Source organism: Psychrobacter immobilis, assembly GCF_003148585.1.
Lineage (GTDB): Bacteria > Pseudomonadota > Gammaproteobacteria > Pseudomonadales > Moraxellaceae > Psychrobacter > Psychrobacter immobilis.
This window is the reverse complement of the sequence record NZ_QGGM01000001.1, coordinates 288,358-346,028: the sequence shown is the minus strand read 5'-3', so window position 1 is coordinate 346,028 and position 57,671 is coordinate 288,358. Positions and strand designations below refer to the sequence as shown.

Annotated in this window: 50 protein-coding genes and 1 pseudogene (2 of these 51 only partly in view); 25 read left to right on the top strand and 26 right to left on the bottom strand. The window is 43.2% G+C overall.

Features of this window, described 5'->3' with window-relative positions:
• The 8 genes from C8D84_RS01510 to uraD all read right to left on the bottom strand — a co-directional run.
• On the bottom strand, positions 1 to 1,211 hold the 5' portion of the coding sequence (locus C8D84_RS01510) for an anthranilate synthase component I family protein (RefSeq protein ID WP_109589477.1). The gene continues 208 nt to the left of window position 1, outside the view; 1,211 of the gene's 1,419 nt are visible here — the first part of the coding sequence; its start codon is at positions 1,209 to 1,211; its stop codon lies beyond the left edge, outside the window.
• A 112-nt stretch (positions 1,212 to 1,323) separates the two neighbouring features.
• Complete coding sequence (locus C8D84_RS01505) at positions 1,324 to 1,599, bottom strand: Trp family transcriptional regulator (protein ID WP_109589475.1); 276 nt, start codon at positions 1,597 to 1,599, stop codon at positions 1,324 to 1,326.
• A 241-nt stretch (positions 1,600 to 1,840) separates the two neighbouring features.
• Entirely contained in the window at positions 1,841 to 2,389 is a 549-nt protein-coding gene (locus C8D84_RS01500; protein ID WP_228244397.1) for an ureidoglycolate lyase, read from the bottom strand.
• Positions 2,390 to 2,521: 132 nt separating this feature from the next.
• Positions 2,522 to 3,358 (bottom strand): bifunctional allantoicase/(S)-ureidoglycine aminohydrolase, encoded by an 837-nt coding sequence (locus C8D84_RS01495; protein WP_109589473.1) that lies wholly within the window; start codon positions 3,356 to 3,358, stop codon positions 2,522 to 2,524.
• Positions 3,359 to 3,413: 55 nt separating this feature from the next.
• The gene (gene puuE, locus C8D84_RS01490) at positions 3,414 to 4,394 is read right to left on the bottom strand and encodes an allantoinase PuuE (protein ID WP_045444431.1); all 981 of its coding nucleotides are present in this window, start codon (positions 4,392 to 4,394) and stop codon (positions 3,414 to 3,416) included.
• A gap of 97 nt (positions 4,395 to 4,491) precedes the next feature.
• On the bottom strand, positions 4,492 to 5,814 hold the full coding sequence (locus C8D84_RS01485; RefSeq protein ID WP_109589472.1) for a urate hydroxylase PuuD: 1,323 nt from the start codon (positions 5,812 to 5,814) through the stop codon (positions 4,492 to 4,494).
• A 113-nt stretch (positions 5,815 to 5,927) separates the two neighbouring features.
• Positions 5,928 to 6,296, bottom strand: coding sequence for a hydroxyisourate hydrolase (uraH, locus tag C8D84_RS01480; protein ID WP_109589470.1), 369 nt, complete (start codon positions 6,294 to 6,296; stop codon positions 5,928 to 5,930).
• 42 nt (positions 6,297 to 6,338) lie between these two features.
• Positions 6,339 to 6,860: a 2-oxo-4-hydroxy-4-carboxy-5-ureidoimidazoline decarboxylase gene (uraD, locus tag C8D84_RS01475; RefSeq protein ID WP_109589468.1), complete on the bottom strand. Its 522-nt coding sequence runs from the start codon at positions 6,858 to 6,860 to the stop codon at positions 6,339 to 6,341.
• A 254-nt stretch (positions 6,861 to 7,114) separates the two neighbouring features.
• Between uraD and C8D84_RS01470 the strand changes: the two genes are divergently transcribed.
• Positions 7,115 to 7,780 (top strand): TetR/AcrR family transcriptional regulator, encoded by a 666-nt coding sequence (locus tag C8D84_RS01470; RefSeq protein WP_109589466.1) that lies wholly within the window; start codon positions 7,115 to 7,117, stop codon positions 7,778 to 7,780.
• 217 nt (positions 7,781 to 7,997) lie between these two features.
• Here C8D84_RS01470 and C8D84_RS01465 read toward each other — a convergent pair whose 3' ends face one another.
• The gene (locus C8D84_RS01465) at positions 7,998 to 9,407 is read right to left on the bottom strand and encodes a uracil-xanthine permease family protein (RefSeq protein WP_055124608.1); all 1,410 of its coding nucleotides are present in this window, start codon (positions 9,405 to 9,407) and stop codon (positions 7,998 to 8,000) included.
• 656 nt (positions 9,408 to 10,063) lie between these two features.
• Between C8D84_RS01465 and C8D84_RS01460 the strand changes: the two genes are divergently transcribed.
• The gene (locus C8D84_RS01460; RefSeq protein WP_109589464.1) at positions 10,064 to 12,133 is read left to right on the top strand and encodes a TonB-dependent receptor domain-containing protein; all 2,070 of its coding nucleotides are present in this window, start codon (positions 10,064 to 10,066) and stop codon (positions 12,131 to 12,133) included.
• Between the two features lie 167 nt (positions 12,134 to 12,300).
• Positions 12,301 to 13,674: a PepSY-associated TM helix domain-containing protein gene (locus C8D84_RS01455; RefSeq protein WP_109589640.1), complete on the top strand. Its 1,374-nt coding sequence runs from the start codon at positions 12,301 to 12,303 to the stop codon at positions 13,672 to 13,674.
• 131 nt (positions 13,675 to 13,805) lie between these two features.
• On the opposite strand, the gene C8D84_RS01450 is transcribed toward C8D84_RS01455, so the two are convergent.
• The 5 genes from C8D84_RS01450 to C8D84_RS01430 form a co-directional block, all read right to left on the bottom strand.
• Positions 13,806 to 14,132, bottom strand: a complete 327-nt coding sequence (locus C8D84_RS01450; RefSeq protein WP_109589463.1) for a hypothetical protein — start codon at positions 14,130 to 14,132, stop codon at positions 13,806 to 13,808.
• 35 nt (positions 14,133 to 14,167) lie between these two features.
• Positions 14,168 to 14,938 carry an iron ABC transporter ATP-binding protein gene (locus C8D84_RS01445; RefSeq protein WP_109589461.1) on the bottom strand — a complete coding sequence of 257 codons (771 nt, stop codon included), beginning with the start codon at positions 14,936 to 14,938 and terminating at the stop codon, positions 14,168 to 14,170.
• 100 nt (positions 14,939 to 15,038) lie between these two features.
• The gene (locus C8D84_RS01440; protein WP_228244396.1) at positions 15,039 to 16,100 is read right to left on the bottom strand and encodes an iron chelate uptake ABC transporter family permease subunit; all 1,062 of its coding nucleotides are present in this window, start codon (positions 16,098 to 16,100) and stop codon (positions 15,039 to 15,041) included.
• A gap of 116 nt (positions 16,101 to 16,216) precedes the next feature.
• Positions 16,217 to 17,317 carry an ABC transporter permease gene (locus C8D84_RS01435; RefSeq protein ID WP_095849340.1) on the bottom strand — a complete coding sequence of 367 codons (1,101 nt, stop codon included), beginning with the start codon at positions 17,315 to 17,317 and terminating at the stop codon, positions 16,217 to 16,219.
• A gap of 85 nt (positions 17,318 to 17,402) precedes the next feature.
• On the bottom strand, positions 17,403 to 18,452 hold the full coding sequence (locus C8D84_RS01430; RefSeq protein WP_109589459.1) for a siderophore ABC transporter substrate-binding protein: 1,050 nt from the start codon (positions 18,450 to 18,452) through the stop codon (positions 17,403 to 17,405).
• Between the two features lie 513 nt (positions 18,453 to 18,965).
• On the opposite strand from C8D84_RS01430, the gene C8D84_RS01425 reads away from it, so the two are divergent.
• The 3 genes from C8D84_RS01425 to C8D84_RS01415 all read left to right on the top strand — a co-directional run bounded on the left by C8D84_RS01425 (position 18,966) and on the right by C8D84_RS01415 (position 21,192).
• Entirely contained in the window at positions 18,966 to 19,940 is a 975-nt protein-coding gene (locus tag C8D84_RS01425) for an energy transducer TonB (RefSeq protein WP_109589457.1), read from the top strand.
• A gap of 78 nt (positions 19,941 to 20,018) precedes the next feature.
• A complete protein-coding gene (locus C8D84_RS01420; protein WP_087814411.1) occupies positions 20,019 to 20,708 on the top strand; it encodes a MotA/TolQ/ExbB proton channel family protein in 690 nt (229 codons plus the stop codon).
• A gap of 82 nt (positions 20,709 to 20,790) precedes the next feature.
• Positions 20,791 to 21,192, top strand: coding sequence for an ExbD/TolR family protein (locus C8D84_RS01415; protein ID WP_045444454.1), 402 nt, complete (start codon positions 20,791 to 20,793; stop codon positions 21,190 to 21,192).
• Positions 21,193 to 21,349: 157 nt separating this feature from the next.
• Here the strand turns inward: C8D84_RS01415 and C8D84_RS01410 are convergent, their stop codons facing one another.
• A complete protein-coding gene (locus C8D84_RS01410; protein ID WP_109589456.1) occupies positions 21,350 to 21,823 on the bottom strand; it encodes a DUF2799 domain-containing protein in 474 nt (157 codons plus the stop codon).
• Positions 21,824 to 22,324: 501 nt separating this feature from the next.
• On the opposite strand from C8D84_RS01410, the gene C8D84_RS01400 reads away from it, so the two are divergent.
• Both C8D84_RS01400 and topA read left to right on the top strand, forming a co-directional pair.
• Complete coding sequence (locus C8D84_RS01400) at positions 22,325 to 22,921, top strand: hypothetical protein (RefSeq protein ID WP_109589452.1); 597 nt, start codon at positions 22,325 to 22,327, stop codon at positions 22,919 to 22,921.
• 287 nt (positions 22,922 to 23,208) lie between these two features.
• On the top strand, positions 23,209 to 25,875 hold the full coding sequence (gene topA / locus C8D84_RS01395; protein ID WP_109589450.1) for a type I DNA topoisomerase: 2,667 nt from the start codon (positions 23,209 to 23,211) through the stop codon (positions 25,873 to 25,875).
• A 169-nt stretch (positions 25,876 to 26,044) separates the two neighbouring features.
• Here topA and C8D84_RS01390 read toward each other — a convergent pair whose 3' ends face one another.
• The 3 genes from C8D84_RS01390 to lon all read right to left on the bottom strand — a co-directional run bounded on the left by C8D84_RS01390 (position 26,045) and on the right by lon (position 30,511).
• A complete protein-coding gene (locus C8D84_RS01390) occupies positions 26,045 to 26,602 on the bottom strand; it encodes a superoxide dismutase family protein (protein ID WP_109589449.1) in 558 nt (185 codons plus the stop codon).
• A 195-nt stretch (positions 26,603 to 26,797) separates the two neighbouring features.
• Positions 26,798 to 27,937 carry an META domain-containing protein gene (locus tag C8D84_RS01385; RefSeq protein WP_109589447.1) on the bottom strand — a complete coding sequence of 380 codons (1,140 nt, stop codon included), beginning with the start codon at positions 27,935 to 27,937 and terminating at the stop codon, positions 26,798 to 26,800.
• A gap of 141 nt (positions 27,938 to 28,078) precedes the next feature.
• Entirely contained in the window at positions 28,079 to 30,511 is a 2,433-nt protein-coding gene (lon, locus tag C8D84_RS01380; RefSeq protein WP_109589636.1) for an endopeptidase La, read from the bottom strand.
• A 601-nt stretch (positions 30,512 to 31,112) separates the two neighbouring features.
• Between lon and C8D84_RS01375 the strand changes: the two genes are divergently transcribed.
• A complete protein-coding gene (locus C8D84_RS01375) occupies positions 31,113 to 32,474 on the top strand; it encodes a Na+/H+ antiporter family protein (protein WP_109589445.1) in 1,362 nt (453 codons plus the stop codon).
• Between the two features lie 91 nt (positions 32,475 to 32,565).
• Here the strand turns inward: C8D84_RS01375 and C8D84_RS01370 are convergent, their stop codons facing one another.
• Positions 32,566 to 33,003, bottom strand: coding sequence for a hypothetical protein (locus tag C8D84_RS01370; RefSeq protein ID WP_109589443.1), 438 nt, complete (start codon positions 33,001 to 33,003; stop codon positions 32,566 to 32,568).
• A gap of 184 nt (positions 33,004 to 33,187) precedes the next feature.
• Here C8D84_RS01370 and C8D84_RS01365 point away from each other — a divergent pair.
• Positions 33,188 to 34,402, top strand: a pseudogene (locus C8D84_RS01365) (IS256 family transposase).
• 47 nt (positions 34,403 to 34,449) lie between these two features.
• Here C8D84_RS01365 and C8D84_RS01360 read toward each other — a convergent pair.
• Both C8D84_RS01360 and C8D84_RS01355 read right to left on the bottom strand, forming a co-directional pair.
• Positions 34,450 to 34,695, bottom strand: a complete 246-nt coding sequence (locus C8D84_RS01360; RefSeq protein ID WP_109589441.1) for a hypothetical protein — start codon at positions 34,693 to 34,695, stop codon at positions 34,450 to 34,452.
• Positions 34,695 to 35,363, bottom strand: a complete 669-nt coding sequence (locus C8D84_RS01355) for a 5-formyltetrahydrofolate cyclo-ligase (RefSeq protein WP_109589439.1) — start codon at positions 35,361 to 35,363, stop codon at positions 34,695 to 34,697. Before C8D84_RS01355 ends, C8D84_RS01360 begins: the two co-directional genes overlap by 1 nt.
• Positions 35,364 to 35,558: 195 nt before the next feature.
• Between C8D84_RS01355 and fumC the strand changes: the two genes are divergently transcribed.
• On the top strand, positions 35,559 to 36,962 hold the full coding sequence (fumC, locus tag C8D84_RS01350) for a class II fumarate hydratase (RefSeq protein WP_109589437.1): 1,404 nt from the start codon (positions 35,559 to 35,561) through the stop codon (positions 36,960 to 36,962).
• A 273-nt stretch (positions 36,963 to 37,235) separates the two neighbouring features.
• Entirely contained in the window at positions 37,236 to 37,895 is a 660-nt protein-coding gene (locus tag C8D84_RS01345; RefSeq protein WP_109589434.1) for a hypothetical protein, read from the top strand.
• Between the two features lie 111 nt (positions 37,896 to 38,006).
• Here C8D84_RS01345 and C8D84_RS01340 read toward each other — a convergent pair whose 3' ends face one another.
• The 4 genes from C8D84_RS01340 to C8D84_RS01325 all read right to left on the bottom strand — a co-directional run bounded on the left by C8D84_RS01340 (position 38,007) and on the right by C8D84_RS01325 (position 41,728).
• Positions 38,007 to 38,819 carry a MipA/OmpV family protein gene (locus C8D84_RS01340; protein ID WP_109589433.1) on the bottom strand — a complete coding sequence of 271 codons (813 nt, stop codon included), beginning with the start codon at positions 38,817 to 38,819 and terminating at the stop codon, positions 38,007 to 38,009.
• Positions 38,820 to 39,049: 230 nt separating this feature from the next.
• Positions 39,050 to 40,024 (bottom strand): rhomboid family intramembrane serine protease, encoded by a 975-nt coding sequence (locus C8D84_RS01335; protein ID WP_109589431.1) that lies wholly within the window; start codon positions 40,022 to 40,024, stop codon positions 39,050 to 39,052.
• Between the two features lie 157 nt (positions 40,025 to 40,181).
• Positions 40,182 to 41,369 (bottom strand): alpha-hydroxy acid oxidase, encoded by a 1,188-nt coding sequence (locus C8D84_RS01330; RefSeq protein ID WP_109589429.1) that lies wholly within the window; start codon positions 41,367 to 41,369, stop codon positions 40,182 to 40,184.
• A 23-nt stretch (positions 41,370 to 41,392) separates the two neighbouring features.
• Complete coding sequence (locus C8D84_RS01325) at positions 41,393 to 41,728, bottom strand: glutaredoxin family protein (protein ID WP_109589427.1); 336 nt, start codon at positions 41,726 to 41,728, stop codon at positions 41,393 to 41,395.
• 227 nt (positions 41,729 to 41,955) lie between these two features.
• Here C8D84_RS01325 and mtgA point away from each other — a divergent pair, with 227 nt between their 5' ends.
• From mtgA to C8D84_RS01300, 6 genes are all read left to right on the top strand, one after another.
• Entirely contained in the window at positions 41,956 to 42,642 is a 687-nt protein-coding gene (gene mtgA / locus C8D84_RS01320; RefSeq protein WP_109589425.1) for a monofunctional biosynthetic peptidoglycan transglycosylase, read from the top strand.
• 224 nt (positions 42,643 to 42,866) lie between these two features.
• Positions 42,867 to 45,074: a polyphosphate kinase 1 gene (gene ppk1 / locus C8D84_RS01315; RefSeq protein ID WP_109589423.1), complete on the top strand. Its 2,208-nt coding sequence runs from the start codon at positions 42,867 to 42,869 to the stop codon at positions 45,072 to 45,074.
• Between the two features lie 372 nt (positions 45,075 to 45,446).
• Positions 45,447 to 45,617: a hypothetical protein gene (locus C8D84_RS13710; protein ID WP_170108249.1), complete on the top strand. Its 171-nt coding sequence runs from the start codon at positions 45,447 to 45,449 to the stop codon at positions 45,615 to 45,617.
• A 75-nt stretch (positions 45,618 to 45,692) separates the two neighbouring features.
• Complete coding sequence (locus tag C8D84_RS01310) at positions 45,693 to 45,944, top strand: hypothetical protein (RefSeq protein ID WP_109589422.1); 252 nt, start codon at positions 45,693 to 45,695, stop codon at positions 45,942 to 45,944.
• 124 nt (positions 45,945 to 46,068) lie between these two features.
• Positions 46,069 to 46,461 carry a hypothetical protein gene (locus tag C8D84_RS01305; RefSeq protein ID WP_109589420.1) on the top strand — a complete coding sequence of 131 codons (393 nt, stop codon included), beginning with the start codon at positions 46,069 to 46,071 and terminating at the stop codon, positions 46,459 to 46,461.
• An 80-nt stretch (positions 46,462 to 46,541) separates the two neighbouring features.
• Positions 46,542 to 46,745 carry a hypothetical protein gene (locus C8D84_RS01300; RefSeq protein ID WP_109589418.1) on the top strand — a complete coding sequence of 68 codons (204 nt, stop codon included), beginning with the start codon at positions 46,542 to 46,544 and terminating at the stop codon, positions 46,743 to 46,745.
• A 155-nt stretch (positions 46,746 to 46,900) separates the two neighbouring features.
• Here C8D84_RS01300 and miaE read toward each other — a convergent pair whose 3' ends face one another.
• Complete coding sequence (gene miaE, locus C8D84_RS01295) at positions 46,901 to 47,596, bottom strand: tRNA-(ms[2]io[6]A)-hydroxylase (RefSeq protein WP_407691866.1); 696 nt, start codon at positions 47,594 to 47,596, stop codon at positions 46,901 to 46,903.
• 682 nt (positions 47,597 to 48,278) lie between these two features.
• On the opposite strand from miaE, the gene C8D84_RS01290 reads away from it, so the two are divergent.
• The 7 genes from C8D84_RS01290 to C8D84_RS01260 all read left to right on the top strand — a co-directional run.
• Entirely contained in the window at positions 48,279 to 50,477 is a 2,199-nt protein-coding gene (locus tag C8D84_RS01290; RefSeq protein WP_109589416.1) for a malate synthase G, read from the top strand.
• 732 nt (positions 50,478 to 51,209) lie between these two features.
• A complete protein-coding gene (locus tag C8D84_RS01285; protein WP_109589414.1) occupies positions 51,210 to 52,253 on the top strand; it encodes a porin in 1,044 nt (347 codons plus the stop codon).
• A 195-nt stretch (positions 52,254 to 52,448) separates the two neighbouring features.
• Positions 52,449 to 54,083, top strand: a complete 1,635-nt coding sequence (locus tag C8D84_RS01280) for a CTP synthase (RefSeq protein ID WP_060491652.1) — start codon at positions 52,449 to 52,451, stop codon at positions 54,081 to 54,083.
• 229 nt (positions 54,084 to 54,312) lie between these two features.
• Entirely contained in the window at positions 54,313 to 55,188 is an 876-nt protein-coding gene (kdsA, locus tag C8D84_RS01275) for a 3-deoxy-8-phosphooctulonate synthase (RefSeq protein ID WP_109589412.1), read from the top strand.
• A 30-nt stretch (positions 55,189 to 55,218) separates the two neighbouring features.
• Positions 55,219 to 55,473 carry a heavy-metal-associated domain-containing protein gene (locus C8D84_RS01270; protein ID WP_060491650.1) on the top strand — a complete coding sequence of 85 codons (255 nt, stop codon included), beginning with the start codon at positions 55,219 to 55,221 and terminating at the stop codon, positions 55,471 to 55,473.
• A gap of 263 nt (positions 55,474 to 55,736) precedes the next feature.
• Positions 55,737 to 55,961, top strand: coding sequence for a heavy-metal-associated domain-containing protein (locus C8D84_RS01265; protein WP_109589410.1), 225 nt, complete (start codon positions 55,737 to 55,739; stop codon positions 55,959 to 55,961).
• 211 nt (positions 55,962 to 56,172) lie between these two features.
• Positions 56,173 to 57,671, top strand: partial view of a heavy metal translocating P-type ATPase gene (locus C8D84_RS01260; protein WP_109589408.1) — the 5' portion only. It continues 862 nt past the right edge of the window; the window shows 1,499 of its 2,361 coding nt (coding positions 1–1,499); the start codon lies at positions 56,173 to 56,175; its stop codon lies off the right edge, out of view.

The following is a 57,671-nucleotide window of genomic DNA, read 5'->3' as shown; positions in this document are numbered from 1 at the left end:
GCACCGCGCCCATCTGGTTCTAGCTCGTTGATGACTTTAATCGCTTCAACTTTTGGTGCGCCTGACAACGTCCCAGCGGGGAAGTTACTGGCAAGGGCGCTAAACATATCTTCATTAGGATGCAAGATTCCGACGATCTCAGAAGAGATATGTTGCACATGAGAGAAGCGTTTGATATCCATGAGGCTACGTACTTTTACCGTACCAAATTGTGCCACACGGCCGATATCGTTGCGATGCAAATCGACTAGCATATTGTGCTCAGCAATTTCTTTGGCATCGTTGAGCAATGCACGGGCAAGCTGTCGATCTTCGATGACATCGACGCCGCGCTTGGCAGTACCCGCCAATGGATAGGTTTCCATCTCACCTTGACGCAAGCGAAATAGCAGCTCTGGTGAGGCACCAATGATGCACTGCTGGGCAAATTTCATAAAATACATGTGCGGCGACGGATTGACCGAACGCAATTTCTCATAAATGGGCATTTTATCGCCGGCAATACGGTATTTGGATTTAAAGCCAACCTCACACTGAAAGATACGCCCTGAGATGATGTCTTCTTTGACTTGCATCACGGCTTTAGCATGCTCTTCTTGACTCATGCCGTCACCCAAAAACTCAACTGTAGGCGGCTCATAGATTGGAATTGGTTCATCAAGTAGGGCTTTGATTTGCTCGATGCGGTTTTCTTGCTGCGCGGTAGGATAGTAAAAGTAGAAAATCTCACCGGTCATCTTATCGAGCGTTAGACCATCCAAATATACGCCAAATTTAAACGGTTCAAAGTCATCGCTCGCTTTAGCATTGAGACTGGGTTCAAAGAAATTGACACTGTCGTAACCCAAATAACCGACAAGACCACCGCTTTGGTCGCGAGCAATGACATGCTGCGGCGTAATTTTGCGCAGTAGCTCGTAAGGATTATCCGTTTGATAATGAGTGGTTTCAGCGGTTTTATTATCAGTAATCGCGAGGGTTGTACGATCGATGGCAGCAATGGTCATCACTGGATCAAAACCAATGGCATGATGACGCGCCATATGTCCATCTTCGCCCAATGATTCAAGCAGATAACAGGTCTCAAAAGCGCGCTCAATACGTTTGAACAACGCAAAGAAATCAATATCCTGCGTGAGTTTAATGCGCTGTGGTTTACTAGGGATATCAATAGCAGCAGGTTGCTCAGGTTTTGAGTTAGGAGAGGTCATAACAATATCCAAATTGGTTCAATGGTTGATCAAATAAAAAGTAAGAGAAATTAAAACTCTAGTTTCTGATTAATTAGGCGGCCTTTTCAGCTGTGTCTTTTATGAATGTTTTCTATGAGTCATGTCTATGAGTCATTAGTAAGGCACTCACATCGTGAACTTGCATGGCTTTGGCGCCGCGCGAGACGGTAGCGATACCGACACCTAGCTGCTCAGATATCTCGCGCTGGGTGACACCGCGCTCAAGCAAGTCAAAAATGCGGATACGATTGGCGATTTCCTGCTGCTCTTTTTCCGTCAATAGCGCACTGAATAGCAGGTCGATAGCGGTGCTGTCATGACAACTGGCTAAATGGCTTAATAAGCTTTGATAAGGGTCTGTGCTCATAACATTCATCTTAATGGAAAAGAAAAGGGAAGCTTACTTCGTTTCAGCATTCTAGTACGATAGTACATAAAAGGCAAGTAGCCTATGTAGATGTTTTGCTACTGCTGTTAAATGGGCACTGTGTTTTGGAAGATGATTATTTATATAGGATGGATCCCAAATTTATAAACATAAAGCCAGCTAATCTTTATTAACTGGCTTTATGTTTATAAATGGTTAACAGCTCGTTTACAGACCCTAATTAAACGGAAGAGTGCTCACTGGCAAGTTCAATTTGCACCTGCCAATCCTCTATATCCAGCTCATAACAGTTTTTGCCTTCGCCATTGATGCGATCTATCACCAAAAAATCAGAGTCACAACCCAGGGCAAGTAGCGGATGGTGCCAGACATTGGCATCGTATTGCACACCTTGATGAGATTGCACATAAAACACGGTCAAATCATCTGCAGACTGTGGCGGCGCACCAGCAGGCGCAACGATGACGATATAATCCTGACCATTCATCGAAAAGAACGCTTGCGTGCCAAACGGATGATATTCCATGACCGATAAGGCAATAGGAAATTCACGCTTTTTGGCGCGAAAGATACTCATGCCGACATCGCCGCCGTCAAGTTTGGCTTCAGCGATGGCGTGATGGCGGCAGGCATAGCCTTTATTGATATGGTAGCTATTTTCAGGCGTCTGTGCTGCCTTGTCATAGGGTTCTATTACGGTACCGTAGGGCGCAAACTCAGCTTTGGTTAAAGGTCTTGCAACGATCGTAGTCTTCATAAGAGTACTCATGACTTTGCCTTACTTTTGGTGATCACTGTTTATAATTGCTATGAGCCACTTTGCCATAAGCCCGTACGCGAATTAAATCAACATCTGGGAATAAATGACATATTCGAATGAACGATCATGTCTCTAGATGGCTTATTTTACTGGACGAATAAACGGCATATGACGATTCACGTCTTTGTATAATAAATATCTAAATGGACCAGGTCCACCAGCGTAACAAGATTGTGGGCAAAATGCGCGTAGCCACATAAAGTCGCCCGCTTCCACTTCTACCCATTCACCGTTTAAGTGATAGACCGCTTTACCTTCTAGGACATACAAACCATGTTCCATCACATGAGTTTCATCAAATGGAATCACGCCACCTGGTTGGAAAGTCACGATATTCACATGCATGTCGTGACGCATATCAGACTGCTCGGTAAATCTGGTGGTTGCCCATACGCCATCAGTACCCGGCATCTCAATCGCTTCAACATCGTGATCACTGGTTACAAAGGCTTCAGGCACTTCAATACCTTCACAGTGTTGATAAGCTTTACGAATCCAATGGAATTTAACGTGCTTGTCGCTATTGTTTTTTATCGTCCATTTGCAGCCGGGTGGTAAGAATGCATAACCGCCCGCTTCAAGATGATGCGACACGCCTTCGATAGTCATGTCCATTTCACCTTCAACAATGAATATAACACCTTCAGCGTTTGCATCTAGCTCAGGCTTTTCTGAGCCGCCATTAGGTTCAACTTCAACGATATACTGTGAAAAAGTCTCAGAGAAGCCTGAAAGTGGGCGTGCAAGTACCCACATGCGCATACCTGTCCAAAACGGCAGATAGCTGATAACAATGTCGGTCAGTACACGTTTGGGAATAATGGCATAAGCTTCGGTGAAGATAGCGCGATCAGATAGCAGTTGTGTTTGTGGAGGCAATCCGCCAGTTGGTGCGTAATAAGTACTCTTTGTTGACATTGTTGATGTTCCTTAGTGGTGTTGTGCCGCAATAAATTTGTGTCTAAACGTATGGTTACATCCAGTTCGCAGTGTTATCGGCAGTGGCTGGATGGTTTTTATACCAGTGTTTGGCAATGTCATCACGGCGGCATACCCACACATCGGGCTTGCTGGTGATATATTGCAAAAACTTTTTGAGGGCAATGATGCGACCGGCGCGACCAATGATGCGGCAATGCAAACCGATGGTCAGCATCTTGGGTGTGTGCGCGCCTTCCTCGTATAAGGTATCGAAGCTGTCTTTTAAATATTGATAAAAAGGCTCGGCGTTGGTAAAGCCTGGGCTTGAGGCAAAGCGCATGTCATTGGTCTCTAAGGTATAGGGAATGACCAAATGCGGCTTACGAGCGATTTTATTACCGTCTTCTACTTTGACATTGAGCCAGTAAGGGAGCTCATCCGCGTAAGAGTCTGAGTCATAAATATAGCCACCTTGTTCGGCGACCAACTCACGAGTATTCGGGCTATCTCGTCCCGTGTACCAACCGAGCGGCTGACCGCCGATCATGCGCTCGAATATTTCAGTGGCACGGCGCACATGCTCGCGCTCGGTTTCGCGGTACATATTTTGATAAGTAATCCAGCGTAGACCGTGACTGGCGATTTCGTGCCCATCTTCTAATACTCGCTCGATAATATGTGGCGTTTTTTCGGCAGCAGCGGCGCAAGTGAAGGTCGTAATAGGCAAACCGTATTCTTTAAAAGTGTCTAATACTCGCCAAACACCCACACGGCTACCATACTCAAATGCCGACTCAATCGACTGATGACGATTGTTAAATTCTGGCGTACCCAAGACATCCGATAAAAACCGCTCTGATTGACCGTCACCATGAATCACGCTATTTTCTGCGCCTTCTTCGATATTGAGGACGAACTGTACAGCGATTTTAGCGCCGCCTGGCCAGTTGGCTTTTGGTGGCTTGTCAGCATAGCCTTTTAAGTCGCGAGGGTAGGCGTCTTGATTGAAATCGCTGATTATTTTTTTACTCATTGTCAATATATCCTAAATATTTTAAAGCAACTTAAGTCAACTAAAGCAAAATAAGGCGTAACTTTGGATCTATATAATATTTATCTACGGCTTTTATCTATAATCCCGATGCGTAAGCCACCATTTGCTGACGTTCTTCATCCGTCAATTTTGTGAGATTACCCAGTGGCATATAGCCCGTTTGTACGGCAGTGACGATTTTTGCTTTATGAGTTTTCATGTCGGTCGGTGTTTGCAAGATGATACCAGCTGGCGGCGCGGCAAATCCTTGCTGAGTAGGCTGAGCGGCATGGCACGTGCTACAGCGCGTGTGCACGACATCCATAATGGCATCATCAGCAGAGGCAGTTGGCACGACGTCGGCAGTGATATTTTCATTTGAGGCGGCATCAGTGCTTATAGTAGAACCGTCGACTGCGCTATCAGTAGTTGTTGGTGGCACATTATCTGGTGTCGCCGTTTCAGCAGCGACTGCAGCATTGACAACAGGTAATGGCTCAATTGGTTCTGGGCGCATCCAAATAATTAATAATACAGTTAAGACAGCAGGGATGACCAAATAACGCGGCTTATGATTGTCTAAATGCTTTTGGTTAAAATAGTGACGTACAATAGCCGTGATGATACCCACAAATACCAATACCAACCAGCCGTGAGCATGAGAGTACATCATCGGATAATGGTTACTAATCATGGTAAAGATCAGCGGTAAGGTAAAATAGTTGTTCATCAGCGAGCGGTTTTTTGCTTGTAGTGCCAAGTCCGCTACTTCTTTGCCTGGTTTTTCGCCACGCCTCACGCATTCTACCAGCGCTCGTTGAGCGGGCATGATACCAAAGAACACATTACCTGCCATTACCGTACCTAAGATAGCACCGATATGAATGAACGAAGCACGGTCACTAAATAGCTGATAAGAACCCCAGCAGGCGATGATTAATAGGATAAAAATAATGGTGCTAAAAATAAACGAGTTTTTGCCCAAATGGCTGCGGACAATTACTTCATAAATGAAATAGCTGCCGAATAAAAATAACAAACTGGTCGAGATGGCACCGATACTACTACCAAAATCGACTTTGCTGGGATCAATCAAGTAGGCAGTCGCATTGGCATAATAGACGATAGAGAGCATCGCCATACCCGTCAGCCAAGTGGTATAAGCTTCCCATTTAAACCAGTGCAGGGTTTTTGGCATCTCTTCGGGCTCAAGCTTGTATTTGGCAATTTCATAAAAGCCGCCACCATGTACCGCCCATAAGTCGCCTGAAATGCCTTTGTCAGCTTTCCACTGTGGTGGTTTACGTAAACTAAGATCTAGCCAAACAAAGTAAAAAGACGCACCAATCCATGCCACGCCAGCGATGACGTGGAACCAGCGAAAAAATAAGTTAAACCAATCGAGATAATAAGCGCCCATGTTGCAAATGTCCTTTTTACAATTTTCTTTTGTTCAGCTTTTTTCAATCTTTCGACGCGTTTTGCTATGGCGACGTGCTTTTATGATGTGTTTTTATATAGTGATGTCAAAAACTAAGAGCCGCGATACGTGCTGTAGCCATGTGCGCTAAGCAGTAGCGGTACATGATAGTGACCGTTATCACTTATCATAAAATCGATGACTACTTGTGGATAAAAAGCCGTGAGATTTTGTGCATCGAAATAAGACTGCGTATCAAAGGTTAAGGTATAACGACCAACATCTAAGTGATATTCAGCAATATCAATCGTTGGGTCAAACGACCAGCTATCTGGTGCCACGCGTCCATCCGCGTTGGTGACGCCATTGGCTAATAGAGATGCCTCGCCACTTGCGCTTACGCGATCTAGCGTCACGGCAATACCAGCGGCTGGTTTGCCCAAATGGATATCTAAAATATGCGATGAGAGAGTACCTGACATAATAATTCCTTTTATATAAATGAGTCAGATGGGCTGAATGCGTTAAGCGTCACTCAGCAGTTTCTGTAAACGTAAGCGGGTGATTTTATTTTGCTCAGCCGCCGCATTGACCAGCTCAGTAGCGCGATCATTGGGCAGGCGTGCTAACAATAAATCGAGCATTTGCTGCGCGCTCTTACCGGTAGCAAATACGATAAAGATAAAGCCAAATTTATCAAGGTAGTCTTGATTGCCTTGTGCCAAAGCTTCAATCACATCGTCATTGGCATCATTGGCACCTGACTGCTCATGGGCAGCACTGTCTTGAGTATTGCGGTATTTTTCTTTTAACGAGTCGACATTGCCGATTTGTGGATGACCATCAAAAGCCTCTAGTAACTGGGCTTCTGCTGTCTGTGCTTGTGCCCAAGCATCATCACTATGAGCAAGTAATGTAGATATGTCAGCGAAAGGACGTTTTTTTTCTAAAGTCTGCGCCCAATGGGTGCTGGTACAGCAGGTCAATAGATGTGAAATTGCCTCAGCTGTTGAGAGCTCATTAAACTGCTGTAAAGATAATTTCACAGTGACATCCTTTTCTTTTCTGACAAAAGCAGTGGAGTAGCATCTCTCGATAACATCTCATGCTAAAGTAGTATTTATCGATTAATAATTGGTTTACTATGAGCTATTCTGCTTAAACCTGACCATTTGGTCAACTGCTTTATGCAAATATTTTATTTAGACTGGTGATATTTCATAAAAATTAGCATATGAATCCAGTTATTGGCTGGGATATGGCTCTCTATTCATCACAATAATGACAGGTAACATTAATCATGGCTCAACATAACGATATAGAACCACAAGCTGCGTCTGACGCGCCTGTACAGCGCAACCAGCAAGATATCCGCGCCCACAATCAAACCGTCATTTTGGCGGCGGCAGAAGAGGAGTTCGTGCTGCAAGGTTTCCGCGGTGCAACGATGCAAGGTATTGCCGATAGAGCCGAGCTGCCAAAAGCCAACGTGCATTACTACTTTAAGAATAAAAAAAATCTGTACCAAGCAGTGCTGCATTCTATTATTCAAGAGTGGAACGATGGCTTAGTCACCATGACAGTCGATAGTGACCCTAAAACGGTCATCGAAAAGTTTGTCCGTACCAAATTGCATCAAGCGTTTGCTCATCCCAATCGCCATAAATTATTTGCGCTGGAAGTCATCGGCGGTGCCCCGCATCTGCATGAATTTATGTCGGCGACCATGAAGGAGTGGGCGCTAGACAAGGCACAAGTGATGAAAACTTGGCATGAGCAAGGCAAAATTGGCATCGCTGACCCTTTACAGCTATTGATTTTGATTTGGGCAACGACGCAGCGATATGCAGAATTTGAGACAGAAATTGTCGGTTTGATGGAAAAGAGTGAGTACGATCAGCAGGATGAAGCGCGGGCGGCAGACTTTTTAGTGCCGTTTATTTTGCGTGGCTGTGGTCTTGAGTAGTGCTTATGTATTATTATTTTACGTCTATAACATGCCATTAATACGAAAGCACTTTAAATGTTTTCGTATTAAGGCGCGCTAAAAGAGTCAATTTTCAGAACCAGAACCAGAACCAGAACCAGAACCAAGAACCAGAACCAAGAACCAAGAACCAAGAACCAAGAACCAAGAACAGCAATGCTGATTGGTAAAGGATTAGGCATGCCCTAATGTACGTTTAAGAAGCCTTTTGTCTAAGAGGCTTTAGACCGTCATCCAGATGCTGTTCTACCGTATCAAATTCGACACCGTAGTTTTTGGGCAAAATCATATCGAGAGTAATGGCCACAATACCTGACATAGTAACCGCCGAACCAAAGATATTACGGAAAAGCTGAGGCGCTTGTGCGAATACATCAGGAACAAAAGCCACGCCCATGGACAGACCTAGCGAAGTGGCAATGATTAAGATATTACGATGGGTAAAGTTGACGGTTGATAGGATGCGAATACCAGCAGTCGCTACCGTTGCAAACATCAATAACGTCACACCGCCAACGACTGGTTTTGGCAATTGGGTAAAGATAGCACCCAAAATAGGGAATAGCCCCATAGTGAACAAGATAGCCCCAACATAAAAGCCCACATAGCGACTGGCAATACCAGTCATCTGAATCACGCCGTTGTTTTGGCTAAAAGTCGTCACTGGGAACGTGTTAAACACCGCCGCAATTAATGAGTTGACACCGTCTCCCAATACGCCACCTTTAATACGTTTCTCGTATAGAGGTCCTTTAATGGGTTCGCCCGATATCATCGAAGTCGCCGTCAAATCACCAGAGGTTTCAATACTGGTAATGACATACATAAAGGCGATAGGAATAAAAGCCTGCCAATCAAACCCAAAGCCAAACTTGAATGGTACAGGTAGCGTAAAAATAGGGGCATCAGAGACCAAAGAGAAATCAATGCGTCCCATAAGAATGGCTGCGATCAGACCAAGCATCAGCCCTATAAAAATAGCACTGGAGCGAATGACTTTATTATTAACAATACTAATCAATACCACACTGACCAAGACTCCGCCACCGAGCAGCAGATTCTGTATACTCCCGAAATCTTCAGCGCCCACGCCGCCTGCCAAATCCGTCAGACCAACCTTGGTTAATGACAGACCGATGGTCACAATCACACAACCCGTCACGATAGGGCTCATCAGAGATTTGAGTCTGGTGATGAATTGACTTAAGAAAATCTCAACAAAGGCACCAAGAAAGGAGACGCCAAAGATAACAGAGAGAATCTCCTCCGGACTCCCGCCTTTGTTTTTTACCACAAAACCTGCCGCCAATACCGCGGCCAAGAAGCCAAAACTGGTTCCTTGTAACGCCATAAGACCGGAGCCTACTGGTCCAACTTTATGCGTCTGAATAAAGGTAGCGACCCCTGATACCATCAATGACATGCTGATGAGATAAGGTATGTGTTCCCCCAAACCCAAGACGCCGCCTATGATTAATGAGGGGGTGATGATACCGACAAAGCTGGCAAGTACGTGTTGTACTGCGCCCAAAAAGGCTTTTGTAGGGGTAGGGCGGTCATGCAATCCGTATAGTAAATCGGGGTTCCCTTGAATGTGTTCGCTCATCTTGGCTTCCTCCTAAAGTGACTTTTAGTCCAAGCTCTGTGGAGAGAGCTAAGCAGTGTGATGAATTTAGAGATGGATATCGACACACCGGTTATCTTCATATTGCTTAGTTGTCTCACAAAGAGTCGCACTTATCCTTGTGCTAATAAATATCAGCAGCTAGCTATTATTTATCAATATGACTAATAGTCGTAGGTTTAAACCTGACTAATTGGTCAACTATCTAAGGGTATAGTGAAAGGGTTGGCTATTGCAACGTTTTTTTTCATGTTGATGGCTTTATTTCTTAAATAATAACAGTCTATTAGACGAACATAGCGCAGTGGATTTGGTTTGCTGGCTATTTCTACTCGTCTAAAAACAGTAAGCAACAAAATGGAATAAGCCAGCCAGATTTAGCGCTATTTTTTAATATTAAATTTCTCGCATTAATTATTGCCAAATTGTTAATACTTCGTTATTATGCCTCTCATTATTTAAATGCTAACAATTATCATTAACATTGTTATTCGTATGAAAGACTTTGGCTTTGTCAAGACTCCAATCGTCTAAAAAATGGTTTTCAACAATAAGCGGTGCAACTGCCACAAGCTGTGCTCAACAGTAAATAGCTCTTAAAAATTCTAATTTGTGATAGTCAATAAGGTGAGTGTGTTATGCGTGAAGTAAAGTTATCAAAACTATCTAGTCAAATGACGGTATTGTCCATGGGCGTGGCAGCGGTATTATGGTCACAAGCAGTCAGTGCAGCACCTGCAGAAGACATGCCAAGCACCACGTTGCAGACCATTACGGTGACAGCCAATAGCTCAGTACGTGATAAAGTGCAAACCGATTCTGTTTACATAGAAGACTATACGCCAGCGCAGCAAGCAAGCCATTTAAGCGATTTTTTGAATGTCGTTCCTGGGGTTACGGTAGGTGGTACCTCTGCGGTCAATCAGCGTATTCGTATTCGTGGTCTTGAAGACAGCAACCTAAAAGTCACTATCGATGGGGCGCGTCAAGAAGGCAAACTTTTTTATCATATGGGTGACATTACTATTGACCCTGACTTGCTTAAGCAAGCAGATGTGGCAGTTGGCAACAATTCTGTCACGCTCGGTAACGATGCCATTGGCGGGGCGGTGGCTTTTAAAACCGTTGATGCAGCAGACTTGTTAAAACCGGGTCAAAGAATAGGAGCTAAAGTTCACGCAGGCTATGCCAGTAATAATGACGAGCTACTAACGTCAACGACTGTATATGCCGCACCAACGGACAATGTTGACTTACTGGCTTACTATGGCAAGCGTGATAGCGATTCTGGCGAAGATGGTAATGGTCGTGAGCTGTTTGAAGACAGTAAAACTGAAAGCATCTTATTAAAGGCGGGTGCTTATATTGCCGATGACCATCATATTGGCGCAAATTTCAGCCAAACTGAAAAGAAGGGGATTTTCCCATTCCGTCCAGACTTCCCTAGCCGCTCTGAGCCTCCAATTCCGCAACAGGTGAAGCGCGATACTTATGGTATTGATTATAGCTTTAATCCTAGCAACCCACTGATTGATGTAGATACCAACGTCTATCAAACCAAAACCCGCATTTTGCGCGATTCTGATTATATCAATGATCCAGGTTTTGATTTTAACGCACAAGTTCAAACCACAGGCGCAAAAATCCAAAACACAAGTGACATTGCTACGAATGTTGGCACACACAAACTCATCTCTGGTATTGAGCATTACAAAAAAGAATCGGAGATGGAGCGCGACTTCGTCAAAGCAGGGTCAGATGAGGCAACCAATACATCAGTATATCTAGAAGACCAATGGAGAAATGGTAAGCTCACTTTAACACCTGGTGTGCGTTATGACCGCTACAAATCTCCTGAGTTTATCTCTGGTGGCAAAACCTATGATAATGTCGTTGGTGCACTTGCTGCCAGCTATGAGATTGCACCATTGACGCAAGTATTTGCAAGCTACACGCAGTTATTTAATGGTCCTGACTTAAGCCAAACCATTTTTAATTCAAATGGTGACAAAACTTACGTTAATAATGACTTAAAAGCAGAAGAAGGGTCTAACGCTGAAGTGGGTATAGTCACAACGTTACGCGATCTAACGGTAGCCGGTGATGCACTACAACTAAGCGGTAAGTACTTTGAAACTGATATCGAAAACTATATCGAATTTGTTCGTTCTGGCGGAACTCGCGTTGGCTTAGACTGTGTCACTGGACAATTAGGTGGTGAATGTCAAGGCGTCATCAATAAAGATGAAGATTTTAAAATTAAAGGGGTTGAGCTCGCTGCCGACTATAAAATGAATAACTTTAGTATGGGTTTGAGCTATTCACGCGCACGCAGCGAAGGTGAAAAAACGGGCTACAGCATTCCATCAGTGACCGGAAGCAGCTCAGAATCAGGCGACAAATATATGGTCAATCTGGCTTATGCTCCAACAGAGACCACAGATATCGGCTGGCGCAGTACGTATGTCGCTTCAGTGATGCCGAATACGTCTGAAAATGAGATTGAAAAACCAAGCTATAATGTTCATGATATCTTTATGAACTATTCGCCAAAACAAGTTGATGGATTAAAAGCCACGCTTGGCGTTTATAATCTTTTTGATGAAGCCTATGCGAGTCACTCATCTCGTCTAAATCCGATTGATGATGTTGCTACTGACTTTGAGAAAGGTCGTAATATTAAAGCGTCATTGACGTATCAGTTCTAATCTTATTGTCACTTGATAATAGATGAAAGGGCCAGCTGTCTGTATAAGATAGCTGGCTTTTTTATGGTCAGTAAATGATGAAGCATGTGATAGCAATTACAACTTTTTTTGAATACCAATCAAAATAACCAATGAATAAAGAAACGATGAATAAAAAACCAATACTAATGACTTCATTTCCCCCTACGTTGCGTCAGAGCTGTTTATGGATTCATCGTTATACTGGGCTTGCGATGGCAGCTTTTTTGATCATTGCTGGTATCACGGGCACGCTATTGGCGTTTCATGATGAGCTAGATGATGTGTTTAATCACAAGCTGGCAAATATTGAAGCGCAACACAAGCCGCCACTATCGATCGCCACACTGCATGATGCTGTTATCAGCGCTTATCCACAGTATCAATTTTCTAGTATGCCAACGTCAGTAGAGCCTAACAAATCAGCGGTTTTTTCGGTAGATAGAACGCGAGGTCAGGCAGCAGATAATGCTCCTAAAGCCCCATTTCAAGAGGTATATGTCGATCCCTTTACTAGTGAAATCATCGGTACGCGTGATAAAGAGGCGTGGGCATGGCGCAATACGATGTACAAGGTATTCTGGTTGCACCGTGATTTATTGCTAGGTGATATCGGCAAATTAATACTGGGTATCGTGTCTTTAATCTGGACGATCAATTGCTTTATTGGCTTTTATTTAACCTTTCCAAGAGCAGTTAATGCCAATAAATCTCAACAAACCGCATTGAGAAAATCATCTGGCAAACCCCGCGCTTCATTTTTTAAACGCTGGCTACCTGCTTGGAAAATCCGCCGTAAGACCAATACTTTTAAGCTCAATTATGATTTGCATCATGCGTTTGGCTTATGGCTCTGGCTCATATTGTTTGTCATTGCGTGGTCGAGTGTTGGTTTTAATTTAAAATCGGTATATCAGCCTGTAATGCAAGCGCTAGTAGGACTTGAAGGTAGAGATGAAGGCAAAGAAAAGAAACAAAATAAGCCTGCGATAAATACTGAATCTAGTAGTGATGAGGCGACTACTATTGGCACTAATATGAACAGTACTAATAAGGTAGACAAGGCTAATAGTATTGCTTATTTAAGCAGGCAGGCAGAGATCGCCGCGCAAAAAAATGGCGTCAGCGTCCAGCAGCTATTGGGAGTGCGTTGGGTAGAAGAGGACAATCAATGGCAAATGCGCTTTAAAACCAATAAAGATATCGGTAAAAAAGGCGGTGCGTCATCTATCACGGTTGACGCCGCAACAGGCAATGTCGAGCGTGTTAATTTTGGGTATCAAAGCTCATTTGGTAATCAAGCTGATCAATGGATGGCAACGCTACACATGGGTCATATCAGCCATGGCGTAGGTCATTTATTGTATCAAATATTTTTAGCATTGACGGGGTTAGCCGTGGCGGTATTGTCTGGCACAGGTGTGTATTTATGGGTCAAAGGGCGTCAAAGTCGGTTAAAGCAAAGGCAAAAATTGACGGTTAAAGACAACTCTTTGAAGCGATTACGCGAAACCAGCCATTAAAGAGCAACTATAAGATATGCTGTACTTAAACCATATCCATAATAATGATGATGCAACCTTCAGAGGTCAAGGTGGTAACGTCAATATTACAGAGTACGGCTATCTTTGATAGTATTTATTAAGATCGCTAACTAAAGCTTTAATTGCAAAAATATACTGTAGGCTATCCCAACGGTAAATATCAAAAAAGCAAATTTTTCACCCAACATTACCCATCTATGCCATCTGTTGTTTTCGTCAAAGTTTTTTGTATAATCTACTGAAGCAATATTTTGAGTAAAATCCATCGGAATAACCACCAATCTTAGCACATACAAAGTCATGCCTAACCAAAACAGCGTATCTGCTATCTCTTTATTCACAGCGTAATAAAGGCATAGGCAAAAGCTAATGGTTAAAATTAATAGGGATAAGTTTTTGTAATTTATCCATCGATGATTCAATAAGATTTTATGCATCAACAATTCCTTTTATTGTTTGCAAAGCTCTGTACTTAAACCGCATCGACAATCACTGGGCGACCTTGATGATTGAGCACGGTAACATCGACGTTATACAGATCCTTCATGGTTGCTTGGGTGATGACCTCTGCAGGTTGACCAACAGCCATCACCTGACCCTCTTTCATAGTGACCACGGTATCGGCAAACTGCGCGGCTTGATTGATATCGTGCAGCACGATGACCACAGTTTTTTGCTGGCTATGACTCAATTCGCGCAGCTCACGCATCAGGCGACCAGCATGATACATATCCAAATTATTGAGCGGCTCATCGAGTAATAAGTAAGGCGTATCTTGGCAAACGATCATGGCAATCAATACCCGCTGACGCTGACCACCTGATAGTGTCGATAAAAAACGCTCGGCTAATGGCGCAAGCTCAAAACGTTCGATAATTTCTTGCACTTTTTGCTGATCATCAGCCGTCGGCTGTCCTTGATGATAAGGATAGCGCCCAAACATCAGCAGCTCATGCACGCGAAGTCGTCCTTGTACTTGGTTGTCTTGTCCAAGCATCGCCACAGTTTTGGACAAGGTTCGCGCATGACAGCTAACAATATCACGTTCCTCATTATCTACAGCGAAACTGACCTGTCCCGACTGTAGCGGTTGCAAGCGCGCCATAACTGAAAACAAGGTAGATTTACCTGCGCCATTGGGACCAATCAGGGCAATCACCTGTGCGCTTGGTAACGACAACGTAATGTTATGAAGAATTTGCTGTTTGCCAATATGGTGCGAGATGTTATTGAGTTTAATCATAGTGGTTCTTATTTTTACAAAGGATCTGATTTTTCATTACTATATCAATGGTTTTTAGATGATTGGCGACTAGGTCAGTGATTATTAAATAAGTACGATATTAACGACGCTGAGTCATAAAAATCAATATTAAGAATACCAAGCCACCAGCCAATTCAATGACCACCGATAGTACCCCTGCCATGCCCAGTATTTGCTCAAATATCGTCTGACCCAGTACCAAGCAAATCATCGCCACCAAACTGACCAATATCAGACGCTCGCTGTGATACATATGCCGAGCGATACGATTGGTTAGCGCACAAACCAACAGCCCAAAGAAAGTCACTGGACCGACCAATGCGGTTGCCGTGGCGACTAATACCGCAATGACCGTTAATAGTCCAAACGCTAGGCGTTGATAGTTGATACCGAGGTTAATGGCTTGTGATTTGCCAAGCATCAATACATCACATTGATAACGCCAGCGCCAGATAAACAGTGCGCTAATGGAACAGATAATAATGCTGATACCAAGGAGCTGCGGATTGACCGTATTAAATTGCGCGTAACTGGCAGATTGCACGACGACGAAATCATCAGGATTGATCAATCTGGCAATCAGCGCTGATAAGCTACGAAACAAGACCCCAAAGATAACGCCGACCAATATCAGTCGCGTCAGATCCTGACTGCTTTTTGAAAATAGTAGTCGAAATAATAGTAAAGATGCGCCAAACATTAAAACAATTTCAAGGGTGAATTTGGCAAGAGGATTGATACTGGTAAAACTTATTGCGCCCAAAAAGAAAACCAACAGGCTTTGTAATAAAACGTATAGCGAGTCAAAGCCCAGCAATGACGGCGTCAGGATAGGGTTGTGCGTCAAGGTTTGAAACAATAAGGTCGATACGCCAATCGCATAACCGACGACCATTAATGCAAGCAGTTTTTTACCACGTAATGGCAATGCAAAGTCCCAATGCCCGTTGACATTGACTGTCAAAAATAGGATGGTTGAGATCAGCAATATGATAGCGGCAATGGATTTTGGGTGATTGACTATAAATGTCCAGAGTCGCGCAAGACAACTTTGTCCAAAAGTAGTTTTGTCGTTATTTACTGAAGCACTGTCATCTATAGCGTTATTGGCTGCGGCGCTAGGCTTAGACGGTGAAAACATGCGTAAATCCTATAGTGCTAGGCTTATCTAATCAGACAAAACAACGATAAAAGAGAGAGAAGAGGCAAAGAGGTTTGATCAGTCGTTATGAATAAAAAACTTTATGGCGAGTTATTTTATTGCTCAGCAGGCGCACGTAATAATAGCCATAAAAACAGTACCGTACCAACGACTCCAAAAACCGTTGCCACAGGCACTTCAAATGGATAGCGAATCGAGCGTCCAATAATATCGCACAATAGCACTGCCGAAGCGCCCAATAATGCCACCGCTGGTAAGCTACGGCGCAATTTATCCCCCATCAGTCGGCTGACGATATTAGGCACGACCAAACCAATAAAAGGAATCATGCCAACGGTTACAACGACAACTGCACTCATCATCGCCACCATACCAACGCCAACCCATGTTACTTGTCGTTTGCTGATGCCTAAATTGAGCGCGATATTGTCACCCAGACCGACGATGGTCAGCTTGTCAGCAATGATATACGCCAGCACGCACAATCCGCCCGTCAGCCATAGCAGCTCGTAACGACCTGCTAAGACGCCAGAGAAATCACCAAATTGCCAAACGCTGAGCATCTGTAACGATTCTGTTTGATAGGCGATAAAGGTCGTCACTGCCTCGATAATGCCACCAAAGACAATGCCAATTAACGGGATCATCAAAAAATCCGTCGGTGGAATACGGTGGATCAGCAGCATAAACAGCATCATGCCAAATACCGCGGCGATGGTAGCTACACCCATTTTAACAATGAGCGCACTGGCTGGAAATAGCAGGCTAACCACCAGCAAGCCGAGCGCGGCGCTTTGAGTTGCACCGACCATCGATGGCTCAACGAAGCGGTTTTTGAGCACCACCTGAATAATCATCCCAGCAACTGCCATGGAAACACCGGTCAAGATAATAGCGATGGTACGCGGTAGGCGACTGACCAGTAGCAGTGAGCTGTCGGAGTTGGCGCTATGGTTGATAAGGCTGTGAAATATACCTGACCACGAAAAATCAGCCACACCGATTGATAAGCTTAATAACACCAAAAGCCCCATAATAATGAGGCTGCCCGTGTTGATGACCCACGGCGGTATAGAAGCACGGCGATTTTTAGAGCTTAGACCACGGCTTGCACTTTTTTGCCAACTCGTTGATGCGGCTGGTAAAGTAGGGCGGGCTTTAACGCTGGTCTGCGCACGAGAGGAAAATAACGGCATATCAGCTACTGGCTTAAAGTGAGGGTTGGCAACTGACAGTGATGACAGTTGCCTAAAAACGAATGACGCTTATTTAACGCATCATTTATTTAGCGTTAGCAAAAGCCTCTTTAATGGTCGTCAAATCCTGCATCCACTGATAATAACCACCAAAGGCAAGATATGAGTCTGGGCTAAGATAGACCACTTGATTCTTACTCCATGCGTTGGTTTGCGCGACCAGTGGATTGTCCAATACGGCTTTGGCACCCGCGCCATCTTCACCAATGGCGGCGCTGCGATCGACGACGAATAACCAGTCTGGATTGGTTTTTTGTATGTATTCAAACGAGATTGGCTGGCCGTGGCGCGCATCGGCGATTTGGTCATCTGCCATTGGAATATCAAGTACGGTATGGATAAAACCGTAGCGGGATTTGTCGCCGTAGGCAGACAGCTTATTGCCGTTGACCATGACCACTAAGCCTTTACCTTTATCTTTGGTTAATGTTTTGGTCTCATCAATGAGCCCGTCGATATTGCCTTGCAGTTTCGCTGCCTGAGCACTCTTACCGAACAATGCACCCAAATCATGCAAACGCTGCTTGCTCGATTCATAGATATTTGCGGTATCAATCGTCATGTCGAGCGTTGGCGCAATACTGGACAGCGCATCATATTTTTCTGCCATGCGTGAGCCGACCAAGATAGCTTGCGGCTGCATCGCGTTCAACGCCTCAAGATCTGGCTCAAATACGGTGCCGACAGTTTTTGGTTCAGGCTGTGTCTTAGACTGTAAGTTGTCTAATTTTAGACCGCTTGGCATACCATCGACAGCAACATCAAGCGCGGCCAAATCCTGCATCAACGTCATATCATAGACCACCAACGGCGATGGATTCATTGCCAAGTCGACATTACCTTTTACCGTGTCGACCGTGATTTTTTCAACAGAGACCGCATCGTTATTAGCGACATTCGAGGCATGATCTGCTGTTTGATTTTCAGTCTTAGCGTCAGCGGGCTCGGAGTCGTTAGATTCAGGTGAGCTACAACCTGTCACACTGATCGTAGCAACCAGAGCGGTCACCATGGCAGTCAGTAAAGGGCGTTTGAAAAAAGGAGTAGAGCGGTTAGGCAATAAAGTAATAGACATAAATAACTCGGTATATCAGCTGGTTGGACAAAGGATGTATCAAATAATCGGTCATATAAAAGTAAAAAGAACTTCATCGATGTAATGCTTCACACCATACAATGCTCGACGGTATTACTTTTGACGTTATGATTTTTTATGGGTTGTTTTTACGCTTAGCTATTGAGACGTTCAACATGCCTTAATATCTTGAGATTTTGTAATCTTAAAGATTCGCAGTCGATTAGGGGCTATGATAAATTAATTGAGACTCATTATCAATACAAATGATAATGGTTTTTATTACGTCACTTTATTTATGATTTGTGGCGGCCTTGGCAAAATAACTCTGTATAGCGATATTTGAGAAAGGATGGTCGAATGATTAAGTAGGTTTTGCTTATTAATAACGCTAAATTATTAGCTAATCATTTGCCTGCTAAGCAAAATTATTATAAATTTATTATTGATAATAATTATCGTTTGCATTATTATCTACGCCATTCTACCTCGGTTAATGAATATTAGGGTGTTATGAGTTCAACGGATTTAGACGCGCCACCACTTAAATTGATACTCGCAGCTATTATTATAGTGGTGGGCTTGCACGTGCTGACGGCAGTCGCATTGGTGGCGATCAAGACGCCTGATATAAAAGTTGAACCAAAAAAAGACACACCACCTATCGAGATAGAGATGGTGACGTTACCTGTCAAAACTGCCGTCCCTGAAGTAGAAGAAGTTCAGGAAGTAACGCCCAAAAAAGCAGCGCCTAAAACAGAGTCAAAACCTGAACCTAAAAAACAAGCACCGTCAAAACCTAAAGTAGCTCCAGTAGTGAAGGCTAAGCAAAATACACCAGAAAAACCGGTGGTAAAAGCCAAAAAGGCTGATATAGCACCTGTCGTAAAAGTAGAAAAAAAGAAGCCGGATATTATTAAAAAAGAGGTGTCGAAAAAGCCAATAGTAGAATCGAAAGTCGATACCTCAATGGCTGATAGTCAACGTGAAGCTGAAGAACGACGTAAGATTCTAGCAGTAGAATCACAAAAGGCCGCTCAAGAAGCCCATGATAGAGCGGTGCAAGACGCTAAGAGAATAGCCGATGCCAAGGCTGCCCGAGAGGCTCAAGCCGAAGCGAATGCTAGAAAAGCAGCAGAAGACAAAGCGGCTAAAGATGCCGCGCAAAAAGCAGCAGCCGCTGCAAGTAATGAACCCGTGAGCTTTACTGCTAGTGCTGCAGACTGGGCATCAGCGCCAAACTTTAGCTTTCCTACTCGAGCCGCTCGTAGAGCATCTTCGGGTGATACATTCAAAGTGGTATTGATATTAAGAGTGAATAAGCAGGGCGGTATTGATAGCGCCCGGGTTGCTCAATCTTCAGGCAATTCAATAGTAGATAAAGAGGCGAAGCGTCAAGTAAGCTCTGGAAAATTCAGACCTTTTACTAAAAATGGCGTGCCAGTCGTCGGTAATGTGACATTACCTGTTACTTATAATGTGCCATAAATACATGGTTATTAGTACCAAGCATCGGCGCAATCGCAAATAATCGAACAATGGTAATAAAATACAAAGGAGTCTGACATGGACTTTATGCAATACTGGCAAATCAGCGACATGGTGACAAAAACTTTGTTCTTTTTGTTGCTTGCTTTATCTATTCTTTCTTGGGTGACAGGCATCATTCGTGTGCTACAAAGCCGCAAATTGGCCGCCAATGTTGCAGATGATTTGAGTCAGCAGATTCAAGTAAAACAGGCTGAGATGATAGCAGCAGATGCCACTACTCGCCGTTTGGTTACTGAGCAGATCTTGCTCAAGCATATTGGTCGTTACCGTTTTGCCAGTGAGCGCGGCTTACCTATTCTTGGGACGACGGCCGCAATTGCGCCATTTATCGGTTTGTTTGGGACGGTATGGGGTATTTTTCATGCGCTACATAATATTGGCATGAGTGGGCAAGCAGGCTTGGGACAAGTGGCAGGGCCAGTCGGTGAGGCACTTATCATGACAGGTTTGGGGATCGCCGTGGCGATTCCAGCCGTGGTGTTTTATAATCTTGCAGTGCGTATCAATCGCCGTGTGATGTATCACGCCAACGATAGAGCGCATGACTTATTGGCACGTTCTGCCGAAATGGTCGTTACCCAGCAGCCGTTAACGGACAGCAAATCGACTGTTACCCAAGATTCGTTAGCAAAGGGTATGCACTCAAACACAGCAGATGCTCAGCGAGTGACTCATTATCACAGTTCAGCCGCGTCGCAGCCTTAACGACTATCCATTGATGGGGCAGTTTGTTAGGCGATAGCCAAGCGAGCTATATTGCGAATAACCAAATGTATTGAGAGTGATTATGGCATTTCAATTGGGTGATGATGACAGTCAAAGTATGAGTGAGATGAACCTCATTCCGCTTATCGACATCATGCTGGTATTGATGATTATATTTCTATTGACGGCGACCGTACTGAATCCGACAGTGCCATTAGAGTTGCCGAAGACCAGTGCTGCGTTAAATGAGGCGCCACCAGAGGCTATTCAAATTAGCATCGATAAAGACGCAGGGATATTTTGGGACAGCGATGCGATTAGCATGGAGGAGTTAGAGGCAAGGTTACAGCAGCAAAGTGCTGGAGGTAAAGACCCTTCTGTACAATTGCGTGCTGACAAAGACAGTAAGTATGACACGGTCGCTCAAGTGCTAGCCGCTGCCAGTCAAGCAGGACTTACAAAGATAGCCTTTGTCAATGAATAAGGCGAGTCTATAAAAAACGTGATTATCATATGATGTTTGCTAGATAGCCAACCATCAAAAAGGTAGCTAATATAATAATAAAACAAAAATAATAAACTTTTCTCCAGCCTCAATGGGTACTTAAACCTCAAATTAAGTACTCATTGGGGTTTTCTTTTTACCAGCCATAGCCAAAGGGATGATAGCCGTAACCGAAGCGCCCAGGCCCGTAGCCAAACGGATAAGGCGAACGTAGGTAATCGAGATCACGTTGACGGATATAGTAGTAACGTCCTTGCGCGTAAGCTTCTTCTAGCTTTTCGATGCCTTCGAGCGGACAAACGGGCTGCCAGTCGTAGCCTTCGCGACCAAGTTTATAAGCATTGAGCTCGGTGCAGTAGCTTTTGAGACCTTGCTGTCGCCCTTGCTCCCATTGTATGCGGTTGGGCATGGGACCACCTACCTTTGCGCAGCTATCAGCGTAATGACCGAAATAAGCACCTGAACGCCCTTGCAAGCCATCAGCATAGCCGACTTCTTGCCAGTTGCTTTCCTGACATTGCTGCGGGGTAAGATTTTGCGTCGTTGCACAGCCTGATAGGGTAAATAAGGCAGCGCCTACTAGCGAAAGGGTAAGTCCAGTTTTACTCATGAGTTTATGGACACATTTGCTCGCTAGTGAAGCGGTCGATGAGTTTCGCTTAAGAAGATAATTCATAATAAACCTGCGCGCGTTTAAAATTATGGTTTATCATAGCACTTTTTGATGCTGACAACTTTTTGTATCTCCTTATTATGCTGTTTTTTATTCGAGTTAAGTGTTTGATCTATTAGCACATATAGCCAAGCCATCGAGATTCGAAAACGCAGGTGGTTGGTGATTATCAACTCATCATGCTTGATTTTTAACGGTTCGTGCTCATTATAAGCTTCTATATAGTAGCCAGTATTTAGATAATCATTCGTGAAACAGCTGCTAATTAGAACGCTACTGGTTAGAAAATGACTGGTTAAAAAGTTACTGCTCAAACAATCAATGATGGCTTTTTTATAGTTAGCTGGGCAATCACTGTCTTTGTTGTAGCCTGTTGTATAGATAGTAGCGGTTTTATTTTTTAGTAGCATTTTCATTTATCCAAAAGGCCGGACCATCATGGGAACATTCATTGGCGTTATCATTGTACTATTTGTATTAGGGAGTATGATGGCGCTCAAACCTAACGGTATCGATCAGCGTTTGGATAAGCTGCGCATGACCGCGCGTCGTTTGCAATTGAATCCAAAGCTGGTGAGCTGTCCTGATTGGATCAAAGGTAAAGACAACGAATATGGGCGTGGAATGTTAGGTCAATATTGTTTAGTGTTAGATGATGTGCAGCTGCCGCACACGCGCTATCAAGTGATTGATGGGCAATGGCGACCAGATAGTAGTTTTGTCGATACAACCAAAGATGATGTTAAGCTCACGATTCCAAGTGCGATTCGTGCTAATAACAGCACTAATAATACGATTGTCAAAAAGACCAATTTTAGCTTGGATAAAGCGCCGCTAGACTTGCCAGTCAGTATTGAGCCGTTTGTTAAAGGTTTGCTGACTAAGGCCAATAGTATCGTGATTTATTGGGAAGATATCGCTTATGTGCGTCCTTCATCCAATCCCGCTTATCAGCAAAAATTGATTGAAGCAGATTTGTTGGTGCTCAAAAAACAGCTTGAACAATGGGCGTCAGAGATGCAAAAGCGCCTATAAAACGGCTACAAGGTAGAAAATCATTTTTTAATCTCCATTTATAAGCAATATGCAAGCACTTTTGGCAAACTCTCAGTCATTTACAGTTGACAGTGTAACGCTTAGCAGTGTAACGTCTTTATAACTGACTCTTTATCTTATGGTTATTGTTTGTTTTATAAACGTTTTTTTAAGCAGCTATTACTATAATGATTCACCGCGCTACTATAACTCACAATTATAAATTGCCATGCTGCTGTATTTATTCTTACTTTTAATTTACTCATATAATAATGGTGTCGTCACATATGGCAAAAACCGCAACCAAAAAAAGTCCAGCGCCCGCTGCTGGTAATCCCAAAGGCAGTCCAAAGGGCAAGTCTTTGGTGATTGTAGAATCACCTGCCAAGGCAAAAACAATCAATAAATACCTTGGCGATGACTTTATCGTGCGCTCCAGTATTGGTCATGTCCGTGATCTACCAGTTGGCGCAAGCAAAAGTACAAAAAAACCAACAACGACCAAAAAAGATGACAGTCTAAGCAAAGAAGAAAAAACCCAGCAAGCCTTGGTACGGCGCATGGGCGTCGATCCAGAACATGACTGGGCAGCAGTTTATGAAGTGTTACCTAACAAAACTAAGGTCATTAAAGAGCTGAAAGCTTTAGCCAAAGACGCTGACAAAATCTATCTGGCAACGGATATGGATAGAGAAGGGGAAGCGATTGCGTGGCATCTTAAAGAAGTCATCGGCGGTCCAGACAGTAAATACGAGCGTGTGGTTTTTAACGAGATTACCAAATCAGCCATTCAAAATGCGTTTAAGCAGCCCTCCAAACTTGATATCGATCGTGTCAATGCCCAACAAGCACGGCGCTTTTTAGACCGTGTCGTTGGCTTTATGGTATCGCCGCTGCTGTGGCAGAAGGTTGCTCGCGGTCTCTCTGCAGGTCGCGTCCAGTCCGTTGCTATGCGTTTGGTCGTAGAAAGAGAACATGAAATTCGCGCCTTTATACCAGAAGAGTATTGGCAAATTCATGCCGATACTCACGTTGCCAGTAGCAAAGAGGACGCTGAGCAAATTGCGATTCGCTTAGAGGCGACCAAGCAAGGCGGCAAAACGCTTAAGCTCGTCAATAAAGAGCAGACAGATAAAGTTTTAGAAATTCTTAACTCAAGTGACTTTATCGTCAAAGAGCGTGAAGAGAAGCCAACGCAGTCGCGTCCGAGTGCGCCATTTATCACCTCGACATTGCAGCAAGCAGCCAGCACACGATTGGGCTTTTCAGTTAAAAAGACCATGATTTTGGCACAGCGCTTATACGAAGCGGGTCATATTACTTATATGCGTACCGATTCGACTTTCTTATCTGGTGATGCACTTGCTGCGGTACGTGGCTATATCGAAGACAGCTATGGCGCAAAATACGTACCAGAAAAGCCAAATTTCTACGGCAACAAACAAGGCGCACAAGAGGCGCATGAGGCGATTCGTCCTTCTAACGTCAATATGAAGTCAACGCAGCTTAAAGGGGTCGAGCGTGATGCCATCCGCCTGTACGAGCTGATTTGGCGTCAGTTTGTCGCTTGTCAGATGCTGCCAGCAAAATACTTGTCAGTGAATCTATTCGTCGCTGCCAATGATGTCGAGTTAAAAGCACGTGGTCGTACGTTAGTATTTGATGGTTACACCAAGGTTATGCCACCAGCGAAGACTGACGATACCTTATTACCAGATGTGAAAAAAGGCGATAAACTAATACTAGATAAGCTCGATCCGAGTCAGCATTTCACCAAGCCGCCACCGCGCTATACCGAGGCAAGTTTGGTGAAAGAGCTTGAGAAAAAAGGCATCGGGCGTCCATCGACTTACGCCTCTATCATCTCGACCATTCAAGATCGCGGCTATGTGAAGCTTGAGAACAAGCGTCTGTTTGCTGAAAAAATGGGTGATATCGTCACCGACAGACTAACCGCAAGCTTTCCAGATTTGATGGATTATACCTTTACCGCCGCGCTAGAGGACAAGCTTGACCATGTCGCAGAAGGCGATACAGATTGGAAAGATGTCCTTGATAATTTCTATGGCGACTTCAAAACGACGCTTGATCGTGCCAAAGAAAAAGATGGCATGCGCCCAAATGATCCCACTGACGTACCGGACGTGCATTGCGATCTTTGCGATCGTCCAATGCAATTACGTACTGGCTCAACGGGTGTATTCTTAGGGTGTACTGGCTATAATTTACCGCCAAAAGAGCGCTGTAAAGGCACTAAGAATTTAATGCCCGTAGAAGCTTTTGCCAATCTTGATGAGGCAGAAGGCGATGATGAAGCGGCAGAAGTTCGCGATTTGATGGAGAAAAAGCGTTGCCCGAAATGTAGCACGGCAATGAATGGCTATATCGTCGATGGCGGTCTGAAACTGCATGTGTGTGGTAACAATCCTGATTGTGATGGTTATGTCTTAGAAGAAGGCAAGTTCGAAGTGCCTGGCTCTGATTCTCCAACTATTGACTGTAATAAGTGCGATGGACAAATGGAGCTAAAGACGGGACGTTTTGGTCCTTACTTCGCTTGTCAGCAATGTGATAACACCCGTAAAGTATTAAAAACAGGCGAAGCCGCACCGCCGCGCATGGATCCTATTCATCTACCAGAGCTGAAATCAACCAAGCACGATGATTACTTTATCTTGCGTGAAGGGGCAGCTGGGATGTTCTTGGCAGCGTCTAAATTCCCGAAAGTGCGCGAGACACGCGCACCCAAGCTGGCTGAGCTACGCCAAATCAAAGATAAAATGGAAGATAAATTCCAGTATCTGTTTGAAGGTCCAGATGAAGATCCAGATGGTAATCCAACCATTCTACGCTGGTCACGTAAGAAGAAAGAGCAATATATCGGCTCTGAGAAAAATGGTAAGGCCACACGTTGGGGTGTGTATTGGCGTAATGGCAAGTGGGTAGAGGAGTAAGTCTTCTTTACCTTTTATATTGGTGATTGATTGTTAATATATGAGCTTCTGTATCACCAATATTGTTTTAAGCTATAAAATTTTAAACAAAAAAGACCTCTTAGAATCTAAGAGGTTTTTTTGTGCTATTCATATTTGTGATATCAATAACAGCTAAGTTCAGATGCTATTAGTTCTTTTCGATGATACCGCAAGCAACGCGGTCACCTGCATTACCAGCTGGTTGGCTAGTATAGTCATCAGCACCGCTATGCACGATAAAGGCTAGACGATTAACGCTATATTTACCTGCATCAGCGACAGAGATTTTCTTATTCACATAGTTAAAAGTAGCCACGCCATCTGCATTGGCAGTCAGGTTAGGCAAGTCGCCAGCATGACCATTCATGTCGTCAGGGTTAGAGTGTGGTTTATTATCTGGATTAAAGTGACCACCTGCCGCTTTACCCATATCAGCACAGCTACCGGTTTCATGAATATGTAATGATACTGTTTTGCCCGGCTGCAAATTCATCAGCTTACCGTAGACTTGTACGCCGCCATCAACTGGACGTAAGAATACTTGACCCACTTCATTTTTATTACCAGCGACTGCATTGATAGTAGATTTTAAGGCAGGTTGGCTAAGTGGATTGCCAGTTTGCATTTGACCTTCGACGGTTTGGCAACCCGTCATTACTAACGCTGAACCACATAATAGGGCACTTGCAAGCATCGTCTTATTCATTATTATCTCCAATTATTTTTAATATTTAGTTATTTTTGATAAAAAGCTAACTCTTGTTTATAGGTAAGTATCTTTTGATTTCTATAAACATTCGTTAATGTCGTCATCAGTATAGCTAAGGATTAGATATAGTTATTCATCAACTGCGCAACAATCGGTTAATAAATGTAAGTATCGTATGGGTTTGAAACTTGTTCACGGTATTTTCTTTACTTCGTTTTGCCATACTAAGGTTTCGGCAGTCTCCATTGTTTGCAATAAATTATAGCGAGGCATATCAGTCTGATCGTCTGCTGTTGGCGATATTGATTGTGAAGGTTGCAAACTCAAACTAAGAGTGCTCTGGCTATTACTAATAAGCTTAGCAAGCTCGCCCTCAATTCTATTACCAGTAACACCGCAGCCCATGAGCGTTTGTGGTCCCGAGCCAACTAGCAATGTATAATCTTTCATCAAAATATAAGGACCACCGATATCATTGCAGCTAGAACTAAAAAATGCGTATTGACTATCGTCATACCCTCTAAATTTTAGCGACACTGGAAACTCTGGATGATAAAAATGACCAATAGACTCTCGAGATATTACCTGCCCTTTGTCATTAAAAGTATTATGAACGGCGCTAACCAGCCGCCAGTCATAGTGCTCTAATAATGCCTTATCAATAGGGATTCCAGTCGGTTCTTTAAATGTCCTAGGCGTACCATCAAATGTTAACGTATTGCCATTTTCGATTTTAATGACCAAGTTTTTCGATGCCATTTGAGTATTAACGAGTTTGATTTTTGCGACTGGTAATAGCTCAACATCTAACTTAATAATATTATTATCGTTAGGAAATAACTTTTTGATATTTGTGTTACTTACTTTATTTTCAGTAGCACTTTCGCAGGTCGAGGATCTTTCTCTAAGCTCGCTACCATACTCAAAAGGCGGTGCGGACATCCATACGAATCTGATAGCAAAATGTTGGCAGCCTTGAAACAAGCTTAACGAACTGGGCGCTACTTCTAAAGTAATCGGCGCGTCAGTGTTAATATTAATAGCGTTGCTTTTTTTGTCTTCAACTTGTGTTAACTGCCAATGATAATTACTTGCCCATTGCAGCGTCGTAACTTCGTTAGCTGTTTCATCAGCTACCACTACAATTTTTTCTTCCAGCTTTTCAGTTTTTATGATGGGCTGATATGATATTGGGGTAGAAGTGCTAAAGCCAGTCATCATTGAGTTAGTAGGTATAGAGTTATCTTTTGCAATATTGGACTGACAGCCTATTAGCGCTGCTGGAAAAGAGATAGCGAGCAATAAAGATAGAGTTAAGCGGTTTAAAGTCATTTTCGTTACTACATCAACATTTGTCTAAAATATAGCATAAGGTATTATTAAGAGTGTTCTTTATTTTTGCCAAAAAAAAGCCGCCCATCGTTATGATGAGCGGCTTTCTGATTTATAAGACTGGATTAGTAACTAATCAGATTAATTATGCAGCGCTTTCCCTGCAGTTTTATCGACCGTCACTTTCGCAGGCTTAAGCGGAACTGGCATACTGACCAAGGCAACCTTCAATATCTCATCAATCGTTGCCACTGGCTGAATGGTCAGACCAGCTTTAACGTTATCAGGAATATCGGCCAAATCACGCTCATTAGTCGCCGGAATCAACACATGCTTGATACCGCCTCGATGAGCAGCTAGCAGCTTCTCTTTTAGACCACCGATACGCAGGATTTTACCGCGTAAGGTAATCTCGCCTGTCATCGCAATATCTGGACGAATAGCAATACCAGTTAAAGCGGATACTAACGCTGTCGTTAGCGCACCACCAGCAGAGGGACCGTCTTTCGGTGTGGCGCCCTCTGGCATATGCACATGGACGTCAGTAGTCTTAAAGGTCTCGTAATCGATACCTAAGCTATCGCCGCGAGCACGTACCACGCTCATAGCAGCGCGAATCGACTCTTTCATGACATCGCCAAGTGAACCGGTAAAGCTCAACTCGCCTTTACCTTTCATCGCCACCGCTTCGATGGTTAATAGCTCGCCACCGACTTGTGTCCAAGCAAGACCCGTAATACGACCAATCTCAGGCTCTTCTTCTGCTAGACCGTAGTCGTACTGGTGCACACCTAGATAGTCATCGATGTTTTTGTCATCGACCACGATTAGCTGACGTTCTGCTTTCTTCGGAGCACGTGCGCCATGGGTTTCAACCGAACCGCGAACGACTTTACGGCAGATTTTATTGACTTCACGCTCAAGGTTACGCACACCGGCTTCACGGGTATAGCTACGCACGATGCTATGCAATGCCGCCTCAACAATCTCAATTTCACCTTCTTTGAGACCGTTGTTTTTAATCGCTTTTGGCACGAGATATTTCTGGGCGATATTGACCTTTTCTTCTTCGGTATAACCCGGTAAACGAATGACTTCCATACGGTCAAGCAGGGCAGGCGGAATATCCATGCTGTTAGCGGTACAGATAAACATCACTTGTGATAAATCTAAGTCCATATCTAAATAATGGTCGTTAAAAGTATCGTTCTGTGAGGGATCTAACACTTCAAGCAATGCTGATGCTGGATCACCGCGGAAGTCTTGCGCCATCTTATCGATTTCATCTAATAAAAATAGCGGGTTTTTAACTTCGACTTTAGCCAGTGATTGGACAATTTTACCCGGCATCGCACCGATATAAGTACGGCGATGACCACGGATTTCCGCTTCATCACGCACGCCGCCAAGCGCCATACGTACAAATTTACGACCAGTCGCACGGGCAATAGACTCGCCTAATGAGGTTTTACCAACACCCGGAGGACCGACTAGGCAAAGAATAGGGCCACGGAGTTTTTTCACTCGTGACTGTACGGCGAGGTATTCTAAGATGCGATCTTTCACATCTTGCAAGCCATAATGATCTTCGTCTAATACCGTTTTTGCTTTTTCTAAATTAATCGAAACCTTGGTTGTGGCATTCCACGGTGTGTCCAAAATCCATTCAATATAGTTGCGCACCACGGAAGACTCTGATGAGGCAGGTGGCATCATTTTGAGCTTTTTCAGCTCCTGATCCGCTTTTTTGCGCACATCTTCTGGCAAGTCGGCATCTTCTAGACGCTGCTCTAGCTCAGCCACATCATCTTCGCCATCGAACGCACCGTCATTCATATCTGACAGCTCATTTTTAATGGCTTTCATCTTCTCGTTTAAGAAGTATTCGCGCTGATTGTCTTCCATTTGCTGACGGACCGCTTCTTGGATATCTTGCTCGATATTTTGTTCAGCACTCTGCTTAACCAAATATTCGGTTAAGGTGTTGATATGGGTTTTAAGGTCATCATTTTCTAAGAATGATTGCTTAATATCTAAATCCATCGACACACGGGTCGATATGAAATAAACCAACTCAAGCAAGTCATCGATACGTTTTGCCACACGAGTCAGCTCACGAGCATTACGCAGACGCGCATCGGCATAGCTTTCAAACAATGTGGTTAATGCTTGAATCGTGTTTTTCTGCTGGCTCTCATCCATACTGACATCAAGGTCAGCACGCTCAAAGCTTGCCATCAATAATGTGTCGTGATTTTCTATATTATCAACGCGCGCACGATATTGACCTTCGATCAATACTTTGATGCAATTCTCATCACTGTCATGCGGCATGGTACTGACGATGCGGCAAACCGTACCGTATTGATACAAGTTATCTTGATCAATGTCTTCGGTTAGCGAGTCTTTTTGTGCCACGACCAAGACTTTATTGCCATACTCAGCCTGTGCCAACTCAACGGCCTTTACCGATGGCTCACGACCGACGAACAAGGCAATCTGCATGTGCGGATAAACGACAACATCGCGCAATGCCAGTAGTGGTAAATAGTTTTCTGTACCGTCACCTTTTATACTATCGTCTTTTGCGTCATCGTCTTCAATAGTGTTGTCCTTGTCATCACTATTTTTGCTATCACCATCTTCAACGCGATCAGCTGTTACAGCTACATCACCTGTCGTATCGTCAGGCGCGTTGTCTCGCTCTTGATCATCAGCAATAGTAGATGAAACGTCGACATCGATGTCGATATTGTCTTGGGCAATTTTATGTTCACTCATATATTCTTCCTCGTTCACCAGACTTGTAAAGTCAAGTTCGTGGTTCATGTTTAGATAAATGGTGCTCACCGATAAAATTGCAAGGCTTGTGGGCAAAGTCACACGCTTATCTGCGCAAAATAGTTATATCTATCTAAAGACTGCGAGTCATATTGTTATTCATAATTTTAAATAACAGGTGACATTCAATGTGTACAGAGCATGGATAAGAAGTGCCTAGCTAACACCTATTGGGTTCTGTGCGTAGGATTTGTGTGCAAAATAAGGTAAACTGACGCGCGTCTTAAACGGTAGTTTTAGCGTTAAGTGGTTTAGAGACAAGGGTGATATCTATCGTCCATGAGATATTAATAGGTCTTAATCAGGCTATAGCAGACAGAATAAGAGGCAATATATGACCATCAATGCGGTACTGCTGGCAGTCATCATCATGCTAGGGCTGTCTTTGGCGCGTGTACACGTGGTACTCAGCTTATTAATCGGTGCGCTGGCAGGCGGACTCATCGCTGGTTTGGGTATGACCGATACTTTGAATGCCTTTCAAGAAGGTATCCGTAATGGCGCACAAATTGCGCTGTCCTATGCGCTACTTGGTGCTTTTGCAGTGGCGATTGCGCATTCAGGATTGCCACAGTCACTGGCAGGGGCGGTGATCAAACGCATTGATGCGGGCGGCACCAGTGGCATGATTAAATACATGCTGTTTGCAGGTTTAATCACCATGAGCTGCTTTAGCCAAAACTTAATTCCCATTCATATTGCCTTTATTCCATTGCTGGTACCGCCATTATTGCTCGCCTTCAATCGCATGCACATCGATAGACGTTTAATTGCTTGTTTGCTGACTTTTGGTCTCGTGACTACTTACATGTTTATTCCGTATGGCTTTGGCGATATTTATCTCAATCAAATCATGCTGAAAAACGTCGGTGAAGCAGGCATTGATATCAGTAACATCTCAGTCACCAAAGCCATGGCAATTCCGGCTTTGGGTATGTTTGTAGGCTTGCTCGTCGCCGTATTTATCAGTTACCGTAAACCGCGCCAGTATCAGCAGCTAGCAATTGATAAAGCTGCGCATGATGAAGTATTAGAGGGTGATGCGTTAAGCAAAACCGCGGCTAGTGCGCAAACACAAAGCAAGATGAAAACATTGGTGGCGCTTGCCGCGATTGTGACGGCATTTGTGGTGCAGATGTATACCGACTCACTTTTGCTTGGTTCAATGTTTGGCTTTGGTGTCTTTATGGCAACGGGTGTCGTTAAATGGAGTGAAGCCGATACAGTCTTTAACGACGGTATCAAATTGATGGCGATGATTGGCTTTATTATGATTACTGCGCAAGGTTTTGCAGAAGTGATGAAAGCGACTGAGCAGATTCAGCCATTAGTTGATGGTGCCGCGTCATTATTCGCAGGTAATAAAGCGATAGCTGCATTTATTATGCTGTTAATTGGTTTAATTGTGACCATGGGTATTGGTTCGTCATTCTCGACCATTCCTATTTTGGCCGCGATTTATGTGCCGTTATGTATCTCTTTAGGGTTTTCGCCCTTAGCAACCGTGGCGATTATTGGTACGGCTGGCGCGTTGGGCGATGCAGGTTCTCCAGCATCAGATTCGACTCTTGGACCCACCTCTGGTCTAAATATCGACGGTCAGCATGATCATATCAAGGACAGTGTGGTGCCGACATTCTTGCATTACAATATTCCGTTATTGGTATTTGGTTGGATTGCGGCGATGGTGTTGTAAGTTTTTAAAATACCTAAATTATAAGATAATGAAAAAAGACGCCTTTCTAAGCGTCTTTTTGGTTTTTTAAATCATTTAATTAGGAAGAATCTTAAGAAACCAATGTTATCTCTTCGTTGTCTGAGTCTTGTTTAAAGTCTCTTATCCCTTTAGATAGAAGGTATAGGAAAAATAACTCAATCACAGGATCATAAATTCGCTCTAGTTTTAGATTGCCATTATTATAGTCTATGATTGATAAACCAAATAAAACTAGCAAAATTAATAAGACTATAGGAGAAATTATGGCAATAAAGCGGTGAAAAAATATATTATTAAGCTGCCTTATTCGTTTTATTTCAATATAAGTTGTCAATGCAAAGGCATAAAATGCAACTAACGCAAAAGAAAAACTTCTCAGCTCGGCAAGATCAAAATCATTGTAATCATAAATATAAGCAGCTGGTGTGAGAAATAACATAATTACCCAAAGGTAAAAGCAGACTTGTAATGAAGCGGGTGACAGGAACTCTTTTTTTGCTTTATTCATGGTAGATTGAACCAGTGTTGTAATGATAATTATTTACATAAATTGTATTTCATAATTTAAAAATAAACAATAGTCCATATCATATATCAAGAGATTACTAATAGAGTAACTCTTCAATTTACCAGTTGGGGAGTTTCCCAAACTTTGTGTAACTGCTTATAATCCACTAACCAGAGAATAAGCAATGACTACTCAATCTGACATTAAAAAACTGGCTGAGCAAATGGCTAGTAGCATGAATAGCTTTGATGATATCAAAGACTTCCAGAAGCAGCTCATGCAATCCTTTATCGACACTGCCCTTGAGGCTGAGATGGAAGACCATCTTGGCTATCCCAAGCATGAAAAAGCCGATAAGCCTAACAAGCGAAACGGACACACTAAAAAGAGAGTCCGCAGTGACACAGGCGATCTTGAGATATCTACTCCAAGAGACCGCGGTGGCAGCTTTGAGCCTGTATTGGTTGCTAAGCATCAAACCCGTATTAGTGGTCTTGACGATAAAATCATCTTCTTTTACGCTAAAGGTCAAACCACCACTGAGATCGTTGATACCATCAAAGAGCTCTATGACGTCGACATCTCAAGCACACTGGTTTCAAGAGTCACCGACAATATCATAGACGACATCACCGCTTGGCAGAACCGACCACTGAGTAGTGTTTATCCTATCGTCTATTTAGACTGCATCGTCGTGAAGATACGTCAAGACAAGCAGATCATCAACAAGGCTATCTACCTGGCGCTAGGTGTTGCTCTTAACGGTAAAAAAGAGCTGCTTGGTATGTGGTTATCAGAGAATGAGGGCGCTAAGTTCTGGCTGGGCGTTCTCACTGAATTACAAAACCGCGGAGTACAAGACATCCTCATTGCCTGTGTTGATGGTTTAAAGGGCTTCCCTGATGCCATTAACACCGTCTACCCCAACGCTCAGGTTCAGCTGTGTATCGTACACATGGTACGTTATTCCATGAAGTTTGTGCCATGGACGGATAAGAAGGCAGTAGCCGCTGATTTAAAGGCCATCTATGGCGCTGATACGCTTGAGATAGCAGAGGCTAACCTTGAGCACTTTGATGAGGTGTGGGGTGATAAATACCCGCACGTGGTCAAGTCTTGGCGCAGCAATTGGGAGGGCTTAACGGTGTTCTTTAATTATCCTAAAGACATCAGAAAAGCCATTTATACCACCAATGCTATAGAATCACTGAACAGTGTCATTCGGACGGCGGTGAATAAGCGTAAGGTGTTCCCCTCTGATCAGGCAGCGTTCAAGGTAGTCTACTTAGCAACCTAGCAGGCGTCCAAAAAGTGGTCGATGCCAATCCGTAACTGGACGTCTGCTTTAAATCGCTTTATGATTATGTTTGATGATCGTATCAGCAAGCATTTAATCTAAAGGGCAGTTACACAGAATCTGGGATACCCTCACCAGTTGGTGATTTCTTAGTTACCTGTACTTTTATCAAAATCTTTTATCCCATCATTCAAACCACGCAAAAACGCATCGCTTTGCGCCATCAGCTCATTCAAGCGTTCTTCATTAATAAGCCGTGCTAGCTCATCAGCACTAAAAGTCTGCTCTTGACTGTAGTAACGTGTCTCCCTAGCGTCATCGCTTCCTAATGTTTGCAAATACGCTTCCACATGATCAGCGCTAGAGTCTTTTTTATCAGATTTTTTATTTTTCATCAAAACCACCTTATGCCGCTTGGTGTAATTAAGCCATCTAGTGGCACATCCCACGGTTGCCGCTGTAATTGTTCGACTACTTGGAAGTCATAACACCAGCCAATTTTTAATGGCTTTTTAGCGCCTGACCGATAGCTTTTGTTAAGGGTCGTATCATAAAAGCCGCCACCCATACCCATACGGTTGCCATTCAGATCTACTGCCACGAGCGGACAGATAATCACATCCAATTCTCGCGCCCAAAGTAGACGGCGATGATGGTTTTGTTTCATGCCTAAGCTATGAATACGAGTCGGTATGTTTAACAGCTTTGATTGATAAATAGGTACGAAACGTAGATGTTTATCATCGCTGCCATCGCTGCCATCGCTGCCATCGCTGGCACGACCAAGCGAGCCGACGACTGGTAAATAAGAAAAATAGCCTAAGCGTTGACACCAAGTTAGCAGTGGCTGGGTAGGTAGCTCGCCAAAGCCGTCATAATATAAGCCAATACGCGCACGCGGCGGCAAGCGCTGTTGTAGCTTAGATAGGTGCAAACTTGCCATGCGCGCGTAATGTCTACGTTCGCCAGCCGTTAATTGCCGACGCTGGCGGGTAAATTGCCGTCTCGGCGGATTGCTAACGGTAGATGTCTGAAACTCAGAATGTTTTAACTCAGGATGCATAGATAGACTATCCCATAATGTATTAAATTGATGATGGCTGTTGCTTGTAGAGAGCCGCAATGGCTATTTGTGAATATTCAACACGGTCTAGTCATGCTATCATAACGCCACTTTACAGCGTATTTTCCTTTATGTGCAGCGTGTGTTGCACTTTTTTCGAAGCAGCTATACAACAAACCATCAAAGAGGGTAGTTATGTCGACACAGAATCAGGCAACTCGTACCGAAAAAGATACCATGGGCAACGTGGAAGTCCCAGCTGACGCTTATTGGGGTGCGCAAACTCAGCGTAGCCGTGAGAACTTTAAAATCGGTGGCGAGACTTTGCCACGTCCAATGATTGAAGCAATGGCACTGGTCAAAAAAGCCGCTGCAATCACCAATGCTAGCCTAAAGCGTATCGAAGGCGACAAGCGTGATCTCATCGTACAAGCTGCTGACGAAATCATCAATGGTGGCCTAACGGATCAGTTTCCATTGGTTGTATGGCAGACGGGTTCTGGTACCCAGTCAAACATGAACATGAATGAAGTACTCGCCAACCGTGCCAACGAAATTGCTGGTTCTGAGCGTGGCAGCTACACGCCAATTCACCCAAATGACCATGTGAACCATGCACAGTCTACCAACGACAGCTTCCCAACAGCGATTCGTGTTGCCGCTGCTCGTGAGATCAATGGTTTATTGATTCCAGCGGTAAAAGCACTACGCGATACGTTAGCTGCAAAAGCGAAAGAGTTCGATAGTATCGTAAAAATCGGTCGTACGCATTTACAAGACGCCACACCTTTGACTTTGGGTCAAGAGTTTAGCGGCTATGTTAGCCAACTTGACCATTCATTGACTCGTATCGACAACGCGCTACAAGGTCTATATGAATTGCCACTAGGCGGCACCGCGGTTGGTACTGGTCTAAACGCCCATCCTGACTATGCAGTAAAATCAGCTGAGCAACTGTCAACTTTGACTGGCTTGCCGTTTGTCACGTCACCAAACAAATTTGAAGCACTAGCCGCCCGTGATGCTGAAGTATTTGCGTCAGGTGCACTAAAAACGCTAGCCGCTAGCTTAAACAAAATCGCTAACGACGTCCGTTGGTTGGCATCAGGTCCTCGTTGTGGTCTTGGCGAATTGACGATTCCTGAAAATGAACCAGGCTCTTCTATCATGCCGGGCAAAGTAAACCCAACTCAGTCAGAAGCGATGACTATGGTTGTCGCGCAAGTGATGGGTAACGATGTCACTATCAGCATGGCAGGCGCGTCAGGTAACTTTGAGCTTAACGTTTATAAGCCAGTAATTGCCTTTAACTTGTTGCAATCTGTCAAACTACTTGGCGATGCGTGCAACAGCTTCAACGAAAACTGTGCGGTTGGTATCGAGCCAGTAAAAGATAAAATCGATGACTTCTTGCACAATTCATTGATGCTGGTCACTGCGCTTAACCGTCATGTTGGTTATGAGAATGCTGCGAAAATCGCTAAGACGGCTTACAAAGAAAACAAAACCTTGAAGCAAGTTGCAGTTGAGTTAGAGCTATTAACTGAAGCACAGTTTGATGAGTGGGTAATTCCTGCTGATATGGTAAATCCTAAGTAAGTTATTTAATAGTTTCTTAGAATAGTAAAAAGATTTTGTCATGTAATGTGGCAAGGTCTTTTTTTTTCGGAGCTTATTTTGATTTTAGCTCCTATTTTGCTCAGTCAATTGAATATAGAGTGGAAATATCTTTGAATCCTAATAATGACTACCAAATTTGCCAATATAGAAATCCATTAAACCTATTAACAGGTATACTTGAAGAAAAGAATTATTCAGTCTTATAAGGCATGCTGTATTTTTTTATATTATATAACTGTAAGGAGACGTTTTTTGGAAGTACTATTTGGTGATTGGAAAAATAGAGCGTCGCATAAGGGTAAACTATTCATAACAGATGGAGTAATTGACAAGGAGCTTTGGGATAATTCTAAAAATAAAGTATTATTTTTGCTTAAAGAAGCTTATGACTCAAAAAGAGTTGAAGGATTATGGGATTTGCCAACATTGATACGTCGTAAGAAGGTTTCTGGTAGAACTTTTAAACCTATGGCGCAATGGGCATATGGTATTCATGGTCTTATGGAAAATAAAGAAATTATACCTTTTCAAGAGGATGGACCCGATGTAAAGCTTGCTTTATTATCCTCATCTATTATCAACCTCAAAAAAAGTAGTGGTGCAAAAAAATCTAGTAGTAAAAACTTAGCAAGATATGTGGAAGAAGATTGGGATTTAATTTCTGAACAAATTGCAATAATTCAACCGAAAATAATAATTTGTGGAAACACTTGGTCTCTAATAAGGACAAAAATTTCACACCATAAAATTTCTGATAGAGCTTACTTATCAGGAAGTGTTCTTTATATTGACTACTGGCATCCTGCAAACAGAGCTTCTAATAAAATGAATTACTATGCTTTGTGCGCTTTGGTTCAATTAGCTATTAATAAAATTGAAAATAATTCAATTAAGATCGCTACAGAGTCATAAGATAGGGCAGGTGACAATCTATATCACCCGCTGAATAAACTGATCAGCCAAAAAAAAGACCTTATCACATCACGCGACAAGGTCTTTTTACTATCAAATATTCAAGCCTAGTTAGAATTTATAAAGCAAACCAAGCGTCGAAGTTGACTCAGTACGCGAGTCAACCATTGGGCTATCGTATTGTTCATTCGGCAAATAGCTTAAGCTTTGATTGGCAAACAATGCCCAGCGTTCATTGAAATCATAGTTGGCACTAATGTTAACGTAAGGGTTCAAGCTCGAATTAGACTTATAAGCGGCGACGCCAGTTTCCGCTGACTCTTTTTCACTGACGCCATAATAGTATTCATTATATTCAGCATCGTTGTATTCAAAGCCAATGCTTGGATAGACTGTTAGCTTGTCTTTCGTAATTCGAGCAAGATAGGTCAAACGAGCTGTGTTACCACCACTACGGTCTAAAACATCAGTCGCGATTTGAGCACGGAAACCACCGACGGGCGTGCGGCGCAAATAAGTTAGACCAGCAGCGACTGATGCTTCACGCTCATCAAGACCTTGTAATGCGCCTCTAGCATCATCAGGATCGAAATCGTTGCCAGCGAGCTGAGCATAAGCCGACAGCTGATTTTTGCCATCATTAATAATATAAGCACCCGCTTGAGCGCCGCGCACATAGAATCTATTGTTGTCATAAAACGCGCCCGGCAACACACGTACATCGAGGCTTTCTTCCATATCGTAGGCTGAGTTGACGGCTATGACGTTGACACCCACGCTTAATACAGCGTCTTGGTCAGTAGGTAAGTTGTCCTTAAAAAGTGCAGCATTGGACATACTGGCGACACTAAATAACGCGGTAGCCGTTAATGCGCTAAGCATGACGCGCGTAGAAATATGAGGTAGCGCTACAGGTTTAAACATAATAGAGTCTCGTGAATGGATGAAATAATTGGGGGCAATCGTGTATAGTCAAGGAATTTTAGAATCGCTACAAGGCGACCGACCGCAGATAGTACACTGAGTACATCTAGGGCGGGTAACACCGTAGCGGTTTAAAAGTGCTCTGACTTATAGCAAGAAGCGAGTAAGGAAAACCTAACCAGTAAGCTGTTATCATGAACTATTTAGCAATGATAAATAACTATGAAGGTTTACTCAATGGTTTTTAATACGTGTAGTATTTGATCATGAATATCTTGCCACCACCAAATAAAGCCAATGCTAATCAGTAGCATCATTAGCCATGGTAGTAATTGCCAAATAAGGATAGATTTGGTCGGTGTTTTTTGTTCACTAAGGTGGCTGTGATTAGCATGAGTATTTAAGTGTGAGTTTACAGCAGAGTCGGGGTGGAAACTGCTGTTATTGTCAAAACCGACATTATTAAAGTGCTCATTATTAGCAGAAAAATCAGTATCGCTGCTTGCTGGAAAATTGATATAAGTCGTTCGATAACGGTCTTCATAAGTAGCTGGGTTAGGCATATTCTGTAACGCTATTGTCATACGCTGACGGTAGGCGATTGCGAATGCCAGTGCAATCACTAAGCCAGTCACCGCGCCGCCGATATGCCCCGCATTGTCGATACCCGGTACGGCAAAACCATAAACAAGGTTAATGCCCATGATAAATATCAAGCTCTTAAGATTGAGCACCATGCCATTGACCGATATTTTAAATAGTGCGGCTATTAATAGTGCTGCGCCGATACCCATGATGCCACCTGATGCCCCAGCCGATAGACCCGGTTGACCAGTTCCTTCTACGATACTATGCCACGTGACATAGTTATTCAGTAAGTTGCCCCCGATCGCCGCCAGTAAAAACAATGCCAAAAACTTGGCTGAGCCAAACATCGGCTCGGCAATCTGCCCAAAGAAATACATAGCAAATCCATTAAACAATAAATGCATCAAGCCGATGTGTAAAAAGGCACTGCTGACCAAGCGCCACGGCTCATCACCCATGGTAAATGGCAATGCATTGGCACCCCATTTTAAGAGCGCCTCAGTCGATGGGTTATTGGCATCGACGCCTGTCAGTACCTGCATGATGAATAACCCAATAAAGCTGGCTAGTAATAGGGTGGTGACAGGGGCTGTTTTTAATAATTGTTGAATGGTCATAAAGGTGAGATATCATTAGAATGTTATAGATAGAGTATAAAGGGTATGATCAAATAATGTCATACATCTGCATGACATTATGATTTGATGATTAGTACTCTTAAACAATTAGTGCCCTTAATAGTGGATCGTTTTAACGACCGTTTTAACGACAAGTTTAACGATTAGCAACTTTGAGGTTCTCATAAGTGCCTTTTACCAATATATCAGTGGTGACCTTATTGATATCAGTGTGACCACAGAACGCCATCGATAGATCGCATTCTTTATGGATGATTTCCAGTGCACGGCGCACGCCATCTTCGCCATAAGCGCCCAGACCATAAAGAAAAGCGCGACCAATCATCGTGCCTTTTGCACCCAATGCGCGCGCTTTTAGCACATCCTGACCCGAGCGAATGCCGCTGTCTAACCACACCTCGATACCGCTATTTTCAGCCTGCACTGCTTGTACGATATCAGATAGGGCAGATATGGAAGAGAGGGCGCCATCTAATTGACGACCACCGTGGTTTGAGACGACCAGTGCATCGGCACCGCTACGAGCAGCCATAATGGCATCTTCAGGTTCCATGATACCTTTAATAATTAATTTACCGCCCCACATATCTTTGATGCGTGCCACGTCATCCCAGCTCAAGCGCGGATCAAATTGCTCTTCCGTCCAAGCGGTGAGAGAAGATAAGTCATCCACTCCTTTCGCATGACCGACGATGTTGCCAAAGCTATGACGTTTGGTGCCCAGCATATTCATACACCACTGCGGCTTGGTCATCAAGTTGACGATATTGGCAAGTGTAGGTCTAGGCGGTGCAGACAAGCCATTTTTGATGTCCTTATGGCGCTGTCCCAGCACTTGTAAATCCGCGGTAAGAATCAACGCCGAACAATTGGCATCTTTCGCCCGCTGAATCAAATTGGCCACATAGTCATGATCGCGCATCACATATAGCTGAAACCAAAAGGGCTTGCTGGTATGGGTGGCGATATCTTCGATAGAGCAGATACTCATGGTCGATAGCGAAAACGGTATGCCGAATTTTTCTGCTGCCCGCGCGGCATGAATCTCACCATCCGCCCACATCATACCGGTAAAGCCAGTGGGCGCGATGGCGACGGGCATTTTTACTTCTTCACCAATCATCTGGGTTGCCAGACTGCGATTGTCCATATCTACCAATACCCGCTGGCGTAATTTGATACGGTCAAAGTCGGTTTCATTGCTACGATAAGTCGTCTCAGTCCATGAGCCTGAATCGACATAATCATAAAACATACGCGGTACTTTACGTTCGGCAACGCGGCGCAGGTCTTCAATTTCAGTAATTTTGCTCAAATTTTTCATTATGTTCTCACTACATCGTTTTTTTATTGTTGGTTTGCTATGTATGATTGTATGAAAAGTTGCTGTAAATCCATGACTGAAAATGGATAGTTTAATCGTGTTGATGGTGTCAAAATCACCGGAATAGTGGTGGCAAATTCCATCATCAATGGTTCATCGAAATGAGCGATATCGACCTGTTGATAGGCAATCGGCTGTACAGCTTGAAATTGAGTCAGCACTTGCTTCGCGATGTCGCACAAATGACAGCCAGACGTTCCAAGTAACCACCATTTATCATTATTTTCAGCATGACCAAGATTGGGGTTTGCAGCAACCATACGTTCCCGTAAGGCTTTTATATTATTATCATCGTACATATTTATTCTCTTGTCTTAATACTTGTCACAAAGTTTCGGTTTTTAGGACTTCGATTGCCAGCATAAATACCGCCTGATCTTGTTTACGTAGACTCTATGGCATGATAAAGAAGTGGAGTAAATAATGACAGCGATTGTGAGATTAGGTAAGATGACCTGCTGTTTTTAATTACTGGCTCTTCAGCTCATCTTATCTTATTACCTTTTCAATCACTTGGATATCGCGCATGGCAAGTTTTGGCAAATTTTTCAAACGATTATTGATGGCAATCATGCTATTGGTCGTTGCATTTCATGTATTAGTCGCTGGGCTACTATTAATTTGGAAAACGCAGCCGATTAATAACAGCATGTTTATGCTGACTCATCGTTTGACGGGTGGTACTGTCACCCAGACTTGGGCGGAATACGATGCCATCGCAAAATCTGCCAAACAAGCCGCGATAGTGAGTGAGGATTCGACATTTAGTCAGCACAATGGTTTTGATTTTAAAGGCATTGAGGCGGCACGTAAGAAAAATGAAGAGACGGGTAAGATGTCCGCTGGTGGCTCGACGATTACCCAGCAGCTAGCAAAAAACTTATTTTTGACCTCGCATCGCTCGTATGTTCGTAAAATTGAGGAAGCGATTATCACTGTCATGATTGAGACATTATGGGACAAGCAGCTTATCTTGACTGCTTATCTCAATGTGGCAGAGTTTGGCAATGGTATTTATGGTATCGAAGCAGCAGCTCAGCATTACTTTGATAAATCTGCGGCCAAGCTGAACCGTGATGAATCAGCCTTACTTATCGCTATGTTGACCAATCCAAAATACTACGAAGACAATCAGGGTGATAGACGTTTACGCAATAAACAACGTATTATCAAAAAGCGCATGAGCAATGCGGTGTTACCACAATCGGCTTAATGGATTGTACCTATGACCATTTAATAAATAGCACCGTGTTTTTGCATGATAGTTTTAAGTGACGGTTTTAAGTGATAGTTTTGAATGGCAGTTTCAAGTGATAGTTTCGAGTAGTAATGGATGAAAAAAGAACCCTGATAAATTTCTTAGTGGAAAAGCGATTATAAAAGACAATTGATATTGAAGATGATGGCGTATCGATAACGCAAAGGAGTAGTGACGTGATGGATGTGAGTAATAAGCAGGACACTGATAGCAATAATACAGTGATAGCAGTTGATAATAAAAGCCATACAGAGAGTCGCAATGACAATTTAACTGAGGTTGCATGGCAGCGTTCAGAAGACGGCAGCTATTCACCCAGCAGTTATATCAATCGCGACTTGTCTTTATTACAGTTTCATTTACGTGTCTTAGCGCAGGCGGCAAGTCCTCGTCATCCGCTACTTGAGCGCTTGTTTTTCTTGATTATTTTCTCATCGAATATCGATGAGTTTTTTGAGATTCGTGTCGCAGGCATTATGCAAAAGCTCAATATTGGTGATGTCTCGACCAGTGTTCATGGCATGCGTCCCAGTGAAGTGCTGAATGAGATATCTACCGTAATGCACGATGCCATCGCTGAGCAATATCGTATTCTCAATGAAGATATCTTACCAGCACTGGCGCTTGAGGATATTCGTTATCTAAAACGCGACGAGCTAAATGCTGAGCAGTCGGCATGGATGAAGCGCTACTTCACTGAGCAAGTATCGCCAGTGTTGACACCGATTAGCATCGATCCGGCGCATCCGTTTCCGCGTTTAGTCAATAAGAGCTTAAACTTTATCGCTACTTTAGAAGGTAAAGATGCCTTTGGTCGTGATATCAATCTAGCGATTGTGCCCGCACCGCGCAGTTTGCCGCGCGTGATTCGCCTGCCTGATGAGCTGACAGGTGGCAAAGAACATCACGTCATGCTCTCAGCTATTATTCATGAGCATATCGGTGAGCTGTTCCCTGGGATGAGTGTGACGGGCTGCCATCAGTTTAGACTGACGCGCAATGCTGATTTAGATTTGGCTGATGATGTTGAGGATATTGCTAAGGCTCTGGAGGGCGAGCTAGAAAACCGTCGCTTCGGTGATAAAGTACGGCTAGAAGTCACAACCGATTGTCCAACGCCTATCAGTGATTATTTGCTCAATGAGTTTGATCTGCATGACAATCAGCTGTACCGCGTCAATGGTCCTGTCAACTTAACGCGCTTATTGTTTGATTTCAATATTCCAGCGCTGCGTTATCAGCCCTTTACCCATGTGGTGCCAAAAGAGTTCCGCCGTGAGATGGATAAGCTGGACAAAGCAACCGGTATGTTTGCCGCCATGCGTAAAAGCGATGTGCTGGTGCATCATCCTTTTCATGCGTTTTCACCGATTATCAATCTGCTTTGGCAAGCGGCGAGCGATCCAAAAGTGTTAGCGATTAAGCAGACATTGTACCGCTCAGGCACCAATTCAGAAATCGTTAAAGCATTGGCTGCTGCTGCTCGTAATGGCAAAGAAGTCACTGCCGTCATCGAGCTGCGTGCGCGTTTCGATGAAGCCTCTAATATCGCCGTCGCCAATTATTTGCAAGAAGCGGGTGCGGTCGTCGTGTACGGGATTGTCGGCTATAAAACCCACGCCAAGCTGATGCTCATTGTGCGCCGTGAGGATGATCGAATCCGCCGCTATGTGCACTTAGGGACTGGCAACTATCATGCCGCCAATGCCAAAGTTTATACCGATTATGGTTTATTTAGCGCAGATCCTGATATCTCAGAGGATGTACATAATATATTTCAAGAGCTGACGGGAATGGGCAAGCCTGCCAATCTCAAAAAGCTGCTGCATGCGCCTTTTACCTTGCATGATAAGTTGATAAGCTTTATCGATGATGAAATTGCTCATGCAAAAGCCGGCAAGCGTGCTCATATTATCGTTAAAGTTAATGCTTTAACCGAACGTCGACTGATTAGCAAGTTATACGATGCCTCGCAAGCAGGCGTCAAAATCGAGCTTATTTTACGCTCCATGTGTTGTTTGCGTCCGCAAGTAAAAGGTCTATCGGAAAACATTACCGTACGCTCTGTTATCGGGCGTTTTTTAGAGCATACGCGTGTTTATTATTTCTATAATAATGGCGACGAGCGCTTATATTGTGGTAGTGCAGACTGGATGGATCGTAATTTATTCCATCGCGTCGAAGTGGCATTTCCAATCGAAGACAAAAAACTGTTTAAACAAGTATATCAAGACGGTTTACTTAACTATCTGAAAGACAATACCCAAGCGTGGATACTTAGCGGTGATGGTGTTTGGCAGCAGCTGCAACCAGCCGCAGGAGAAATGCCGCATACTGCTCAAGAGTATTTATTAAAAATGATTAATGGCGTTGACGCATCAAGCTAGCCTAATATTTCAACGACATCCTCAAAGCGGTAGAGACGTCTTTACGATCACTAAATATCAAGCAAAAAACCAAGTATAGAGTACTTTCTATGCTTGGTTTTTTTTGGATAAACGATTTGTCTAAGTTACAAACTGTCTTGTAACCTCACATTTATTCACATATTGATACGGCAGCACACTGGTGCAGTCCGTTATCTCATCCTTATAATCAAGATCAGCCCTCACGCTATTATTAAACGGATTTGATGGTTTAATAAATAATTAGCACTCTAGTAATTCATGCAAAATTGCTCGTATTACTATTATTGATCGTATTACGAAAAAGAGCAGGGATTGCCTAAATCAACGAATTATAAAAATAGGAAACACCTTATGAGCAATACCAATAACGACACATCAGATATCAAAAAAGCTGCTGAGCAAGCAGATAGTCAGCAAATTGCGCGAAATCTTGAAGACAATAAAGAGGTCGATGCGCCTGAAGCATTAAGTAAAGACGAGCAAACTTCTTTTATTGAAGATGATTTGCGTACGGATAAATGATAAATAAGCTGTGATATAAACATTTGGATTAACTTATTTTATCTATGAATGACATATTGATGCGAGGGATCTGCAATGCCAAATAATAATCATCCAAATCACGAAGAAGCGGTACCAGTTCGTGATCCAGCCGCTTTACACCCAGACAATGCACAAGACAGTTATGAAGGTCGTAAGCACAAACCTAATATCGATGGTCCACAACAAGAGTCGCAAGAAACCGACGAGATATATGTTGACCCTCGTAAAGAAGAGAATTTACCCGCTGGTGGCAAGAACGTCGCAGATTTGAATGCCTATGACCTAAGCCAAGAAGGCAATGAATAGTACGGCTTACAGGCTAGGTTGAGTTGGGTATTAAATCAGACTCACCATTTGCTAAACCGCCATGAAAACTCTAAGCACATTAAGCAATTGCCAAAACACGAATAACAATAATAAGGATATAGCCATGCAAACCAATGATCCAGCACTCACCAAGACACGCATCAGTGAAAATGATGACTTAATCGATAGTCATGATTCTGCTAATAGCTTCTCTAGTAGTTCTACTTCTAATGAGCATAGTGATACTGATAGTGGCATTGAAAAGAACATCACTGAAAATAAAGGAACGGATACTTTTAAAGAAGGCGTCGTCCACTCAGAGCATGTCAATGATAATGACAACCCCGCACGTCAGCCTGATCGCCGAGACCAAGAAGGTAATGCTTTTGATGATGGCGTGAATGAGCATACGATGGTTAGCGAGACATCCAAAAGCGGAGGTATTAACAACATGAATCGTTATGCAAATATCGATAATGCCCAAACACGGGTGTTAAATCCTGATGAAAAAGATTAATAGCTTTTTATGAAAAATTGATTAAATACAGATTTTTTATCTTTATAGAATGATTATGATGATAATAATAAGGAGTAATGATGAATACGCCAGATGACAAGGCTGTCAACCAAGAAGACCATCAGTTAAGAGATGCGAACGATAACCATGGCATCGTACCTGATGATGCGCTACAAAAAGTCAATCCAGCAGCGGCAGAAAGGGCAACCGATAATCACGATCCTCATCATGTTGCGAAGGATAGTAAACAGTATGACAGCTCATTAATGAAAGATGATAAATAACCATTCATTTTGCTATAACGAAGTTTAAATAAAATGTTAATAAGTGAGGTAACAGACCAGAGCATTAAACTTGGCTAGTTACTTCACTTTTTTGCTGTATAACGTTCACTGTATAAGAGGGTATCTAATCTAAAATGATACCTAATATTACGTATTTAAGCAGGTGTACCGCTATGAAAGCGTAGCTCATTATCTGGGCTAGAAATCAGTTCTGCTTCTACTTCTTTAAAAAATGCGACGCGCTCATCAATATCATCCTCAGACAGTGATTGAGCCAAGGCTAAATAATCCTCAAAGTGACGACTCTCCGACTTAAGTAAGTAGCGATAATACTTTGCCAAGCGTTCGTCGTCGATGACTTCAGCAAGGGCGGCAAAACGTTCACAAGAGCGTGCTTCGATAAATGCGCCAATTATCAACACATCCACCATCGCTGCTGGCTCATAAGTACGTTTGTGTTTTAGCATGCCTTTGGCATAACGTCCAGCACTCAGATATTTCCACGCCTGACCACGGTCATTCATAATACCTAAAACCTGCTCATAATGAAGCATTTCTTCACGTATCAATTGTGCCAATTTACGCTGCAAATCATAAGAAAACTCATAGCGGAATATGAGATTCATGGCAGTGCCAGCGGCCTTTTTTTCGCAATTGGCATGATCTTGAATGATCAGCGGTACATTCGCAATCGCCGCATCAACCCAAGCTTGTGTTGTGCGCGCACCCAAAAAATTATAAACAGCAGATAGGTCAACCTTTATCGGGGTGCGTAGCTTTGTGATATCAACATCGTCCTCATCTATCTCGTCTTTTACTATACTAGGTTCTTCTATATTGCTGTCGTTCATAACTTTGTCGTTACTGTTCTTGGTTCTTATATCTTCTTTATTCATAGTGTTTGCCATAATCGAACGTTTAAAAGGTCTTTTTCTAATATTAAATAGATAACAGTTAAGCATAAATCCGTGAGGTAATGATTACTGACAGTTTGTCTATGCGATATCAAGTATTGATGGATAAGCACTAATAAAACCTCTTAGCGCCTGTCTCATATAGATTATCATTATAATACAACCCCAGTATTTATCTAGTGAATGATGTTTTCTTGTTTATTTCTTTATTTGATAGTAGGATGATATTTTGCTTAAGCGCTATTTTGTCTTACTATTGATGTGTCGCCATATTGTGTTGTCGCAGTGGTGATGCTTGCCAATGTTATGCAGTTGAAACCGTTTACAGTAGGTGCAAGGCAACCGAGCTCAAATCGTACACTGAGTACATTAAGCAAGGTTGATACCATCATCCGTTATAAATGCGTTGACCATGCTAATGGCTAATGCAGCAAAAATATAGGTTAATAGCATAGCATAAATAGTTAATTCGCTAATCACCACCAGCTTGTATGATATATCAGTAGGTTTGCTTAGTATTTCATCTAAATTTGGAATAGATGCCTAAGACCGACAATGTGTAATCATTGCGGTAGCAACTTCGTATTCACACCCCTCACGAACAGATAAGGATAACAACATGAGCCAGTCTTCTAACGCCAATCGTATTCAAAAAGGCATTCTTGCCATCGACCAGCAATTGTATGACTTTATTGAAAACGAAGTGCTACCGAAAGTCGGTGTTGATTCAGACAGTTATTGGTCAGGTTTTGAAAAGGTCATTAAAGAGTTTACGCCGCGCAATAAAGCATTGCTTGCAACTCGTGACAAGATTCAAGCGCAGATTGACCAGTGGCACCTGCAACATCCTGCCAAAGACGGCAACATTGATTATCCTGCTTACAAAGCATTCTTACAAGAGATTGGCTATCTGTTGCCAGAAGGCGATGATTTTAAAGTTAGCACAGAAAATGTCGATGACGAGATTGCTCATATTGCAGGCCCGCAGTTGGTCGTACCAGTACGTAATGCGCGCTACGCATTGAACGCAACCAACGCTCGTTGGGGCAGCTTGTATGATGCTTTATACGGTACTGATGTTATCAGTGACGAAAATGGTCAAGAAGCAAAAGGTGGTTACAACCCAACTCGCGGTGCTGCTGTCGTTGCTTATGCCAAACAATTCCTAGATGAAAACTTTGCATTGGCGTCAGGTTCATATAACGATGCGACCGGCTTTAAAGTGGTCGATGGTAAGCTTGAAATTGTCCAAGGTGATAGCAGTACTGAGCTAAAAGATGCCGAAAAATTCGTTGGTTTCGTCGGTGATGCAGAAAGCCCAACGGGTATTTTATTAAAAAACAACGGTTTGCATGCAGAAATTCAAATAGATGCCAACCATCCAGTCGGTAAAGACGACCCTGCACATATCAAAGATGTGCTGCTAGAGTCAGCTATTACGGCAATTCAAGATTGTGAAGACTCAATCGCTGCCGTCGATGCAGAAGAAAAAGTGGAAGTGTATCGCAATTGGCTTGGTCTCATGAATGGTGACTTGCAAGAAACCTTTGAAAAAGGTGGCAAAACCCGCACACGTCAGCAAAATCCAGATCGTGAATACACCACCCCAGATGGTGGCAAGCTGATCCTGCCAGGTCGTTCGTTATTGCTGATTCGTAACGTCGGTCACCTCATGCAAAACCCTGCAATATTGGTCGACTTGGGTGATGGTCAAGAACAAATATTTGAAGGCTTAATGGATGGTCTAATTACACCACTATTAACGCTCAATGACCTTAAAGGTAAAAATGCGCTATCGAATTCACGTAAAGGTTCAATGTATATCGTTAAACCAAAAATGCATGGCCCTGAAGAAGTCAAAATGGCCAACGATTTATTCAATGCTGTAGAAGACTTATTAGGCTTAGAGCGTAATACCATCAAAATCGGTATCATGGATGAAGAGCGCCGTATGACGGTCAACTTGAAAGAAGCCATTCGCCAAGCGAAAGAGCGTGTCATTTTCATTAACACAGGTTTCTTAGATCGTACTGGTGATGAGATGCATACCAGCATGAATGCAGGCCCATTTGTACCTAAGGGTGAGATGAAGTCACAAGCATGGCAGCCAGCTTATGAGCAGTGGAACGTTGATATCGGTTTAGAGACTGGTTTACAGGGTGTTGCTCAGATTGGTAAAGGCATGTGGGCGAAGCCTGACGAGATGAAAGAGATGATGGACACCAAAGCTGCACATCCTAAGTCTGGAGCCAGTACCGCATGGGTACCATCACCAACAGGGGCAACCTTGCACAGCATGCACTATCATCAAGTGAGTGTTTCTGATGTTCAAGACAGCCTAAAATCACGTGAGCGTGCCAGCTTAGACGACATTTTGACCATTCCTTTAGCAAAAAATACCAATTGGACTGATGAAGATAAACAGCAAGAGCTAGACAATAATGCTCAGGGCATCTTAGGATATGTTGTGCGTTGGGTAAATCAAGGCGTTGGTTGTTCTAAAGTACCGGATATCAATGATGTGGGTCTGATGGAAGACCGTGCGACTTTACGTATTTCAAGTCAACATATTGCCAACTGGTTGCATCACGATGTCGTGAGCGAGCAGCAAGTGATGGATACGATGAAGCGTATGGCAAAAGTGGTGGATGAGCAAAATGCAGGCGATAGCGACTATCAGACGATGGCAGATAGCTTTGACCACTCTTATGCATTCAAAGCCGCCTGTGACTTAGTGTTTAAAGGTCGTGAGCAGCCGAGTGGTTATACTGAGCCATTATTGCATCAGGCACGTCTTGATCTAAAAGCAGGCTGCTAATATTGCGTAGGTTAACATTAAAATATGGCATGCTTGATATTACATTATGAGACTTATATGATTGACTAAGCTTCTTCTTGGTTTCTATATTTAATAAGGAGTCTGTAATAGCCATTGACTAAGGTTATAGTCTGGAAACAAGAGCAGTGAAAACACCTTTTTTACTGTTCTTGTAGCAATTTTCCGATCTCAATTGTGACTATCAATATGTCATAAATCACATTTATTAATTCTTATTAGCCCTATTTGTTAATGAACAAGTAGGGCTTTATTTTTGTTAATGAAAGGGTATTCATTAAGCTAGTTTCAAGTTCTTGGTAATTATATTAATCAATAGTATCTTTATCTATTTGAGCGGATAGGGATTTTTTTACAATGACCTACATTCTATAGTAGATATGGCATTCAACAAATACTGGGTTTAAAAATCTAAAAAAAATGTTGCAAATTATGTCAAAGTTGTTATGCTTGTATTCGAAGTATGAGTTTGGTAACGGATGTTACGCAACGGAGCGATAAAGACCTAAGATTACATGGCAGTTACTTTTTAATCCCAGTTATGTAAGTCATTGTTTTTTTCATCTTACTGTAATAGAACTTCGCCACACTTGTTTCTGACTAATCTCGGTAGCCAGTTACACATTATATCTTTGAGGATTTGTGACGATACCATTATGAGCACCAGCTAATCATAGCTAGCTTATTACTAAAATTGTAAAGTGGAGATACCCCATGAAAAAACTACTTTTAGCTACAGCAGTTGCTGCCTTATCTGTATCTGCAGCCAATGCAGCTCCAACTATCTACGGTAAAGCATTCGTAACTGCCGATTATGTCAATGCTGAAATTGACTACCCAAATGGTGCCGATAATGCAGACAGAGATTCTGATTCAGTACAGATTAACTCAAATTCTTCACGTATCGGTCTAAGAGGCTCTGAAGCCATGACTGCTAACACTGATGTTATCTATCAGTTAGAGTATGGCACACGTGTCGATGGCGATAGCGATGGTTTCAGCAATCGTGATACGTATCTTGGTGTTGTAAACAAGCAGTTTGGTGAGTTCCGTGCTGGTAAAAACCAATCTACTTTAGACAAGATTAACAACGTTGTTGTAAACGATGGTTATTGGGATAACTTAGGTGGTAATAAGCTTGAAGAAGACGAAAACTATGGTGGCCTAAATATGGCTGATAGTAGACGTATCAATAGCTCAGTTATTTGGATGGCTCCAAAGTATAACGGTCTTCCATTACAGCTTTCTGTAATGTACAGTGCTGACGAAAGCTTTGTTGAATCAAGCAAAGATCGCGATAGTGGCTTTGGTGCTGCATTAATGTTTGACCAAGGTACTGGCTTCACTGCTGGTGTTGCTTACGACAAAGACCAAAATATTGCTGGTGATATCATCCGTGGTACAGCGACTGTAGATTTAGGTAAATACATGGCAGCTCCTGTGACTCTAGGTGCTTTGTATCAAGTAGCTGATTTTGACTATGATTATTCTACTAAGAAAGAAAAAGGTCTAGTAGTTAGTGGTGCTTTAGGCCTATCTAACTTTGCTCGCCCAGCAACTGTATATGTTCAGTATAATAAAACTGATAACTTGGATGGCATTAACAACTTTGACTCAGATCAAATCGTTGTTGGTGGTAAATACTTCTATCAAGACAATATGATTGTGCACGCTTATGCTGGTAATAACTCAGCTGATATTGGCAATGCTGATGCTGACGTATTAGCTATCGGTGGTGGTCTAGAATACTTATTCTAATCTAAGCATTAGAATCTGATTATAAAAACTCATCCTTCGGGGTGAGTTTTTTTTGTTATATCCTTTTTGAGTGGGTAGTGCGTTATAATAGCTAAGTACTAAAGATTGAATGTTTCAAAGAGTTTGTGCTTTTGCCCTATATTTTTTGACGTATTTTTAGTAAAATCCTTCTTTACCAATTACCGACAGAGTACTATGACCAAGTTTATATTTGTGACCGGTGGGGTAGTGTCCTCACTAGGAAAAGGTATCACCGCAGCCTCTCTTGCAGCGGTCTTAGAAGCCCGTGGCGTGACCGTCACGATGACCAAGATGGATCCTTACATCAACGTCGATCCAGGTACGATGAGCCCATTCCAGCATGGCGAAGTATTCGTCACTGAAGATGGTGCAGAGACTGATTTAGATTTGGGTTACTATGAGCGCTTCTTACGCCATTCAAAAATGAGTAAGAGCAATAACTTTACTAGTGGTCGTATCTATCAAAACGTCTTGAATAAAGAGCGCCGTGGTGAATATCTTGGTGGTACAGTACAAGTTATTCCACATATCACTGATGAAATTAAGAGTAAAATCTTAGCCAGTGGTGAAGGTTATGATATCGCTATTATTGAGATTGGCGGTACCGTTGGTGACATCGAATCGTTACCATTTATGGAAGCCGTCCGCCAAATGCAAGTGGAGCTTGGTCGTAATAGAGCTATGCTGATGCATTTGACGCTAGTTCCTTACATTGCTAGTGCAGGCGAAACCAAAACCAAACCAACGCAGCATTCAGTAAAAGAGCTACGTTCTATCGGCTTGCAGCCTGACATATTGATTTGCCGCTCTGATCACCACATCTCGCAAGACAACCGTCGCAAAATAGCGTTGTTCACCAATGTGGAAGAGCGTGCGGTTATTATGTGTGAAGATGCGCAAAGTATTTATCAAATACCACGCACGCTTCATGAGCAGGATCTTGATGATTTGATCTGTGAGCGTTTTGGCTTAGATGTACCAGAAGCAGATTTAAGTGATTGGGATAAAGTAGTTGAAGCGCAGCTTAATCCTGAAATGAGTCTTACGGTAGCGATGGTTGGTAAATACGTCGAGTTACCTGATGCTTATAAATCGATCAACGAAGCACTGCTGCATGCTGGCATCACTCATAAAGCCGATGTCAAAATTGACTATGTTGATGCTGAGCGTCTAGAAGACGATGACAGCCTATTGGCGCAGCTACACAATGCCGATGCCATCCTAGTACCGGGTGGTTTTGGTGAGCGTGGTACCAATGGTAAGATAAAAGCCATCACTTATGCTCGTGAAAACAACGTGCCATATTTAGGTATTTGCCTTGGTATGCAGCTAGCAGTGATTGAGTACGCGCGTAATGTACTCAAAATCGATGCCAACTCTTCTGAGTTTGATCGCAAAACGGCAGAGCCTATCATTGGTCTCATCACTGAGTGGTTAGATGAGCGAGGCGAATTACAGATTCGTAGCGATGACTCTGACCTTGGTGGCACTATGCGTCTAGGCGCGCAGCAAGCCGAACTGGTTGCTGGCAGCAAGCTTAGCCAAATCTATGGTGCCAAAAATATCACTGAACGTCATCGCCATCGTTATGAGATGAACAATCGCTATATCGAGCCATTAGAGCAAGCAGGCATGACCATATCTGGTTATTCTGCCAAGCAGCATCTAGTAGAATCGGTCGAGATTGCTGATCATCCTTGGTTTGTCGCCGTACAGTTCCATCCTGAATTTACCAGCTCGCCACGCGGTGGTCATCCACTGTTCAACAGCTTTGTAAAAGCGGCTAAGAACTATAACGAAAACAAATAATCGTTAACGTATAAAAATTTACATTTATAAAAAAGACTGATCTTCGGATTGGTCTTTTTTTGCGTTTAATTTTATGACTGTGGCTATGAATAAGATTGTTTTTAAGCAATAAACATGACAATTTTTTTAATGGTTGGTCAGCAATTACGCTTAACCCCTTTTTTTACTGAGTCTATCGGTTACAATATGGGAGAGAAATATTAATAACAATAAAGAGGGCAACGACTTCATGGAACATTTATCAACAGCGCAATCACATATCAAACTTACTACGCCAAATGGCAATACTCTTAATATCGGTAACGACCAACCATTTGTGTTATTTGGTGGTATGAATGTTTTGGAATCAAAGGAATTGGCGTTCGAGATTGCGGAGCAATATGTCGAAATATGTCAGCGTTTGGGCATTGGCTATGTCTTCAAAGCCAGTTTTGATAAAGCCAACCGTTCAAGCCTGCACTCATATCGAGGTCCTGGATTAGAGCAGGGTCTTGATTGGCTGGGCCAAATCAAAGAAAAATATCAAGTCCCTATTATCACGGATGTCCACGAACCTTATCAAGCGGCACCCGTCGCTGAAGTCGCAGATATCATTCAATTACCAGCATTCTTATCACGTCAGACAGATTTAGTACACGCTATGGCGAAGACAGATGCGATTATTAACATCAAAAAAGCACAGTTTTTAGCGCCGCATGAGATGCGTCATATCGTTAACAAATGCCTTGAAGGCGGTAACGATAAGTTGATCCTTTGTGAGCGCGGCAGTGCCTTTGGTTACAATAATTTGGTCGTTGATATGCTTGGTTTTGATACCATGAAGCAGATGGATATCCCCGTATTTTTTGATGTGACGCACAGTTTACAGCAGCCAGGCGGCCGTAGCGATAGTGCGGGTGGACGCCGTGAACAAATCACAACATTGGCACGAGCAGGGATGGCGACAGGATTGGCAGGGTTGTTTCTAGAAGCGCATCCAAGCCCAGAGACTGCAAAATGCGATGGTCCGTGTGCGCTACGTATGAGCCAGTTAGAGCCGTTTTTGCGTCAGCTGAAGCAAATTGATGATTTGGTTAAAGGCTTTGAGGTGTTAGATACCCATTAATGTATTCACAGACAATAAGAGGCTGAGATCATGGCGATGCAAACAGCAACAGTCAGTATCGAAAATATCGATGATGATGAAGGGTTAAAGAGTGTGATGACAGCGCTGAAAAATATCACAGGGGTGACGGCCATCGAGCTTGATCCTGATAATAATGTTGCCACCATACGTTATGAAGATACAGACACCAGTATCCATGCGTTTACGGCGGCAATCAGTACGGTCGATTATGTGACCCAGCCGTTTCCTCTTGATGCACCGCAAAACCCACGTCATGATGATTAGACGTTATTCTAAAATAAGCGCTATTGTCTGTCACTTAGGCATAAATTCACGGTTCTATTATTTACAGTTCCATTATTTACGGTTCTATTAATAAAGTGATAATCAAAGAGCCTTGTTGTTAACCGTGATAGGGCTTAAGCTGGTTAAGTGCTATTTTTATAACGTCTTAAAAGATAGCCGTCTTAAAAAGACAATTATAAAAGCAATTCTTTAATAAAAGTATTTACCTATAAAAACTCAGTTACAAAAATAAGGAGCCTCTCATGGCAAACCAAACACGTATTATTAAAATTGATGGCATGACTTGCGGTGGCTGTGTGGCCAGTGTGCATAACGCTACTGCCGATATCGATGGCTTAGACGATATCAGTATTGAGCTGGCAGATAATCAAGCGACGGTTACTTTTGATGATAGCAAAACCAGTGTAGAGACAATTGCTGCTGCTATCGACGATGCAGGCTTTGATGCCACTGTTGCTAATGTTTAACCTGCTTCATTTGTATTAAAAAACCGGCTATCAAGGCTGGTTTTTTAATGGTTAAAAATTATTGATAGTAGCGTACTCATTATTCAGTACGACCATACCAATATCAAATTTTAAAGTGTGCTATTTGTTTGACTTAGATATTCCATCCACTGAGTTGCTGTCCTAGCTCAGACGACTTTATAACGCATAAACGCCATACCGAGTTTTATTTATGAATGATACTACCCAAACCGACAATCATGACGCCTACGATGTAAAAATTGACATTCAATCCAATACGCCGCTCGCGCCGCAGCGTGCACACTTGCAGCTAGCAATTGAGGGGATGACGTGTCAAGCCTGCGCCTCGCGAATTGAGAAGGTGCTCAATAAAAAGCCGTCGGTATACGAGGTGAGTGTAAACTTCGCTGGCGAGACTGCGAATGTTGATTATGACCCAACGCAGACCACGCCTGAACAAGTGACAGAATGGGTAAATAAAACAGGCTTCGTTGCCAATTTGCAGGCGGCCGATAGTTTGTTCGCAAAAACAGACGAAGATACCACGACTCAGTACCCATGGCGCTTGATTGGGTTATGGATTTGTTTGGTGCCATTCTTAGTTGGTATGGCAGGCATGCTCGTTGGTCAGGGTATGGCGTGGATGCCGCCGATTTGGACTCAATTTATATTAGCAACCATTGTACAGTTTGGATTTGCCTTGCCATTTTACAAAAGCGCTTGGGCATCGATTAAAGGTGGTCTTGCCAATATGGATGTGCTAGTCGTCATCGGTACCGTGACTATTTGGGCGTATTCAACGTATCTGTGGCTGACCCATGGCGATGGCACTTTAAACAGTTTGCTGCAAAGTGGTCATGCTGGTGGTCACGGTGCGGATGGCAGTCCTGCGGTGTATTTTGAAGCAGGCGTCATGGTCATTGCTTTTGTACGTACGGGTAAGTATCTAGAAGAGCGTACTAAGAAACACAGCCTCAATAGTATCGATTTATTATTGTCTTTAACGCCCGATGAAGTCGAACAGCAGCAGCCTAATGGTGATTTTCATAATGTTGCTCTTAAAGACGTGCAAGTTGGTGATATTTTGCGTGCCAAGCAAGGCAGCCGCGTCGCAACCGATGGGGTGGTTATCGATGGTGCTGGCTGGTGTGTCGAGAGTCATTTAACGGGTGAGTCGGTACCGCTTAAAAAAGAAGTTGGAGATAAATTATTAGCAGGGGCGTTGGTTGAAAATGGCAGCTTGTTATACCGCGTCAGTGCTAAAGGTAGTGATACAAAGCTTGGTGATATGGTACAAGCCCTCAGCGATGCCCAAGGCTCAAAAGCCAATTTAGCCCGTCTCGCCGATAGAGTGACGGCGGTATTCGTCCCAGTCGTCGTTGCCATTGCGCTTATGACCTTTGGAGTGACGTGGTGGCTGACTGGGATGATTGATACTGCCTTGATGCATGCCGTCTCGGTGTTGGTCATTGCATGTCCTTGTGCTTTAGGTTTGGCAACGCCAGCCGCTATCATGGCTGGTATGGGCGTTGCTGCTCGTCATGGTGTCTGGTTCAAAGACGCAAAAAGCCTTGAAGCGGCAGGCAACATCGATACAGTAGTGCTCGATAAAACAGGTACTTTGACCATTGGTAAGCCGACTATCGTGGACCATGTGATGGTGGATAAATCGATCGCAGTCGATGATGTGTTACAAATTGCCGCAAGCGT

Excerpts from the sequence above, each read along its gene's own strand:
- C8D84_RS01375 (WP_109589445.1), top strand. The coding sequence starts at position 31,113 with ATGACCATCAATGCGGTACTGCTGGCAGTCATCATCATGCTAGGGCTG.
- C8D84_RS01355 (WP_109589439.1), bottom strand. The coding sequence starts at position 35,363 with ATGCATCCTGAGTTAAAACATTCTGAGTTTCAGACATCTACCGTTAGC.
- C8D84_RS01425 (WP_109589457.1), top strand. The coding sequence starts at position 18,966 with ATGAGTTCAACGGATTTAGACGCGCCACCACTTAAATTGATACTCGCA.
- C8D84_RS01310 (WP_109589422.1), top strand. The coding sequence starts at position 45,693 with ATGCCAAATAATAATCATCCAAATCACGAAGAAGCGGTACCAGTTCGT.
- C8D84_RS01340 (WP_109589433.1), bottom strand. The coding sequence starts at position 38,819 with ATGTTTAAACCTGTAGCGCTACCTCATATTTCTACGCGCGTCATGCTT.
- C8D84_RS01335 (WP_109589431.1), bottom strand. The coding sequence starts at position 40,024 with ATGACCATTCAACAATTATTAAAAACAGCCCCTGTCACCACCCTATTA.
- C8D84_RS01495 (WP_109589473.1), bottom strand. The coding sequence starts at position 3,358 with ATGTCAACAAAGAGTACTTATTACGCACCAACTGGCGGATTGCCTCCA.
- C8D84_RS01500 (WP_228244397.1), bottom strand. The coding sequence starts at position 2,389 with ATGAGTACTCTTATGAAGACTACGATCGTTGCAAGACCTTTAACCAAA.
- uraH (WP_109589470.1), bottom strand. The coding sequence starts at position 6,296 with ATGTCAGGTACTCTCTCATCGCATATTTTAGATATCCATTTGGGCAAA.
- fumC (WP_109589437.1), top strand. The coding sequence starts at position 35,559 with ATGTCGACACAGAATCAGGCAACTCGTACCGAAAAAGATACCATGGGC.
- C8D84_RS13710 (WP_170108249.1), top strand. The coding sequence starts at position 45,447 with ATGAGCAATACCAATAACGACACATCAGATATCAAAAAAGCTGCTGAG.
- C8D84_RS01445 (WP_109589461.1), bottom strand. The coding sequence starts at position 14,938 with ATGATTAAACTCAATAACATCTCGCACCATATTGGCAAACAGCAAATT.
- C8D84_RS01420 (WP_087814411.1), top strand. The coding sequence starts at position 20,019 with ATGGACTTTATGCAATACTGGCAAATCAGCGACATGGTGACAAAAACT.
- C8D84_RS01285 (WP_109589414.1), top strand. The coding sequence starts at position 51,210 with ATGAAAAAACTACTTTTAGCTACAGCAGTTGCTGCCTTATCTGTATCT.
- C8D84_RS01360 (WP_109589441.1), bottom strand. The coding sequence starts at position 34,695 with ATGAAAAATAAAAAATCTGATAAAAAAGACTCTAGCGCTGATCATGTG.
- C8D84_RS01390 (WP_109589449.1), bottom strand. The coding sequence starts at position 26,602 with ATGAATAAGACGATGCTTGCAAGTGCCCTATTATGTGGTTCAGCGTTA.
- ppk1 (WP_109589423.1), top strand. The coding sequence starts at position 42,867 with ATGGATGTGAGTAATAAGCAGGACACTGATAGCAATAATACAGTGATA.
- C8D84_RS01385 (WP_109589447.1), bottom strand. The coding sequence starts at position 27,937 with ATGACTTTAAACCGCTTAACTCTATCTTTATTGCTCGCTATCTCTTTT.
- C8D84_RS01440 (WP_228244396.1), bottom strand. The coding sequence starts at position 16,100 with ATGTTTTCACCGTCTAAGCCTAGCGCCGCAGCCAATAACGCTATAGAT.
- C8D84_RS01370 (WP_109589443.1), bottom strand. The coding sequence starts at position 33,003 with ATGAATAAAGCAAAAAAAGAGTTCCTGTCACCCGCTTCATTACAAGTC.
- puuE (WP_045444431.1), bottom strand. The coding sequence starts at position 4,394 with ATGAGTAAAAAAATAATCAGCGATTTCAATCAAGACGCCTACCCTCGC.
- C8D84_RS01465 (WP_055124608.1), bottom strand. The coding sequence starts at position 9,407 with ATGAGCGAACACATTCAAGGGAACCCCGATTTACTATACGGATTGCAT.
- C8D84_RS01300 (WP_109589418.1), top strand. The coding sequence starts at position 46,542 with ATGAATACGCCAGATGACAAGGCTGTCAACCAAGAAGACCATCAGTTA.
- C8D84_RS01290 (WP_109589416.1), top strand. The coding sequence starts at position 48,279 with ATGAGCCAGTCTTCTAACGCCAATCGTATTCAAAAAGGCATTCTTGCC.
- C8D84_RS01435 (WP_095849340.1), bottom strand. The coding sequence starts at position 17,317 with ATGCCGTTATTTTCCTCTCGTGCGCAGACCAGCGTTAAAGCCCGCCCT.
- C8D84_RS01450 (WP_109589463.1), bottom strand. The coding sequence starts at position 14,132 with ATGCATAAAATCTTATTGAATCATCGATGGATAAATTACAAAAACTTA.
- C8D84_RS01325 (WP_109589427.1), bottom strand. The coding sequence starts at position 41,728 with ATGTACGATGATAATAATATAAAAGCCTTACGGGAACGTATGGTTGCT.
- C8D84_RS01430 (WP_109589459.1), bottom strand. The coding sequence starts at position 18,452 with ATGTCTATTACTTTATTGCCTAACCGCTCTACTCCTTTTTTCAAACGC.
- C8D84_RS01470 (WP_109589466.1), top strand. The coding sequence starts at position 7,115 with ATGGCTCAACATAACGATATAGAACCACAAGCTGCGTCTGACGCGCCT.
- topA (WP_109589450.1), top strand. The coding sequence starts at position 23,209 with ATGGCAAAAACCGCAACCAAAAAAAGTCCAGCGCCCGCTGCTGGTAAT.
- C8D84_RS01280 (WP_060491652.1), top strand. The coding sequence starts at position 52,449 with ATGACCAAGTTTATATTTGTGACCGGTGGGGTAGTGTCCTCACTAGGA.
- miaE (WP_407691866.1), bottom strand. The coding sequence starts at position 47,596 with ATGAACGACAGCAATATAGAAGAACCTAGTATAGTAAAAGACGAGATA.
- kdsA (WP_109589412.1), top strand. The coding sequence starts at position 54,313 with ATGGAACATTTATCAACAGCGCAATCACATATCAAACTTACTACGCCA.
- C8D84_RS01485 (WP_109589472.1), bottom strand. The coding sequence starts at position 5,814 with ATGGGCGCTTATTATCTCGATTGGTTTAACTTATTTTTTCGCTGGTTC.
- C8D84_RS01265 (WP_109589410.1), top strand. The coding sequence starts at position 55,737 with ATGGCAAACCAAACACGTATTATTAAAATTGATGGCATGACTTGCGGT.
- C8D84_RS01460 (WP_109589464.1), top strand. The coding sequence starts at position 10,064 with ATGCGTGAAGTAAAGTTATCAAAACTATCTAGTCAAATGACGGTATTG.
- C8D84_RS01455 (WP_109589640.1), top strand. The coding sequence starts at position 12,301 with ATGACTTCATTTCCCCCTACGTTGCGTCAGAGCTGTTTATGGATTCAT.
- C8D84_RS01270 (WP_060491650.1), top strand. The coding sequence starts at position 55,219 with ATGGCGATGCAAACAGCAACAGTCAGTATCGAAAATATCGATGATGAT.
- mtgA (WP_109589425.1), top strand. The coding sequence starts at position 41,956 with ATGGCAAGTTTTGGCAAATTTTTCAAACGATTATTGATGGCAATCATG.
- C8D84_RS01415 (WP_045444454.1), top strand. The coding sequence starts at position 20,791 with ATGGCATTTCAATTGGGTGATGATGACAGTCAAAGTATGAGTGAGATG.
- C8D84_RS01410 (WP_109589456.1), bottom strand. The coding sequence starts at position 21,823 with ATGAGTAAAACTGGACTTACCCTTTCGCTAGTAGGCGCTGCCTTATTT.
- C8D84_RS01305 (WP_109589420.1), top strand. The coding sequence starts at position 46,069 with ATGCAAACCAATGATCCAGCACTCACCAAGACACGCATCAGTGAAAAT.
- C8D84_RS01330 (WP_109589429.1), bottom strand. The coding sequence starts at position 41,369 with ATGAAAAATTTGAGCAAAATTACTGAAATTGAAGACCTGCGCCGCGTT.
- C8D84_RS01400 (WP_109589452.1), top strand. The coding sequence starts at position 22,325 with ATGGGAACATTCATTGGCGTTATCATTGTACTATTTGTATTAGGGAGT.
- C8D84_RS01505 (WP_109589475.1), bottom strand. The coding sequence starts at position 1,599 with ATGAGCACAGACCCTTATCAAAGCTTATTAAGCCATTTAGCCAGTTGT.